At 36.7% G+C, this 57,671-nt stretch carries 55 protein-coding genes (1 of these 55 running past the window's edge); 32 read left to right on the top strand and 23 right to left on the bottom strand.

Annotated elements, in window-relative coordinates; genetic code table 11:
* The 9 genes from EYS08_RS21200 to EYS08_RS21160 all read left to right on the top strand — a co-directional run.
* A protein-coding gene (locus EYS08_RS21200) for a SusD/RagB family nutrient-binding outer membrane lipoprotein (protein WP_131031983.1) crosses the window boundary here: on the top strand, window positions 1–762 show its 3' end. The gene continues 795 nt to the left of window position 1, outside the view; only the last 762 of its 1,557 coding nucleotides appear in the window; its start codon lies off the left edge, out of view; its stop codon occupies window positions 760–762.
* Window positions 763–930: 168 nt separating this feature from the next.
* The gene (locus EYS08_RS21195) at window positions 931–1,998 is read left to right on the top strand and encodes an MBL fold metallo-hydrolase (RefSeq protein ID WP_244216011.1); all 1,068 of its coding nucleotides are present in this window, start codon (window positions 931–933) and stop codon (window positions 1,996–1,998) included.
* A 52-nt stretch (window positions 1,999–2,050) separates the two neighbouring features.
* The gene (locus EYS08_RS21190) at window positions 2,051–2,413 is read left to right on the top strand and encodes a hypothetical protein (RefSeq protein WP_131031981.1); all 363 of its coding nucleotides are present in this window, start codon (window positions 2,051–2,053) and stop codon (window positions 2,411–2,413) included.
* A 177-nt stretch (window positions 2,414–2,590) separates the two neighbouring features.
* Window positions 2,591–3,250, top strand: a complete 660-nt coding sequence (locus tag EYS08_RS21185) for a PDDEXK family nuclease (RefSeq protein ID WP_131031980.1) — start codon at window positions 2,591–2,593, stop codon at window positions 3,248–3,250.
* On the top strand, window positions 3,250–4,179 hold the full coding sequence (gene miaA / locus EYS08_RS21180) for a tRNA (adenosine(37)-N6)-dimethylallyltransferase MiaA (RefSeq protein WP_131031979.1): 930 nt from the start codon (window positions 3,250–3,252) through the stop codon (window positions 4,177–4,179). Before EYS08_RS21185 ends, miaA begins: the two co-directional genes overlap by 1 nt.
* Window positions 4,180–4,295: 116 nt before the next feature.
* A complete protein-coding gene (locus tag EYS08_RS21175; protein ID WP_131031978.1) occupies window positions 4,296–4,814 on the top strand; it encodes a hypothetical protein in 519 nt (172 codons plus the stop codon).
* 148 nt (window positions 4,815–4,962) lie between these two features.
* Complete coding sequence (locus tag EYS08_RS21170) at window positions 4,963–5,514, top strand: hypothetical protein (protein WP_131031977.1); 552 nt, start codon at window positions 4,963–4,965, stop codon at window positions 5,512–5,514.
* A gap of 95 nt (window positions 5,515–5,609) precedes the next feature.
* Window positions 5,610–6,140 (top strand): DUF3347 domain-containing protein, encoded by a 531-nt coding sequence (locus EYS08_RS21165; protein WP_131031976.1) that lies wholly within the window; start codon window positions 5,610–5,612, stop codon window positions 6,138–6,140.
* A gap of 133 nt (window positions 6,141–6,273) precedes the next feature.
* Window positions 6,274–7,563, top strand: a complete 1,290-nt coding sequence (locus EYS08_RS21160) for a citrate synthase (RefSeq protein ID WP_057934373.1) — start codon at window positions 6,274–6,276, stop codon at window positions 7,561–7,563.
* A gap of 146 nt (window positions 7,564–7,709) precedes the next feature.
* On the opposite strand, the gene EYS08_RS21155 is transcribed toward EYS08_RS21160, so the two are convergent.
* From EYS08_RS21155 to EYS08_RS21135, 5 genes are all read right to left on the bottom strand, one after another.
* Window positions 7,710–8,828 (bottom strand): DUF3667 domain-containing protein, encoded by a 1,119-nt coding sequence (locus tag EYS08_RS21155; protein WP_131031975.1) that lies wholly within the window; start codon window positions 8,826–8,828, stop codon window positions 7,710–7,712.
* 14 nt (window positions 8,829–8,842) lie between these two features.
* On the bottom strand, window positions 8,843–10,222 hold the full coding sequence (locus EYS08_RS21150) for a nucleoside permease (RefSeq protein WP_131031974.1): 1,380 nt from the start codon (window positions 10,220–10,222) through the stop codon (window positions 8,843–8,845).
* 187 nt (window positions 10,223–10,409) lie between these two features.
* Window positions 10,410–11,024 (bottom strand): bifunctional nuclease family protein, encoded by a 615-nt coding sequence (locus tag EYS08_RS21145; protein ID WP_131031973.1) that lies wholly within the window; start codon window positions 11,022–11,024, stop codon window positions 10,410–10,412.
* A gap of 52 nt (window positions 11,025–11,076) precedes the next feature.
* The gene (locus EYS08_RS21140) at window positions 11,077–12,045 is read right to left on the bottom strand and encodes an electron transfer flavoprotein subunit alpha/FixB family protein (RefSeq protein WP_131031972.1); all 969 of its coding nucleotides are present in this window, start codon (window positions 12,043–12,045) and stop codon (window positions 11,077–11,079) included.
* Between the two features lie 75 nt (window positions 12,046–12,120).
* Window positions 12,121–12,858, bottom strand: a complete 738-nt coding sequence (locus tag EYS08_RS21135; RefSeq protein ID WP_131031971.1) for an electron transfer flavoprotein subunit beta/FixA family protein — start codon at window positions 12,856–12,858, stop codon at window positions 12,121–12,123.
* A gap of 128 nt (window positions 12,859–12,986) precedes the next feature.
* Between EYS08_RS21135 and EYS08_RS21130 the strand changes: the two genes are divergently transcribed.
* The gene (locus EYS08_RS21130; RefSeq protein ID WP_131031970.1) at window positions 12,987–13,322 is read left to right on the top strand and encodes a tetratricopeptide repeat protein; all 336 of its coding nucleotides are present in this window, start codon (window positions 12,987–12,989) and stop codon (window positions 13,320–13,322) included.
* A gap of 36 nt (window positions 13,323–13,358) precedes the next feature.
* Complete coding sequence (gene chrA / locus EYS08_RS21125; RefSeq protein ID WP_131031969.1) at window positions 13,359–14,576, top strand: chromate efflux transporter; 1,218 nt, start codon at window positions 13,359–13,361, stop codon at window positions 14,574–14,576.
* Window positions 14,577–15,160: 584 nt separating this feature from the next.
* Here chrA and dnaB read toward each other — a convergent pair.
* Complete coding sequence (gene dnaB, locus EYS08_RS21120; protein ID WP_108198750.1) at window positions 15,161–16,723, bottom strand: replicative DNA helicase; 1,563 nt, start codon at window positions 16,721–16,723, stop codon at window positions 15,161–15,163.
* A 200-nt stretch (window positions 16,724–16,923) separates the two neighbouring features.
* Between dnaB and rlmB the strand changes: the two genes are divergently transcribed.
* Window positions 16,924–17,691 carry a 23S rRNA (guanosine(2251)-2'-O)-methyltransferase RlmB gene (gene rlmB / locus EYS08_RS21115; RefSeq protein WP_131031968.1) on the top strand — a complete coding sequence of 256 codons (768 nt, stop codon included), beginning with the start codon at window positions 16,924–16,926 and terminating at the stop codon, window positions 17,689–17,691.
* 162 nt (window positions 17,692–17,853) lie between these two features.
* Here rlmB and EYS08_RS21110 read toward each other — a convergent pair whose 3' ends face one another.
* Window positions 17,854–18,945, bottom strand: coding sequence for a mannose-1-phosphate guanylyltransferase (locus EYS08_RS21110; RefSeq protein ID WP_131031967.1), 1,092 nt, complete (start codon window positions 18,943–18,945; stop codon window positions 17,854–17,856).
* A 15-nt stretch (window positions 18,946–18,960) separates the two neighbouring features.
* Window positions 18,961–19,929: a KpsF/GutQ family sugar-phosphate isomerase gene (locus EYS08_RS21105; protein WP_131031966.1), complete on the bottom strand. Its 969-nt coding sequence runs from the start codon at window positions 19,927–19,929 to the stop codon at window positions 18,961–18,963.
* A 91-nt stretch (window positions 19,930–20,020) separates the two neighbouring features.
* On the opposite strand from EYS08_RS21105, the gene recQ reads away from it, so the two are divergent.
* From recQ to EYS08_RS21090, 3 genes are all read left to right on the top strand, one after another.
* Window positions 20,021–22,210 carry a DNA helicase RecQ gene (recQ, locus tag EYS08_RS21100; protein WP_131031993.1) on the top strand — a complete coding sequence of 730 codons (2,190 nt, stop codon included), beginning with the start codon at window positions 20,021–20,023 and terminating at the stop codon, window positions 22,208–22,210.
* A gap of 82 nt (window positions 22,211–22,292) precedes the next feature.
* Window positions 22,293–23,105, top strand: a complete 813-nt coding sequence (gene kdsA / locus EYS08_RS21095; protein WP_029275158.1) for a 3-deoxy-8-phosphooctulonate synthase — start codon at window positions 22,293–22,295, stop codon at window positions 23,103–23,105.
* A gap of 2 nt (window positions 23,106–23,107) precedes the next feature.
* Window positions 23,108–23,824, top strand: a complete 717-nt coding sequence (locus EYS08_RS21090) for a YqjF family protein (RefSeq protein ID WP_131031965.1) — start codon at window positions 23,108–23,110, stop codon at window positions 23,822–23,824.
* A gap of 115 nt (window positions 23,825–23,939) precedes the next feature.
* Here the strand turns inward: EYS08_RS21090 and EYS08_RS21085 are convergent, their stop codons facing one another.
* Genes EYS08_RS21085 through EYS08_RS21075 form a run of 3 tightly spaced genes read right to left on the bottom strand, consistent with a single transcriptional unit; the run spans window position 23,940 to window position 26,935 of the window.
* On the bottom strand, window positions 23,940–24,356 hold the full coding sequence (locus EYS08_RS21085) for a DUF6526 family protein (RefSeq protein WP_131031964.1): 417 nt from the start codon (window positions 24,354–24,356) through the stop codon (window positions 23,940–23,942).
* A gap of 31 nt (window positions 24,357–24,387) precedes the next feature.
* Window positions 24,388–26,274 carry an OmpA family protein gene (locus EYS08_RS21080; protein ID WP_131031963.1) on the bottom strand — a complete coding sequence of 629 codons (1,887 nt, stop codon included), beginning with the start codon at window positions 26,272–26,274 and terminating at the stop codon, window positions 24,388–24,390.
* Between the two features lie 37 nt (window positions 26,275–26,311).
* Window positions 26,312–26,935, bottom strand: a complete 624-nt coding sequence (locus EYS08_RS21075) for a 7-carboxy-7-deazaguanine synthase QueE (protein WP_131031962.1) — start codon at window positions 26,933–26,935, stop codon at window positions 26,312–26,314.
* A 107-nt stretch (window positions 26,936–27,042) separates the two neighbouring features.
* Between EYS08_RS21075 and EYS08_RS21070 the strand changes: the two genes are divergently transcribed.
* Window positions 27,043–27,378 (top strand): Rieske (2Fe-2S) protein, encoded by a 336-nt coding sequence (locus tag EYS08_RS21070; protein WP_131031961.1) that lies wholly within the window; start codon window positions 27,043–27,045, stop codon window positions 27,376–27,378.
* 167 nt (window positions 27,379–27,545) lie between these two features.
* Here EYS08_RS21070 and EYS08_RS21065 read toward each other — a convergent pair whose 3' ends face one another.
* From EYS08_RS21065 to EYS08_RS21050, 4 genes are all read right to left on the bottom strand, one after another.
* Window positions 27,546–28,466: a bifunctional 5,10-methylenetetrahydrofolate dehydrogenase/5,10-methenyltetrahydrofolate cyclohydrolase gene (locus EYS08_RS21065; RefSeq protein WP_131031960.1), complete on the bottom strand. Its 921-nt coding sequence runs from the start codon at window positions 28,464–28,466 to the stop codon at window positions 27,546–27,548.
* Between the two features lie 84 nt (window positions 28,467–28,550).
* Window positions 28,551–30,338, bottom strand: coding sequence for a translation elongation factor 4 (gene lepA / locus EYS08_RS21060; RefSeq protein ID WP_131031959.1), 1,788 nt, complete (start codon window positions 30,336–30,338; stop codon window positions 28,551–28,553).
* A gap of 293 nt (window positions 30,339–30,631) precedes the next feature.
* Entirely contained in the window at window positions 30,632–32,056 is a 1,425-nt protein-coding gene (locus tag EYS08_RS21055) for an MATE family efflux transporter (RefSeq protein ID WP_131031958.1), read from the bottom strand.
* 329 nt (window positions 32,057–32,385) lie between these two features.
* On the bottom strand, window positions 32,386–32,805 hold the full coding sequence (locus EYS08_RS21050) for an acyl-CoA thioesterase (RefSeq protein WP_131031957.1): 420 nt from the start codon (window positions 32,803–32,805) through the stop codon (window positions 32,386–32,388).
* Window positions 32,806–32,904: 99 nt separating this feature from the next.
* On the opposite strand from EYS08_RS21050, the gene EYS08_RS21045 reads away from it, so the two are divergent.
* Window positions 32,905–33,108 (top strand): hypothetical protein, encoded by a 204-nt coding sequence (locus EYS08_RS21045; protein WP_131031956.1) that lies wholly within the window; start codon window positions 32,905–32,907, stop codon window positions 33,106–33,108.
* Between the two features lie 7 nt (window positions 33,109–33,115).
* Window positions 33,116–33,592 carry a hypothetical protein gene (locus EYS08_RS21040; protein ID WP_131031955.1) on the top strand — a complete coding sequence of 159 codons (477 nt, stop codon included), beginning with the start codon at window positions 33,116–33,118 and terminating at the stop codon, window positions 33,590–33,592.
* Window positions 33,593–33,763: 171 nt separating this feature from the next.
* On the opposite strand, the gene EYS08_RS21035 is transcribed toward EYS08_RS21040, so the two are convergent.
* Entirely contained in the window at window positions 33,764–34,312 is a 549-nt protein-coding gene (locus EYS08_RS21035) for a hypothetical protein (protein WP_131031954.1), read from the bottom strand.
* A 187-nt stretch (window positions 34,313–34,499) separates the two neighbouring features.
* Here EYS08_RS21035 and rpsO point away from each other — a divergent pair, with 187 nt between their 5' ends.
* The 6 genes from rpsO to EYS08_RS21005 all read left to right on the top strand — a co-directional run bounded on the left by rpsO (window position 34,500) and on the right by EYS08_RS21005 (window position 42,849).
* Window positions 34,500–34,784: a 30S ribosomal protein S15 gene (gene rpsO / locus EYS08_RS21030; RefSeq protein WP_029275143.1), complete on the top strand. Its 285-nt coding sequence runs from the start codon at window positions 34,500–34,502 to the stop codon at window positions 34,782–34,784.
* A 177-nt stretch (window positions 34,785–34,961) separates the two neighbouring features.
* Complete coding sequence (gene pnp, locus EYS08_RS21025) at window positions 34,962–37,097, top strand: polyribonucleotide nucleotidyltransferase (protein ID WP_131031953.1); 2,136 nt, start codon at window positions 34,962–34,964, stop codon at window positions 37,095–37,097.
* Between the two features lie 249 nt (window positions 37,098–37,346).
* The gene (rpe, locus tag EYS08_RS21020; RefSeq protein WP_131031952.1) at window positions 37,347–38,018 is read left to right on the top strand and encodes a ribulose-phosphate 3-epimerase; all 672 of its coding nucleotides are present in this window, start codon (window positions 37,347–37,349) and stop codon (window positions 38,016–38,018) included.
* 85 nt (window positions 38,019–38,103) lie between these two features.
* Window positions 38,104–40,530, top strand: coding sequence for a TonB-dependent receptor (locus EYS08_RS21015; protein WP_131031951.1), 2,427 nt, complete (start codon window positions 38,104–38,106; stop codon window positions 40,528–40,530).
* Window positions 40,531–40,746: 216 nt separating this feature from the next.
* Window positions 40,747–41,820: a 3-phosphoserine/phosphohydroxythreonine transaminase gene (serC, locus tag EYS08_RS21010; protein WP_131031950.1), complete on the top strand. Its 1,074-nt coding sequence runs from the start codon at window positions 40,747–40,749 to the stop codon at window positions 41,818–41,820.
* Window positions 41,821–41,898: 78 nt separating this feature from the next.
* Window positions 41,899–42,849 (top strand): D-2-hydroxyacid dehydrogenase, encoded by a 951-nt coding sequence (locus EYS08_RS21005; protein ID WP_208745924.1) that lies wholly within the window; start codon window positions 41,899–41,901, stop codon window positions 42,847–42,849.
* 49 nt (window positions 42,850–42,898) lie between these two features.
* On the opposite strand, the gene EYS08_RS25875 is transcribed toward EYS08_RS21005, so the two are convergent.
* From EYS08_RS25875 to EYS08_RS20995, 3 genes are all read right to left on the bottom strand, one after another.
* A complete protein-coding gene (locus EYS08_RS25875; protein WP_165456535.1) occupies window positions 42,899–43,045 on the bottom strand; it encodes a hypothetical protein in 147 nt (48 codons plus the stop codon).
* 53 nt (window positions 43,046–43,098) lie between these two features.
* Window positions 43,099–43,623 (bottom strand): hypothetical protein, encoded by a 525-nt coding sequence (locus EYS08_RS21000; protein ID WP_131031949.1) that lies wholly within the window; start codon window positions 43,621–43,623, stop codon window positions 43,099–43,101.
* 181 nt (window positions 43,624–43,804) lie between these two features.
* Window positions 43,805–44,584, bottom strand: coding sequence for an SAM hydrolase/SAM-dependent halogenase family protein (locus tag EYS08_RS20995; RefSeq protein WP_131031948.1), 780 nt, complete (start codon window positions 44,582–44,584; stop codon window positions 43,805–43,807).
* A gap of 103 nt (window positions 44,585–44,687) precedes the next feature.
* Between EYS08_RS20995 and EYS08_RS20990 the strand changes: the two genes are divergently transcribed.
* The 4 genes from EYS08_RS20990 (at window position 44,688) to EYS08_RS20975 (ending at window position 48,124) form a co-directional block, all read left to right on the top strand.
* Window positions 44,688–45,647 carry a PhoH family protein gene (locus tag EYS08_RS20990; protein WP_057934214.1) on the top strand — a complete coding sequence of 320 codons (960 nt, stop codon included), beginning with the start codon at window positions 44,688–44,690 and terminating at the stop codon, window positions 45,645–45,647.
* Window positions 45,648–45,783: 136 nt separating this feature from the next.
* A complete protein-coding gene (locus EYS08_RS20985; protein ID WP_131031947.1) occupies window positions 45,784–46,728 on the top strand; it encodes a phosphoribosylaminoimidazolesuccinocarboxamide synthase in 945 nt (314 codons plus the stop codon).
* Between the two features lie 43 nt (window positions 46,729–46,771).
* Window positions 46,772–47,149, top strand: coding sequence for an STAS domain-containing protein (locus EYS08_RS20980; protein WP_131031946.1), 378 nt, complete (start codon window positions 46,772–46,774; stop codon window positions 47,147–47,149).
* 69 nt (window positions 47,150–47,218) lie between these two features.
* The gene (locus EYS08_RS20975; protein ID WP_131031991.1) at window positions 47,219–48,124 is read left to right on the top strand and encodes a ribonuclease Z; all 906 of its coding nucleotides are present in this window, start codon (window positions 47,219–47,221) and stop codon (window positions 48,122–48,124) included.
* Window positions 48,125–48,441: 317 nt separating this feature from the next.
* Here the strand turns inward: EYS08_RS20975 and EYS08_RS20970 are convergent, their stop codons facing one another.
* The 3 genes from EYS08_RS20970 to EYS08_RS20960 form a co-directional block, all read right to left on the bottom strand.
* Window positions 48,442–49,395: an MlaD family protein gene (locus EYS08_RS20970; protein ID WP_131031945.1), complete on the bottom strand. Its 954-nt coding sequence runs from the start codon at window positions 49,393–49,395 to the stop codon at window positions 48,442–48,444.
* A gap of 168 nt (window positions 49,396–49,563) precedes the next feature.
* On the bottom strand, window positions 49,564–50,340 hold the full coding sequence (locus EYS08_RS20965; protein ID WP_131031944.1) for an N-acetylmuramoyl-L-alanine amidase family protein: 777 nt from the start codon (window positions 50,338–50,340) through the stop codon (window positions 49,564–49,566).
* Between the two features lie 12 nt (window positions 50,341–50,352).
* On the bottom strand, window positions 50,353–51,216 hold the full coding sequence (locus tag EYS08_RS20960; protein WP_131031990.1) for an N-acetylmuramoyl-L-alanine amidase family protein: 864 nt from the start codon (window positions 51,214–51,216) through the stop codon (window positions 50,353–50,355).
* 164 nt (window positions 51,217–51,380) lie between these two features.
* On the opposite strand from EYS08_RS20960, the gene EYS08_RS20955 reads away from it, so the two are divergent.
* From EYS08_RS20955 to EYS08_RS20940, 4 genes are all read left to right on the top strand, one after another.
* Window positions 51,381–53,951, top strand: coding sequence for a putative LPS assembly protein LptD (locus EYS08_RS20955; RefSeq protein ID WP_244216009.1), 2,571 nt, complete (start codon window positions 51,381–51,383; stop codon window positions 53,949–53,951).
* 3 nt (window positions 53,952–53,954) lie between these two features.
* Window positions 53,955–55,199 (top strand): competence/damage-inducible protein A, encoded by a 1,245-nt coding sequence (locus EYS08_RS20950; RefSeq protein ID WP_131031942.1) that lies wholly within the window; start codon window positions 53,955–53,957, stop codon window positions 55,197–55,199.
* A gap of 56 nt (window positions 55,200–55,255) precedes the next feature.
* Window positions 55,256–56,605 (top strand): dihydrolipoamide acetyltransferase family protein, encoded by a 1,350-nt coding sequence (locus tag EYS08_RS20945; protein WP_131031941.1) that lies wholly within the window; start codon window positions 55,256–55,258, stop codon window positions 56,603–56,605.
* Between the two features lie 73 nt (window positions 56,606–56,678).
* On the top strand, window positions 56,679–57,293 hold the full coding sequence (locus EYS08_RS20940) for a hypothetical protein (protein ID WP_131031940.1): 615 nt from the start codon (window positions 56,679–56,681) through the stop codon (window positions 57,291–57,293).
* Window positions 57,294–57,383: 90 nt separating this feature from the next.
* On the opposite strand, the gene EYS08_RS25870 is transcribed toward EYS08_RS20940, so the two are convergent.
* The coding region (locus EYS08_RS25870) for a hypothetical protein (RefSeq protein ID WP_208745885.1) at window positions 57,384–57,671 on the bottom strand (288 nt) is incomplete at its 5' end.

Genomic DNA, 57,671 nt, shown 5'->3' with positions numbered 1-57,671 from the left:
AATTCTTTTGTGAAATCTAATTATACCATGTTGACCAATGTATTGTTAGAACCATTAAAGGCAACAAATGATAAGAGACTGTTTTATTATGCCAAACCATCACCTGTTAAAATTACTGCTGGTGTTTCACAGTCTGACATTTCCGCTTATCCAAGTATAGAGCCTTCAGATTCGTTTTCGAGCTTGCAGACCAGAAGGGTAAATAAAGATTATACCGATATCAATATCAGGTATGTAAATCTTGTAAATGCTGAACCTGTGGGTGTTTTTAATTATTGGGACCTGCAGTTTATTCTGGCAGAAGCAACTATACGTGGCTGGATAACAGGTACTACAGCACAAACTTATTATGCAAACGGGATTACTAATTCTATGAAGTTTATTGCACAGTACACGCCTGATCTTTCCGACTATCATCATAACATGAAAATGGATGCCGCGTATATTGATGCCTTCCCAGCCAGCGTTGTACTAACAGGTAGTAGTGAGCAGCAGATTGCACAAGTAATTACGCAAAAATATTTAGCTAGTTTTTTACAGGGAAATAAATACCAGGGATGGTTTGAGAACAGGAGGACAGGATATCCGGTATTTAAGCTTAATGCTTCAACAAACCTAAACTCACCCTCAACAAACTTTCCTTTAAGGTGGCTATACCCATCAAATGAACTGAGTTACAATTCGGCTAATCTATCTCTTGCAGTTGCAAGTCAGTATGGCGGTAGCGACGATGTAAATCAAACCATGTGGCTATTAAAATAACGCGCTACCACTCACAATTAAAAGTCCTTCAATTATAGAAGGACTTTTTTTCTTTCACTGAAGTAATCCATACGTCATATATAGCTGTGATCTGATTTTTTTAAAAGCATATTCCTACTTTGGTTTTTTATTTTAATTGAAATGATCACATTATATATCATATTAGTTATGGCGATTGCATTTTTTGTAATCATCAATCTTCCGGTTTTTGGCCGTTTACCAAAAAATCAAAGGTTAGCGAAAATCTACCAATTGCCCAATTATAAGGAAGGTGCATTGCAAAACCTATCCTTTACCCCAATGCAGCCTGAAGGTGTAAGCTTTTTTAAGGTTTTAAACGCATTCCTTTTCGAAAAACACCCTAATAAAGCTCCAGATAAAGCACTTCCTTATATTGCACCTAACCTAAACGGTAGTCCTAAAGGCGATGCTCCTGAAATTACCTGGTTTGGGCATTCATCTTACCTAATCAAAATAGACGGTTTAAGAATTCTGGTTGATCCAGTTTTTAGCAAAACCCCATCTCCATTTTCATTTATTGGGAGTAAGGCTTTTTTAGGTACAGACGTTGTAAAAGCAGAAGAATTTAAAAATATCGATATCCTGCTCATCACACACGATCATTACGATCACCTGGATTATAATAGCATTTTAAAAATTGCACCACAAGTTAAAACCATAGTTACTTCGCTGGGAGTAGGAGAACATTTAGAAAAATGGGGAATTAAAGCTGATAAGATCAATGAATTGTGCTGGAACGAATCGCTAACATTATTTAATAGCCTGAGGTTAACAGCAGTTCCGGCAAGGCATTTTACCGGAAGAAAATTTAAAAGAAATCAAACGCTTTGGTCGGCCTTTGTATTGAAAACTGAAAACTACCAACTATTTTTGGGAGGCGATTCTGGCTATGATACACACTTCGCCAAAATAGGCGAGGAGTTTGGCCCTTTCGATTTAGCTTTGCTCGAATGTGGACAATACAATGCCTATTGGCCGTACATCCATATGTTTCCTGAAGAAACTGTGCAGGCCACTATCGATTTAAAAGCAAAAGTTTTAATGCCGGTGCATTGGGGCAAATTTAGCTTAGCCATGCATCCCTGGAACGAGCCCATTAAAAGAGTGGTTTTAGCTGCATCAGCAAAGCAGCTTCCTTTGGTTACCCCAAGATTGGGAGAAACAATAATTTTAAATCAATATTTACCGACAGAAAACTGGTGGCTTGAGGAATAAAAACTAAACAATAATTGTACTATGGTGTTTAATTCTAAAATCAAATACAATTATGAAAACTGATCTTGTTGAAATTTTCCAGACCATTAGAGCCGGAATACAGCCCTATGCCACCCGCGGATATACGGTACACGAAAATTCGGAAAACGGGTATGACCTTTATAGTGAAAAAAACATTGAATTAAAAGGCGAAAAAGTGACTGAACGCTTTTTTACAGGTGTCTATATCAATGGAAATGCTGTAGAAGTTAAAATCAATACAGATGAATTTTCCACTACAAATCATAATTTAAGCGATTTTGGCAAAAGCAAAGCAGGATTGACAATTTCAGCACTCGATGATTCCAAATTAAAAGAAGTAGAAACTCTGGTAGAAATTATCCATACTAACTTTAAAGAAAAAGAATGGATTTAACAATCTGATGGTTAAATTTGCAGTAGATAATTTTTCTAAAAAACCTTCTACTGATTGAATAATTTAACTTTTGACGTTAACTGGCATCATCAATTAAGCTTAGCCCTTGCTAATAACAAAATTGGGTGCTTTTTTTTTATAGCGCATGACTTTCAATTATTACGGATTGATCCTCAATTGATTATTCATCTCGTAAGTTTAAACAATAAATTTACCTCACAACACCTCATTGGGCTACAGGAAAAATATCGTCAGGAAGGTATTAAACTCATTCATCTCTGGGAAGATCTGTGGCAATCAAAACCGGATCAGGTTTTAGCGAGAATTAAATCTTTGCTTGGAAAAAATATCCGTATCCACGGTAGAAAAACCAAAGTATTCAAAATTACTAAACCCGTTGCCGATTCATTTTTAATTGAAAATCACTTGCAGGGCTCAGTAAGCAGCCGATATAAAATTGGTTTATTTGAAAAAGAGGCGCTTGTAGCGGTTGCTACTTTTTCGGCACTACGCAAAATGAACCATACCGAAAATTATAGATCGGCAGAATTGATCAGGTTTGCCGTTAAAGCTGGCTATTCTATTACTGGAGGGCTTAGCAAGTTGATTGCTTTTTTCGTTGAAATACATAAACCTAATGACCTGATGACTTATGCAGATCGCGACTGGTCGGCAGGAGAGGCCTATATCAAATTAGGTTTTAAGCAAACCGCAATTTTGGAGCCGCAAACTTATATTCTGGATAAAAATCTAAATCGTCAGCTCAATAAAGATCATAAGTTTTTTGCACAGGAGGTATTTAATACAGGAAGTTTAAAGTTTATTCTTAAGTTTTAATGGATCAGCATAATCTCATCATCATTTTAGGGGCAACAGCTTCTGGCAAAACGAAACTTGCTGTAAGCGTTGCTGATGCGTTTAATGGCGAAATTATTAGTGCCGATAGTCGTCAGATTTTTAAACGGATGGATATTGGTACTGGGAAAGATTTGCAGGAATATCACATTAACGGTAAAACAATTCCTTATCATTTAATCGATATTTTAGCACCTGGCGAACGTTATCATGTAGATGCTTTTAAAAACGACTTCTACGAGGCTTTTGAAACCATAACAAAAAAAAACAAAATTCCTATTCTCTGTGGCGGAACAGGAATGTATATCCATAGCCTTTTGCAAAATCAAACTTTTACTGCCATTCCCGTAAATCAAAAATTAAGAGATCAACTAAATTTATTATCGAAAGAAGCGTTAATTTCAAAATTGCAAAGTGATAATAGCCAGAATATTGATCATGTTGATTTATCCTCAAAGAAGAGATTGATCCGTGCATTAGAAATAGCAGAATATTTGAAACATAACCAGCTGGAAACTGTAGAGCGGCCCGAAATTAAACCCATTATTTTTGGATTGAAGAATGAAGTAGAAGTAACCAGAGCTAAAATTTTGACGAGACTGAACGAAAGGTTTAAAGCAGGCTTAATTGAGGAAATAGCACAATTGCTTAAAGAAGGCATTAGTAAGGAAACATTGATTTTTTATGGCCTGGAATATAAATTTATCGTCAATTATCTAGATGGGTTATTTACATTCGATGAGCTGAAACTGAAACTTGGCATCGCCATTTGCCAATATGCTAAACGGCAAAATACCTTTTTCAGGAAAATGGAAAAGGACAATATTGAGATTATTTGGCTCGATGCATCAGCACCCACAAACCTCTTACAACAGTTGGCAATTGAAAAAGTTTTACTTCGCGAAAATTAACTTCTATTGGTCATCTTAATGTTGGTTTATGGCCTAAATGGTATTAGAAAAGCCCTTTTGGCACAACCTTTGTATTTGTTGCAGCATATTAGTTTAACTCAAAAACAATATCTTAAATGAAAACAATTACTAAAATCATTGCTACTTCAGCAGCTGTCGTGGCTTTATTCTTTACTACAAATGCTAACGCGCAATCTTCTCAAAAATTAGGAATCGGTATTTTTGGTGGTATACCAACAAGTGATGCATACAGTGTAGCGCTTGGTGCAGATTTACGTTATCAATTTGACATCGATAAACAATTATCGATTCCCGTTACTGCTGGTTATACCCGTTTCTTAGGTAAAGAAATTGGCAATTCAGGTATAGATGCTCCTGATTTCGGCTACATTCCTGTTAAAGCCGGCGTTAAATATTTCTTTAATGAATCAGGTTCTGGTATGTATGGTTTAGCAGAGCTTGGTGCTGGTTTCGGTACAAACGAAGGTAGCGGAACATCATTTGTGTATTCACCAGCTCTGGGTTATGCATGGAGTAACGGTTTAGATTTAGGCGTAAAATACGAAGGCTTAGCTAGAGATGGTAGCAGCACTGGTTATGTTGGCCTACGTTTAGCTTACGGATTTAGCCTATAAGCTTAATCACAAACACTATTAAAGCCTCCTTTTTTAGGGGGCTTTTTTATTTCATAACATTCTGAAAAAAATGAAAATTTAAAAATCCACCATAGATATTTTAACGTATATAAACTAAACCCTTAATTAATAACTTAAAATATCCAAAATGAAAACAGTTACTAAACTTTTTGCAACGACATTAACAGCCCTTGCAATTTTAACCACTTCAAATCTAAAGGCACAAACTATGGGGTCTACTGAACCAATGACATCGGGAAGCGGTATGGCTTTTAAAATCGGCGTAGGCGTAAACGGTGGATTATTTCCAGACAAGTCTGAAATGGATTATGGTTATGGTGCAGATGTAAGACTTCAATATGATTTAAGCCCTTACGTGGCCGTTACTGCCTCAGGTGGTTATACCAGATTAAAATGGAAAGGAAGTCCGCTTAAATTCGAATTTATCCCTTTATTAGGAGGTGTTAGAGTATTTCCGATCGAGAGAATGTATTTAAGTACTGAATTAGGTTCGGGTTTGGCTATAAAAGATGGTGCTAACATGAACTTTATTTATACAGGCGGTTTAGGCTATGAGTGGAAAAATGGTTTAGATCTTGGCATAAAATACGAAGGTTATGTAAACAATAGTGCTTCTGATCTCTATTTCATGAAAACCGGTCAATTTAACCTGAGATTAGGATATAATTTCAAATTATAATTAGAACATCATTTAATTTAAAGTCTCGATGAAAATCGGGACTTTTTTATTTATTTACCATTTTAATTGCTATTTTGAGCCGAAAACCAAATACAATGAAAAGAATATTCGGATTAGTAATACTTACCGCTTTAATGGCCTGTAACCAGGCTGAAAAAAAATCTACAGAAACTAAAGATTCAACAAAAACAGATTCGGCATCGGTTAAAAATGAGGTTTCTATAAAAGACAGGCAGAAATCTGAAATCTTTAATCAATATGTAGATTTAAAAAACGCACTGGTAAAATCAGATTCAGCAGATGCACAAAAATCTGCAGCACAGCTACAAACGAGTTTAGCTGCTTATAAAGGTTGTGAGCCAACTGCAGCTGTTGCAGGCAAAATCGCGGGAAGTAATAATCTCGTTTCGCAAAGAAAAGATTTCACGGTTTTAAGTGCTGATTTAATTGCATTATTAAAGAATGCGGAAATAGAAAAAGGCACAATTTATGTTCAGCATTGTCCAATGGCAAATAAAGGAGACGGAGGTGACTGGTTATCAATCGAAAAGGAAATTCGAAACCCTTATTACGGTAACGAAATGTTAGAATGCGGTAGAGTTGCTGAAGAGATTAAAGCAAAATAAGATGCGAAATCTGGTCTAATTAAGCATGATTGTTACGTCATTTTGACTAATTATTCATATTAATTTAACAGATTTGTTATGCATGTATATTAATTTTATATAATTTAGAAAGCTATAAACACAATACAATAATATGTCAGATATTGCAGAGATCAAAGTTGATGGTAAGACAGTAGAATTGCCAGTAATTACAGGAACAGAAGATGAAAAGGCCATTGATATTTCAAAATTAAGAGATCTAACAGGTTTTGTTACTTTGGATACTGGTTTTAAAAATACGGGTTCTACAAAGAGTAAAATCACTTTTTTAGATGGTGAAAAAGGCATTTTAAAATATAGAGGTTATTCGATCGAGGAGCTTGCCGCAAAATCGAGTTTTTTAGAGGTTATTTACCTGATCATTTATGGAGATCTGCCAACACAAAAACAACTTGAAGATCTACAGGCTGACATAAGCAAACATACTTTGATCCATGAAGACATGAAGAAATTTTTTGATGGCTACCCATCAAGATCTCATCCAATGGGTCAATTAGGTTCCCTGATCTTCTCATTGTCTACATTCTATCCTGAGTGTTTAAAACCAAATCAAACCGCAGAAGAACAAGATTTAACCATTATCAAACTTTTGGCTAAATTCCCAACCATTGTTTCTTTCGTTTATAAAAAATCATTAGGTCATCCACTTATTTATCCAAAAAATAAATACGATTATGTAACCAATTTCCTTTGGATGACATTTGGACAACGTACAGAAGATTATGATGTAAATCCGATTGTGGTTAATGCCATGAATAAATTACTTATTCTGCATGCAGATCACGAGCAAAACTGTTCAGCATCTACCGTTCGTATTGTGGGTTCGTCTGATTGTAATTTATATGCTTCAATTGCTGCTGGTATTGCAGCGCTTTGGGGTCCACTTCATGGTGGTGCTAACCAGGCTGTAATCGATATGCTGGAACTAATTAAAGCTGATGGTGGTGATACAGAGAAGTGGATTGCAAAAGCGAAAGACAAAAACGATCCATTCCGTATGATGGGCTTTGGGCACAGGGTTTATAAAAACTTCGATCCAAGGGCTAAAATCATTAAAAAAGCATGCGATGATATCTTGGAAAATTTAGGTATTGATGACCCGATTTTAGAAATTGCCAAAAAGTTAGAAGAAGCAGCTTTAACTGATCAATACTTCATAGACCGTAAGTTATATCCAAATGTTGATTTCTATTCAGGTATTATTTACCGTGCATTAGGTTTCCCTTCTGAAATGTTTACAGTTCTATTCGCTTTAGGCCGCTTACCAGGATGGATAGCTCAATGGAAAGAAATGCACGAAAACAAAGAACCGATCGGCCGTCCACGTCAGATTTATGTTGGTGAAACCGATAGAGAATTTGTTGAGTTGAAAGACAGAAAATAATTTCATTAAGCATAAAAAAACCACTCGATAATATCGGGTGGTTTTTTTATTCGGGGTATTCCCTTAACAGTCGTCACCCTGAATTCATTTCAGGGTCTATCTCTTGCAAGAAAGATGCTGAAACAAGTTCAGCATGACGTTGCGCTCTAAGTAGCTACATAATAAATTAAATTAACCATCACCACTTCAGATACATTAAATGCTATCCAATACATCACAAAAATCCAGAACATTTTAAAAACTATACTCCAGGGTTTCCTTTGATAAAATACTTTTAAAGCATTATACATATACCAACAGATCCAAACAACAACTCCTAGTTCAATAACAGTGCTAATAATGCTTCCCTTACCAAAAACATGCTTAATTAATGGGTTGGTAAAAATTTGCACTATAAAATAGGCAGTCATTCCGTGGATGGCAAAAATCAAATGATTTAAATAATAAATATGATTTTTCCTAAAATTCCACATAATAAAAAGCGCCAATAAAGGCATCAACAAAAAGTATTGTTTTGGTCGGTTATGCTCTAGCGTTTCTTGAATTACTTCAGAATTTTTACCAATATTGATCGCTCTTTTTTTAATCATCCGCTCATACCAATTATCCCGATCAATAAGTGGTAATTTCTTTTGTCTCAACAGGTAAGCAGCATAGGTACTATCGTTTCTTTCAGTATGGATTTCACTAAAATCTTCAATAAGATCATTAATTGAATCTGATTTAAGTGAGGCATTTTCTACCTCAAGCCTTTTTAGTTCTGCTTCTTGATCTGAAAAACTAAGTCTTTTAAAATCTTTTGTTTTTATTACTTTATTAAGCGATTTTGCAGTTCTACTTGCAATAGCTTTAGGTACTCCCGGAAGCTTCAGCGCCTTATTTACACTGTCGGTAATACTTTCATCTCTTCGTTTTTCGGTCTTAGTTGAGTCATGAGTATCTTTTTCAACATGTTTTGGTGAATACACAACCAAAAAATATACGATGGATACGAAGATGTACATACTCACCGGATTAATATACCTGGCTCTTTTGCCAGCTAAATAATCAAGCGTAACCTGACCGGGCCTTGTTAAAAGAGGAGAGAGGGTTTGGAAGAATTTATTGTCGAAATGAAAGTAATGCGCAATACTGTGACTGATAAAAGCCCAGAAACTTTCTTTTAACTCTAAATTTGGTTGACCGCAATCGCTACAGTAATGTTTTTCTACATGAGCGCCACAGTTTAGGCAATTGTGTTCTTTTCTATACTTACCAGCTGACATGGGACAAATCGAAATTATAAATGGTTAATGGCTTCTACTTCTGCTCGGGTATGTTTGTGTTTAAATATGACTACAAAAACTATCGCAATAACCAGTACATAAATGGTGAAAGATAACCAGATGTTGTGCCAGTCTTTCACATCTAATGCCCTGCTTAAATTTCCGTTCTCTAATACACTGATTCCTTTGTTTTTCAAAAATTGAAGCAGATGTTTATTGTCTGCTTCACTCTTTACATATTTAGATAAGGAATCAATACTGCTGTAATAGGTAGTAAAGTATTTATTGATCATCCAACCTGATACTAAACTTCCGAACACAGCTCCGAAACCGTTAGTCATCATCATAAATAAACCTTGAGCAGATGAACGTGTTTTTGGTGTAGTTGAAGTTTCAACGAACAGTGATCCCGAAATATTAAAGAAATCGAATGCCATACCGTATACAATACAAGAGGTGATGATCATCCATAAATTGGTAGAAGGATCGCCAAAGGCAAATAAGCCGAAACGTAATACCCAGGCAAACATGGCAATTGCAATTACCCATTTAATCCCAAATCTTTTCAAAAAGAATGGAATAGCAAGAATAAATAGTGTTTCTGATATTTGAGAGATGGATAAAATGATAGTAGAATATCTGATTACAAAAGATTCGGCAAATACAGGGAATAATTTAAATTCATCCAGAAAAACATCACCATAAGCATTGGTTAATTGCAATGCAGCCCCTAAAAACATAGAGAAGATGAAAAACAAGGCCATTTTATAATCAGCAAACAGCTTGAATGATTCTAACCCTAGTTTTTGTGCGAATGTTTTTTTCTCACTAATTAAATTTAAAGGTTTACAGGCAGGTAAAGTGAAAGAGTATATACCTAAAAATAAAGCGCTTATACCAGCAATGTAAAATTGATTTGCACTTGCTTTATTCCCGGTTAAATTGGTAAGCCACATGGCGGCAATAAAACCAACTGTTCCCCATACACGGATGGGTGGAAAGTTTTTTACCACATCGAAGTTGCCGTTTTTTAAAGTTGTGTAGCTAATTGAGTTACTTAATGCAATGGTTGGCATATAAAAACACATAGACACCAATATTACCCAAAAGAAAGTATGCGGATCTTCTACTTGAGGCAGATAGAACATGGTGGCTGCGTAAAGGATATGTAAAATAGCATATAACTTTTCTGCATTGATCCATTTATCAGCAAGAATACCGGTTATGGTTGGCATAAATAGCGATGCAATACCCATGGTAGAGAAAATTACCCCAAAATCTGCACCATCCCATTGTTTGGTTCCGAACCAATAATTTGCAATCGTAATTAACCAGGCAGCCCATACAAAGAATTGCATGAAACTCATTATAGTTAAGCGAAACTTAACATTCATAATAATAGTTTAGTTTGATTATTGAAAGTAAAAGCTGAATATAGAACTATTTTGAATGATAATCCAAAATGAACCTAAATTATTTTAAACAATCTGGTTCATTTTAGAATTTAGCTTTTTATAGAAAGGATTTGAGAAAAAATCTAGACAAATTTCGATTAGATAAACATTTTTATGTGTAGCAGCACTAAGATATTCCACGTTTATTCAATTCATCTCTTAACCTTGCAGCCTTTTCATAGGCTTCATCGGCAATAGCTTCCTGTAATTTTTGTTGAAGTTCTTCTAATGTTAAATCACCGAAACCTTGTTGTTGGGTTGAGGTAGGCAAACTATCCGCTTCAGGCTCTTTTGCAATAGAATCCATATTTTCGAGAAAAAGAAAATCATTCCCTTCTATTACGATTCCAGCAGAAGCCAAAATAAATTCGTAGGTATAAATCATGGCATTAAACCGAACCGCCAAAGCAATAGCATCAGATGTCCTGGCGTCAACTTCATGTGTGTTTTTACCATCGCTGCAAATTAACTTTGCATAAAAAACACCATCAACCAGGTTGTAGATGATAATTTCCTGGATATTGATATGAAAAGTATCAGCCATTGATTTGAATAAATCATGTGTTAATGGCCTACTAGGAGTCATTTTCTCAATTTCTATAGCAATGGCCTGTGCTTCAAATGCACCAATAATAATCGGTAAGCGGCGGCGTCCATTTACTTCTCCTAAAACAAGGGCATAAGCACCAGATTGAGTCTGGCTGTAAGATAAACCTACAATATCTAATTTAACTTTTTTCATATTTATGGTAAGACGTTATAGGTTTTGAAAACCTATAACGTCTGTAAAGATATTATCCTTTATGTGCTTTTAATGCGTCAATTAATTTTGGTACAACCTCAAAAGCATCGCCAACAATACCATAATCGGCCACTTTGAAGAAAGGAGCTTCTGGATCTTTGTTGATTACTACAATCACTTTTGATGAACTAACACCAGCCAAATGCTGGATAGCGCCAGAAATACCGATAGCAATATAAAGGTTAGGGCTAATGGCAATACCGGTTTGACCAACGTGTTCTGAATGTGGTCTCCAGTCTGCATCCGATACCGGTTTAGAGCATGCTGTAGCAGCACCCAACAAACCAGCCAATTCTTCAATCATTCCCCAGTTTTCTGGTCCTTTTAAACCTCTGCCAGCCGAAACCACCAATTCTGCATCAGGTAATGAAACTTTATCAGTTGCCCTAACAATCTCCTTAATAACAGTTCCTAAGTCTGATTGTTTAACATCAGCAGTAAAGGTCTCTATTGCCGCATCAGTAGCATTTTCTTTAACGCCAAAAGCATTTGGATTTAAAGCAATTACTTTATTGGTCGATGTTAATTCAGTAATCGCGAATGCTTTACCTGAGAAAGCCGTTTTCTTAACCGAAAATTTACCATCAGTACTCGGTAATTCTACTGCACCATCAGCTAAACCTGCTTTAAGTTTTACTGCAATACGTGGCGCTAAACCTTTACCAGAGAAAGAGTTAGATAAAACTACAATATCGGCACCTTCTTTTTCTGCAGCTGCAGCAATAACACTTGCATAGGCTTGATTTACAAAGGTTTTTAGTTGATCGACACTTACATTTAAAACTTTAGATGCACCGTATTTACCCAATTCCTTTAATTCGCTGTCGGCTACATCGCCAATAGAAATTGCGGTTAAATTAGTTGATTGTTGATCGGCAATCGCTTTGGCGTAAGATACTGCTTCGAAAACAGATTTCTTAAATTTGCCCTCAGCTTGTTCTACATATACTAATACTGACATATAATTTTATTCCTTAAAAGGATTTTAGTAAAATTTATTTTTATATTTAAAAGTCCCATTTAGGGGATTTAGGGGTTATATTACTTTAGCTTCACTATGAAGTAAACCAATTAACGATTCTGTTTGGTCGGCAGGAATTAACTTAACCGTTCCGCGAGGAGCAGGGGTTTCATATTTCGTAACCTTGGATACCTCTTCGATAGCAACTGCATCTACTACAGCCAATGGTTTTGTTCTGGCACTCATGATACCACGCATATTCGGAATTTTTGGCTCTGCTACGCCTTCAGCACAACTTGCAATAAACTTACCTGAAACGGTTAGCACTTCTTTACCGCCTTCAATTTCTCTTTCAATCGTTGCTGTATCACCATCAACATCTAATTTTTTGATAATCGATACAGATGGAATGTCTAAAAATTCGCCAACCATAGCAGCAACCTGATTACCATTATAATCGATAGACTCGCGACCGGTTAGGATAATATTGAAATCTTTATCTTTTGCATATTCCGCAATCTGTTTTGCCACGAAATAGGCATCTCTGGGTGCTGCATTAACCCTAACGGCATCATCTGCACCAATTGCAAGTGCTTTTCTAATGGTTGGATCGTTGCCCGCTTCGCCTACATTAATAACCGTTACCGTTCCTTTACCGCCTTCAGTTAGCTCAATTGCTCTTGATAAGGCGATTTCATCGTATGGATTAACAATATATTGCACTCCTGACGTATTGAATTCGGTATTATCATTAGTAAAAGTTATTTTTGTCGTTGTGTCTGGCACATTACTGATACAAACTAATATTTTCATATGTTAATAGTGGTTTTTATTGCTATGACATTATCGAGCCGAAATTTTTAGCTCATGATAATTCATATGTTATATGTTTATTATATAAGGTCTTTCTGCAAATTTAATTAAAAAAGCAAGGAAATAAAATGTCATCAACCCGTTTAAGTAAGTTATTGGAATTTTTAGAAAGCGATTCTAACGATCCATTTATACTATATGCCTTAGCCACAGAGTATAACGCACAAAATGATAAGGAAAAGGCTTATTCTTTTTACCTTCAGTTAACGGATAAACACCCCGATTATGTTGGCACTTATTACCATTTAGGCAAATTGCTAGAAAAAGATGATCAAAAAGAGAAAGCTATAGCTATTTATCAGAAGGGTATGGAGGTAGCGCGCAACAAAAGAGACATGCACGCTTTTTCTGAACTACAGGGCGCATACAATACAGCTGCAGGATTAGATTATGAAGATGATTAACCCCAAACCCCTTAAGGGACTTTTAGTTTTGAGCTAATGCAAACAAAACCTATAGCTGCAAAAAAACAGTGGTTATTCATTAGAAACGTAATCTTTTTTACATTTACTTCTTTTGGAGGTGCACAGGCACACCTGGCACTCTTGCTTAAATACTTTGTTCAGGGCACTAAATTTATCTCAGAGGAAGAACTTTTAGAGTTAAATGCACTGGCGCAGGTACTCCCAGGACCAGCATCCACTCAAACCCTGGTTGGGATAGCTTGGAAAGTTGGAAAACTTAAACTGGCCATTATTACTTTCCTGATCTGGATTTTACCCACAGCAACCATAATGACCTTTGCTGCGATAAGTTATGCCTTACTAGATCAAAAACAAAAATTTAACGATATTCTAGAATATATCCAACCAATTGCACTGGGTATTGTAGCATATGGCGCATGGAAACTTGGTAAAAAGGTTTTATCCTCTCAGGTTTCTATATTCCTGGCCATTGCATCGGTTATTGCCACATTAGTTTTAAGAAATGCTTATGTGTTCCCATTGTCGATATTGATAGGCGGAATGATCTCTTCGGCCATCGAAACACCAAAAGAGGAAGCAGAGTTAAGGGTTAAACTTTTTTCAAATATCAATCCTAAAAAACTGATCTACTTTCTAGGTGCTTTGTTTTTATTTGCCTTAGTAGGTGCAATTATAAATAGAACATCGCCCTTCAGTTTACCGATCCGTTTGCTCGAAAACTTTTACCGTAATGGAATATTGGTTTTTGGAGGCGGGCAAGTGCTTGTTCCTTTGATGTTTACTGAGTTCGTAGAAATGAAACATTATTTGCCTTCATCTGGATTTTTATCGGGTTTTGCATTACAGCAGGCCTTACCTGGTCCAACATTTTCTTTTACGAGTTACTTAGGCGCATTAAGCATGAAGAATTTTGGTTATGGATTATGGGGCCAAATTTTGGGAGGATTGATCGGGGTGATCGGCATCAACTTACCTGGACTAATCCTTGTTTTATTTATCGTACCTTTTTGGGACGACCTGAAAAAGATCTCACGTATCCGTCATAGCCTTTCAGGAATCAATGCTGTTAGCGTTGGATTTATTATTGCTGCTTTTGTGCTACTGTTAATACCAATGGGCTTTAACTGGATATTCTTAGGGATTATGCTTGCAACGTTTCTACTGCTTAATTTCACAAAAATAAGTCCTCCGGTTATTGTATTGGCAGGTATCCTTATCGGATATTTATTTTAGTATAAGATATGTACCAACATCGGGTTTATAGAAAAATTGTTAAAAGTTGGAAAGCAAAGACAGTAAACTTTGGGCTAATGCAGTCCCGCTATCACTGCTGCTCCGATGAAACCTGTGAAACAAGCAAGCACACAATAAAAAACAAAAAATACAGTGCTTAAATCGGGAGCATTCGTTCTATCGGGTTTAGATTGGTTGGTTCCCTGCTACTAGGTCGGTTTTCCGTGCCAGTGCCTATAGTTTTTACACTTTATTACAACTGAAATCCTTTTTTATTATGTTTAGGGATAATTTATTGCATAAATTATAAATGACAGCGTTTTTTTTGATAGGATGTGAGGAATCGTCATCGCGAGAAGGCATTTTCAGCCGACGAAGCAATCTTACAACTACCGCTTGTAGCGAACGCTTTAAGATCCCCGCCTGCGCGAAGACGACCACTCTAGGGATCTGTCAATAGTAGCCAAGTCGAACAGCAAAAAAGATCATAATATAAAAGCAGGAGCAAAATTCGAAAAAGCTAAACCTTTATGCTAAAAAATAAAAATGAGTTTTGTTCCGAATAATGGATAGATTACTAATTCCTAAAACGGTGGATCATCATCATTATAATCGTCCATTTTTGAAGGGCGGATAATCACGTTGCTTTGTTTTTCAAAATCCTGTGATGGATACATACCAGCTGAAGGATCAGCCGCAAATGAACTTGGTGGCGCATTAAAGTCTTCTTCCAAATCTGTAAACTTCACAAATTTACCTACGAATTTAAGTGGTACAATTCCGGTTTCACCATTACGGTGTTTTGCAATGATAACCTCACCAATACCCGCTTGCGATCTTCCTTGTTCATCCTCGGTAATACCATAATATTCAGGGCGGTACAAGAATAATACCATATCCGCATCCTGCTCAATCGAACCCGACTCACGTAAATCGGATAACATTGGCCGTTTTCCCTGTAAACCTGGTCTACTCTCTACCGCACGACTTAACTGCGATAGCGCCAGCACCGGAACATCAAGTTCCTTTGCAACTGATTTTAGCGCCCTCGAAATACTACCAATTTCCTGCTCACGGTTACCACCGCCTTTTCCTTCGCCTTTACCATGCATTAACTGCAAGTAATCGACAATTACCAATTGAATATCGTATTGTGATTTTAATCTTCTGCATTTTGCCCTGAACTCAAAAATATTTAGTGCAGGCGTATCATCAATTAATAGGGGAGCTTCGGTTAAACGGCCAATTTTACTGTGTAACTGCTGCCATTCCCATTCCTGTAAATTTCCTTTTCTGATTTTTTCCTGCTCTATTTCTGCTTCTCCAGAAATCAAACGATTAACCAGCTGAACTGACGACATCTCTAGCGAGAATACTACCGTTGGTTTTGCAAAATCGACGGTGGCGTTTCTTGCGCAGGTTAGTACGAAAGCCGTTTTTCCCATCGCCGGACGTGCAGCAATAATTACTAAATCCTGCTTTTGCCAACCACCGGTTATTCTATCCAGTCCTGTAAAACCAGTTGGCACACCAGTTAAACCATCGGTTTTGGTACGAAGCTCTTCAAGTGTAGCTAACGATTGTTTAATAATATCGTCCATTTTCTGTGTATCTCTACGCAGGTTATTCTGGGCAATTTCGAAAAGTCCTTTTTCTGCCTGATCTAAGAGATCAAAAATATCAGTCGTATCTTCGTAGGCATTTGTAATGATTTCGGTAGAGATTCTGATCAGTTCACGCTGAATATATTTCTGAGAAATAATACGTGCGTGAAACTCGATATTCGCTGCTGAAGCAACTCTATTGGTTAAGTTGGTAATGTAGTAGGCGCCACCAACCATTTCTAAAGAGCCTAATGTCCGCAGTTCTGCCGTTACTGTTAAAATATCAACCGGGCGCGATTTTTGAAATAGAATATGAATCGCTTCAAAAATTTTCTGGTGGGCAATGTTATAAAAAACCTCTGGTTTCAAAACATCAATTACAGCAGAAAGCGCATCTTTTTCGAGCATTAACGCTCCAAGAACTGCTTCCTCAAGATCTAATGCCTGAGGGGGAATTTTCCCCTGTGAACTTATAGTATTACTTAACCTGCTTTTTCTAGCAGTCATACTGTTCTTTCCGCCTTGTTCATTATCGATACTCATTCCACAAAAGTAATCAAATTTTGATGCGGTTGTTCGAATTAGTTACTAGCTGTTTGTTAACAAATTGAAGCATAATCAGATTAAATTTTATTGGATTTATGATGGCATATAAATTTTTAAACAATTAAATGTTAATAAGGAGAACATTGTTTAGGGCTAAAACATTTTATTTGAATACTTTTGCCTAACAATTTCAAAACATGGATAATTTTAGAAGACCGCAACGCGCAAAAGAGAATAATGAGTTTGTATTCGGCATCAGGGCCGTAATAGAAGCCGTTAAAGCAGGAAGAGACATTGAAACCATTTACCAGCAACGCGGTCTGGGCGGCGATCTTTTTTTAGAATTAAAAGCCCTTTTAAAAGATACTTTGATTCCTTTAAACTCGGTTCCGGTAGAAAAACTGAACCGCATGTCGCAGAAAAACCATCAAGGTGTAATTGCGGTTATTTCGCCGATTACCTACCAGAATATTGAAGACATTATTCCAACTGTTTTCGAAAAGGGCGAGGTTCCGTTAATTTTGGTTTTAGATAGTGTGACCGATGTGCGTAATATGGGTGCAATTGCACGTACGGCCGCTTGTGTAGGGGTGCACGCCATTGTAGTTCCTTTAAAAAATGCTGCACAGATCAATGCTGATGCGATTAAAACATCTGCAGGTGCCTTATTCAGCATTCCGATTTGTCGCCATGCTAACCTGCACAAAACCTGTTTATTTCTACAAGAAAGTGGCCTGCAGCTAGTAGCCTGCACCGAAAAAACCAGTGATTTTATTTATGCGCCAGATTATACTATGCCTACGGCAATTATAATGGGATCTGAAGATGAAGGAATTTCTAACGATCTTTTAAGGGTAGCCGATCACCTGGCTAAAATACCAATGGCCGGAAAAATCGAATCGTTAAATGTTTCTGTTGCTGCTGGAGTAATTTTATACGAAGCGGTTAGACAAAGAACAGTTTAGGTAAGCGGGTTGATGATATCAATATCTATTGTTACATCCCCTTCGAGGTTCGTTTTCCTGAACCCGAGCTATCGGGTTGTTTCAGGATCTTTCACAACAGAATAAGATAGGAATATGAGATGGATGATGAAAACTATGCTACATCATCCATCTTACATTTATTTAGATGAATTTATTGCCAAAACGCGATTTAACCTCCGCAACAAACTCTTTAACTTTTTGCTCTTCATTTCTTGGGCAGATCATCAGCATATTATTGTTTTCTACAACAATGTAATCGTGAAGGCCTTGCAGGATAACCAATTTATCTTTAGGAACATTCACCATACAGTTCGATGAATCGAACATCAGTACCTGCTCTGAAGGGATAACCGCATTACCCACATAATCTTTCTCAGCCATCTCATAAATAGACGCCCAGGTTCCTAAATCAGACCAGCCGAAATCAGATGGAAGCACATAAACATTTTCTGCTTTTTCCATAATTCCAAAATCTATTGAAATATTGGTGCATTGAAAATAAGCATTATTGATAAATTCTTTTTCGCCAGCTTTATTCAACTCAGATCTACCGATATTAAATATTTCGTACATATCTGGAAGGTGTTTCTCGAAAGCATTCAATATCGCCTTAGCCGACCAGATAAAGATCCCTGCATTCCACAAGAAATCGCCACTCTGCAAAAATGATTTTGCCAATTCTAAATTTGGTTTTTCGGTAAAGGTTTTAACTTTATGCAGATCAGTATCGGTGTTGAGCACGTAATCTGTATGCTGAATATAACCGTAACCCGTATCCGGGCGGTTTGGTTTAATACCCAAAGTGATTAAACAATCATTTTTCGAAGCAGCCTCTAAAGATTGCTCAATAGATGCTATAAAGCCGTCTATATCTGCGATGGTATGATCAGAAGGCGCAACAACAATCGTTGCATTAGGGTTTAACTCGGCTATTTTTAAACTTCCATAAGCAACACAAGGGGCTGTATTTCTCATTAAAGGCTCAGCCAAAATCTGGTTATCTGTTAATTGCGGTAATTGCTTTTTAATTAAATCTGAATAAATTTCGTTGGTAACGATAAATATATTTTCAGGAGGACAGATGTTTAGAAATCTTTCGTAAGTACTTTGAATCAGGGTTTTTCCAACACCGAAAAAATCAATAAACTGTTTTGGATATTCCGTTCTACTTACTGGCCAAAAGCGACTTCCGACGCCACCGGCCATAATTAATGCATAATAATCTTTATTCATTTCTTATTTTAAAAATTACACTATGCCCTCGTTAAGGAGATCGTGTAAATGGATAATGCCAAAGTAAGTATTTTGTTCTAGAACTAGCAACTGTGTAATGTTATTTTGCTTAATAATATCTAAAGCATGAACTGCTAAAGCATCAAATTGTATGCTCTTTGGCGTTCTGCCCATTATATCTTCGGCTTTTAAGTTTGCAATAGAATTGTTATTTTCTAACATCCTCCTTATATCACCATCGGTAATAATGCCAAGTACTTTATCATCGCTATCAACAACAACGACTGCCCCCAAACGGTTTTTACTAATTTCTATTAACACGTCTTTAACTGATGCGGATGGATGTATGGAAGGTTTCTCATTAGACAAAGCCAAATCCCGGGCTTTTAAATACAATTTTTTACCTAACGACCCGCCTGGGTGATATTTCGCAAAGTCGGATTCGTTAAAATCTCTGCACTCCAGCAAACAAATAGCTAAGGCATCGCCCAATGCCAATTGCGCCGTTGTACTGGTGGTGGGCGCCAAATTATGCGGACAGGCTTCTTTTTCGAAAGAAGTGTTCAAAATCAGATCGGCCTGTTCGGCTAAAAAAGAATTCAATTCACCAACCATCCCGATGAGTAGATTGCCAGACGTTTTTAACAAGGGGGTAAGCACTTTTATTTCCGGCGTATTTCCACTTTTGGAGAGGCAGATTACAATATCATCTACCTGGATCATACCCAGATCGCCATGAATAGCATCTGCGGCATGCATAAAAATAGCAGGGGTACCTGTTGAATTAAAAGTAGCTACCATTTTTTGTGCAATGATTGCACTCTTTCCTATGCCAGTAACAATTACCCGCCCTTTGCCATGTAAAATGCTTGATACGACTTTTTCGAAATCGCTGTTAATATTCGTCGCAACATTTAATATTGCTGCTGCCTCAAGCTCTAATGTGCTTACAGCCGATTGGATTATTGATTTTTTACTTTTCAAAGAGAAAATAATTGTCTGTTAATACTTGAAATTCTTGTAAAATTATGTTATTTTGGATACAAAAATAGCATCGCATATTTTATTACACAAAATGGACGTGAAAAAGTCGTTATTTGATAACCTACAAAATTTCTTCGGGTTTGACAATTTCAAAGGTGATCAGGAGTCGATCATTACAAATATTTTAGAGGGCAATAACACATTTGTTATTATGCCAACAGGCGGAGGGAAGTCTATTTGCTATCAATTACCCGCTTTAATGAGCGAAGGAACAGCAATTGTAATCTCTCCACTAATCGCTTTGATGAAAAACCAGGTTGACCAATTAAGGGCTTTTGGTGGAAATGACAGTATTGCTCACTTTCTTAATTCATCCCTAAATAAATCTGAAATTACTCAAGTTAAATCTGATCTTTTAAGCGGTCAGACTAAGTTATTGTATGTTGCGCCAGAGTCTCTGGCGAAGCAGGATAATATTGAATTTTTAAATCTGATTAAAATCTCTTTCGTTGCCGTTGATGAAGCGCATTGTATTTCTGAATGGGGGCACGATTTCAGGCCGGAATACCGTAAGATTAAACAGGTTATTGCAGGATTGGGGAATAACATTCCAATTATTGCATTAACTGCAACTGCTACGCCAAAAGTACAGCAGGATATTATGAAGAACCTTGGAATGACAGAAGCAACGTTGTTTAAATCGTCATTTAACAGGCCCAACTTATTTTACGAAATCCGCCCTAAAAGAGACATTACCAAAGAAATTATTAAGTATATCAAATCTAATCCGGGCAAATCCGGGATTATTTACTGCCTTAGCCGTAAAAAAGTTGAGGAAGTGGCAGAAGCATTAAATCTGAATGGAATTAGTGCCTTGCCTTATCATGCGGGGTTAGACCCCAAGGTTAGGGCCGAAACGCAGGATAAATTTTTGATGGAAGATGCTGAGGTTATTGTTGCAACCATTGCCTTTGGTATGGGGATTGATAAACCTGATGTTCGCTTTGTTATTCACCATGATGTGCCTAAAAGTATGGAGGGTTATTATCAGGAAACTGGTAGAGCCGGACGTGATGGTGGCGAAGGCGTGTGTATTGCTTTCTATGCTCAAAAAGACGTAGACAAGCTGGCTAAATTTATGAAAGATAAGCCGGTTTCGGAACGCGAAATTGGCACACAGATATTAAAAGAAGTGATCGATTATGCTGAATCTGGTGTATGCAGACGTAAGCAGATCCTTCATTATTTCGGTGAAAACTTTAATGAAACGGGCTGTAACTGCATGTGTGATAACTGTAAAAAGCCTAAAAAGCAGTTTGATGCAGAAAGTCAATTGTTAACCGTTTTGAAATTTATCGAAAAATCAGGCGAAAAGTTTGATGATGCACACTTGTTAAACGTATTTTTAGGTTTAGAAACTGCTCAGACCATTGCTTACGAACACAGTAAGATTCCTGAATTTGGAATTGGTAAAGAAGAAGGTGAGCTGATGTGGAAATCGATTATCCGCCAGGCTGTTTTAAATAATTACCTTTTTAAAGACATTGACAATTACGGTTTATTAAAGTTAACCAAACAGGGAAGAGATTTTATTATCAACCCTTATAGCCTTAAATTCATACTAAACGAACCAATAGAGAATGGTGCTGATGACGATGACGATGATGTAAAACAAGGTACAGGTGCTTTAGATACCCATCTTTTATCATTGCTTAAAGAGCTACGTAAAAAAATTGCCAAGCAGAAAAGTGTTCCACCATTCGTAGTTTTCCAGGATCCATCTCTAGAGGAAATGTGTACACATTACCCGATTACGATGGAAGAGCTTCGCCAGATTTCTGGTGTAGGTTCGGGTAAAGCGATGAAATTCGGAACACCTTTTATCGAACTAATCAAAAAATATGTCGAGGATAACGATATCGAACGTCCTATCGATTTGATTATTAAAACTCAGGCCAATAAATCGCAGATGAAGGTTTCGATCATTCAAAATATCGACAGACAGATTGGTTTGGAAGATATTGCTGATTCGAAAGGCATCACTTACGAAGAAATTCTGAAAGAAGTAGAATCGATTGTAAACTCTGGCACTAAACTTAACCTAAACTATTTCATTGATGAAGTAATTGATGATGATAGACAGGATGAAGTATTTGACTATTTCAGAGCAGCCGAAAGCGATTCTATCGACGAAGCACTTAACGAATTAGGTGAAACCGATTATACTCGCGAAGAAATTCAATTGATGCGGATTAAATTCATGTCAGAACTAGGAAATTAAAAATTAGATGTGAGATAGGGGAAACTAGATTTGAGACAAACTCAGATCTTAGATCTTATGTCTCACATCCCACATCTCAACTATGCTTAACTATTTAGATAAATTAAAAAATACAGATTCGGGAAATTTCTTTTTAATGGCTGGTCCATGCGCTATTGAAGGCGAGGATATTGCCATGAGAATTGCCGAAAAGATTATTACAATTACTGATAAGCTTCAGATCCCATATATTTTTAAAGGTTCGTACCGAAAAGCAAATAGAAGCAAAGGAAGTTCTTTTACAGGCATTGGCGATGAAAAAGCTTTACGCATTTTAGAACGTATTGGTAGAGAATTTGGTGTGCCAACAGTCACCGATATCCATGAAAGCGGTGAGGCTGCAATGGCAGCTGCTTATGTAGATGTATTGCAGATCCCTGCATTTTTATGTCGCCAAACTGATTTATTAATTGCTGCCGCCGAAACTGGAAAAGTAGTAAACGTTAAAAAAGGTCAGTTCCTTTCTGCAGGTTCTATGAAATTTGCAGTTGAAAAGGTAAAAGAAGCCGGAAATAACAAAGTGATTTTAACAGATCGAGGTAATACTTTCGGTTATCAGGATCTGATTGTTGATTACCGTGGTTTACCCGAAATGCAGGGTTTCGGCGTTCCGGTAGTGATGGATTGCACACATTCCTTACAACAGCCCAATCAAAGTAGTGGGGTTACCGGCGGTAAGCCAGAATTAATTTCGACTATCGCTAAAGCAGCAATTGCAGTAGGGGCAGATGGCTTATTTATTGAAACACACCCTGATCCTGCAAATGCAAAATCGGATGGTGCCAATATGCTACATTTAGACCTGTTGGAAGAAACATTAACCAAACTGATCCGAATCAGACAAGCTATATTATAATCTTGAAAAATCCGAAAGTATTTCTCAGTGCGGAATGGCGTAAACTGGCTTTGGCACAATATGCTGTAGATAAAGAAATACTTTCGAAATACCTTCCTCCACACACCGAATTAGATGATTGGCAAGGTAAATATTATGTAAGTTTAGTTGGCTTTATGTTTATTGATGTTAAACTCCGAGGCTTTAATATTCCATTTCATACTGATTTTGAAGAGATTAATTTAAGATTCTATGTGAAATTTAAAGATGGAGATACGTGGAAGAGAGGAGTCGTATTTATAAAAGAATTTGTACCCAAGCCTGCGATCACCTTTGTAGCCAACACCATTTATAAGGAGAAGTACCAAACATTTCCAATGAAACATATTTGGATTGAACAAGAACATCAAATCGAGGTAGATTACCTTTGGAAGAATAAAAATTGGCAGAATTTTTCAGTAAACGCTGTATCAAAAGCTGAAGAAATTTTAGTTGGTAGCGAAGAAGAATTTATTACAGAACATTACTGGGGCTACACCAAAATCGGAGCAGATAAAACATCTGAATACGGTGTCGAACATCCGCGTTGGCAAGTTTATCCTGTAAAAGATTATAAAATTAATGCCGATTTTGGAATTAACTACGGAAATGACTTTACTTTTTTAAACGATGCCAAGCCTGATTCTGTATTTTTGGCTGAAGGCTCTGAAATAAGGGTACTAAAAGGGAAGAAGTTTTAATACGGCAAATATTCTTGTCATCCTGAATGCAATGAAGAATCTTTATCAAATAAATTTCAGCTTGTGTTTCATAAGCGGAGTATTCTTCAATAAGTTCATAATGAAGAAGTCACCATTATATCCTATGATAGTCTCCGCGCCAGTTTTTAATGGTTTTCTTAATCTCATCTGGAGATAACTTATCAACCACAGTTTTATCAACTAAGGCTATAAATTCTTCATCACCAGCAAAACGCAAAGCCATAATTTGCCCCATTCTCAGCTCACTCGGAAGTGCTTTACCAGTAAGAATGTAATAACGCAACTTTTCTTCGGCTCTTGCAGCTCTATCCTGTGCCTTAAGTGCAAACATCCGTGCCATTACTGCTATAATTGCTATCAGGAAAAATGCAAGCACAAGCAAGCCTGTAATTATAGTGGGTATGGCTATGCAGGAATAAATGGCAAAACCTAATCCTAATATAGCTAAGGGTATTGTGAAAAAATGAAAAGGTGGATAAAATCTCTTATGGTTTCCGTAATGCTGAGACATCTTGATTTTTTTTAAGTAATACTTTATATGTTTATATTTTAGTAATTACAAACGATGTTCTACGATTGTTTTTCCTACCTGATTCAGTTTTATTATCAGCAATAGGTTTGCTTGCTCCAAATCCCTTAAAGGTAAGCCTTTTAGAATCAATACTATTTTTGATCAGATACTCGTAAACTGCATTGGCACGATTAAAAGACAACTTTTCATTTAATTTATCATCACCAACATTATCGGTATGGCCCTGAATCTCAATCTGTACGTTTTCATTTTGATGTAAAAATTCAATAAGTAGATCCAATTCGCGGATAGAGGCAGGCAAAAGATTAAACTTATTGGTATCGAAGAAAATGTTTCTTAGTGTAACATTTCCGCCTTGCTTTATTTTTTCGATGTAAACTTCAATCTGGTAAGGTTTATTAATATCCCCGGCCTTGAGCTCGAAGTTTTCAGAGTAAAACATGTAACCTTCGGCATTTACGTTAAACAAATAATTACTCCCAACAGGCATTACAGCTAAAAACTGGCCAGTCTCTGGATCAGTGTAGTCATCAAAAACAGTTTTATTAGTTTTCAAATCTACCACCTGAACATTACTTTCGATCGTTTTTTTAGTATCCCGGTCTCTTACAATTCCTTTAACATAAGAAACCTTCAGCGGTTTTGCTACTTCAGGAATTCCAAAACTGTAAACATCCTGTAAGCCAAAACCTCCTTTTAAATTCGAAGAAAACAAGCCGAAATTCCCATCGGCACTTACTACCAAACCACTTTCATCTTCGAAAGAATTGATGGGATAACCGATATTAATTGGCTTTTGCCACTTGCCATCATTATCCATTCTGCTATAATAAATATCTTTGTTCCCGAAGCCTGGCCAACCATCAGAAGAAAAGTACAAAGTTCTTCCATCAGCATGCAAAAATGGTGTATTTTCATCATAAACGGTGTTGATATCTGGTCCAAGGTTAACGGCAGGTCCCCATTTGGCTTCATCGGTAATGCTGCTTTTCCAGATATCATAACCTCCAGATCCGCCTGGTCTGTTGCTTATAAAATACAAAGTTCTTCCATCAGGACTGATTGCCGGTTGTGATTCCCAATATTCTGAATTAACGGGTTTCCCAACATTATAAGGTTCGCCCCAATCTTTACCCTCGCAGTGCGAAACATAAATATCACATCTACCTAGGCCATCGGGACGGTTGCATCCCGTAAAAAAAAGGTACTTCCCATCAGGTGAAATTGTTTGCGCCCCTTCATTATATCGGATAGTATTTATATTGCTGGATAAGGGAGTAGCGGCATCCCATTTATTATTTTTAAGCTGTGATGTCCAAAAATCTTCATTACCATTTATCTGACGGGTAAAAACCAGAGTTTCGCCATCAGCAGTTATCGCAGGAAAGTACTCAGCATCTGTTGTATTTACCCCTTCAGCTAAATTTGTGGGACTATATTTTACGGGTTTCTTAATTGCTATGGCAGCGAAATCACAATCTAAAAGATATTTCTTTGCTCTTCTTGCCCTATCAGATGAAGAATCTAATATCAAAAATTCACTAAAATGTTGTTTCGACTTTAAATAATCCTGAGTTGCGAATTCGGTTTCAGCCAATCCATAAATTACAGCCGGAGCTACAGTTTTGTTGATCAATATGGCTTTTTCGTAAGCAGCTTTGGCTTCAGCATACTTTTTTTGCGCCTTATAAACGCTAGCAAGCACAATGTAGGCATTCTGAAATAATGGATCAGCTTCAACCGCACTTTTTAATACCTGTTCGGCAGCAGCATAATCCATTTTATCAATAAATGGACCAGATTTTTCAAAAAAAACCTGTGCTTTTTTATTCAGGGAGCTTTGCCCAAAACAATAAATACTTAGTATGCTAAAGAAGAGGACTAAACAAAATTTCATTACATTAACATTTGCTTATAAAGCTAATGTATTGTTTTTAAGGAATATTTAAAAATTTGTGCGTTTGTAAAGAAATTTCCCATTTAGGATTAGCCATTACATAATCAATAATTAATGGTGTAATTTCTTTTGCTTTAGACCATTCTGGCTGTAGATATAATTTGCAGGTAGGAGACACCATAGCCGCGTACTCTTCAGCCCATTTAAAATCACTTTTATTAAAAACAATCACTTTTAATTCGTGCGCAAAAGGTGTAATATCAGGTCTTGGTGCTTTAAATTTCTTTGGTGATAAACAGATCCAGTCCCAATTTCCAGATAAGGGATAAGCACCAGAAGTTTCGATGAAAGTTAAGATACCACGTTCTTTTAATTTATTGGTCAGGTAATCCAGGTTATAAATCAAGGGTTCGCCCCCAGTTATAACAACAGCTTTCCCTGGAAATTTATCGGCATTTTCTACAATAACATCTGATGGGGTAAGTGGATGCATTTCTGCGTCCCAGCTTTCTTTAACGTCGCACCAATGGCAACCTACATCGCAGCCGCCTAAACGGATGAAATAAGCTGCTTTACCAGTATTAAATCCTTCGCCCTGTATAGTATAAAATTCTTCCATTAAAGGAAGTAATGTGCCGTCTTCTGGTATTTCTTGTTTCATTGTTGAGGATGCAAATATCCTAAAAAAATATGGTGATGCTGTTCCTCTTTTGAAATTTAATCGAAAGATGAAATAAGACTGATATTTATTTGCCGTATTTTAGCACAATGAAGTGGTTTAAGGCATTAAATAACAACCAGATTCCCCGTCCAGATACCATCAGGACCATTGAGGTTGCCGGAAAACAGATCTGCTTGATCAATAGTGATGATAAAATTATTGCAACCCAATCTCATTGTCCACATGCTGGTGGTCATTTTAGTGGCGGCTGGTGCAAAAACGGACATCTGGTTTGTCCGATCCATCGGTACGAATATAGTTTAACTACGGGAAGGGGAGCAGAGGGACAAGGTGATTATATCAACATCTATCCAACCGAATTGCGCGAAGATGGCCTTTATATCGGTTTTGAAGAAAGCTGGTGGAATAAACTTTGGGGTTGATTTTAACCACAGATTAAAAGGATGAACACAGCTATATTATAGGTTTACTGGTTCATTGTTAAAGCAAATTGCCTATCATAAGCTGGGCATATGCTAACCAAGCGCCTTTCCTTAAATAAAAAAAGCGATCCAAAAATGAACCGCTTTTCCTTCTTTAGTCTTTAGGCTTAAGAATATATTTCTTTTCTTGCTGATGCCAACGTATTTTTCAGTAAACCTACAATTGTCATTAAACCTACACCACCCGGAACAGGCGTAATATAAGAGGCCTTAGCTGCTACATTTTCGAAATCTACATCACCATATAACTTAAAGCCAGATTTGGTTTCGGCAGAAGTTTCGCGGTTAATGCCTACATCGATAATAATGGCACCAGGTTTAACCATGTCGGCAGTAACAAAATTCTTTTTACCAATGGCAGCAATCACAATATCTGCCTGAAGAACCTGTTCTTTTAAATCTTTAGTACGAGAGTGGGTAAGTGTTACGGTACAATTGCCAGGGTTTGCGTTACGGGCCATTAAAATGCTCATCGGGCTGCCTACAATATTACTGCGACCAACAACCACACAATGCATTCCGGTTGTATCGATATTGTACTCCTCCAGCATCAATAAAATACCATAAGGTGTGGCCGGGATAAAGCAAGGCAGGTTGCGCATCATTCTACCCAAATTTACAGGGTGGAAACCATCCACATCTTTACGGTGATCGATCTTTTCGGTAACTTTCTCCGGATCGATGTGTTTTGGCAAAGGCAATTGAACAATTAATCCGTCTACATCATCATCCTGGTTAATTTCTTCAATTTTCGCTAGTAATTCGGCTTCAGTTACTGAGTTATCATATCTATGTAACGATGATTTAAAACCAACTTTTTCGCAGTTTTTCATCTTACTGGCCACATAGGTTTCGCTTCCACCATCGTTACCCACTAAAATAGCAACTAGGTGTGGCTTGCGACCACTTTTATTTAAAAATTCGGCAGCTTCCTCTGCAATTTGAATTTTAATTTTTTCTGATACGTATTTACCGTCTAATAATACCCCTAAATCCCCTGAAGGGGACTTTGAATTTGCATCGCTCATATAACTTGCTCCGTTATAATTTTATAATTTAAGATTTAACTTAATAAAACTCGCCAATAATCCCCCCTTCAGGGGGCTAGGGGGTTAATCTAATTTCAAAACCGCCATAAATGCACTTTGTGGAATCTCTACGTTTCCAACCTGGCGCATACGTTTTTTACCTTTTTTCTGTTTCTCCAATAACTTACGTTTACGGGAAATATCACCACCATAACATTTAGCCGTTACATCTTTACGTAAAGCACTCAGTGTTTCTCGGGCAATAACTTTAGCACCAATTGATGCCTGTATTTTAATCTCGAACTGTTGACGTGGGATTAACTCTCTTAATTTCTCACAGATTTTCTTTCCAAAATCGTAAGCATTGCTACGGTGAATCAGAGATGATAATGCATCAACAGGCTCATCGTTCAACAATAAATCTAATCGTACTAAATCAGATTTACGATAACCAATTTGGTGATAATCAAACGAAGCGTATCCTTTAGAAAGTGTTTTTAACCTGTCATAAAAGTCGAATACAATTTCGGCCATTGGCATTTCGAAAACCAACTCAACCCTGTCCGATGTTAGATATGATTGATTAATAATCGCACCCCGTTTTTGGATACAAAGCGACATTATTGGACCAACAAAGTCAGCCTTGGTAATAATATTTGCTTTAATATAAGGTTCTTCAACCGAATCCAATTTACTTGGATCAGGCAAATCAGATGGATTATTTACAATAAATTCATCACCTTTTGTAGTATGTGCAATGTACGATACGTTTGGAACCGTTGTAATTACAGTCATATCGAACTCGCGTTCTAAACGCTCCTGGATAATCTCCATATGCAACATTCCTAAGAAACCACAACGGAAACCAAAGCCTAATGCCGCAGAACTCTCAGGTTCGAAAACGATAGAAGCATCATTTAATTGCAACTTGTGCATCGCTTCACGAAGTTCTTCAAACTCGTCTGTATCAACTGGGTAAATCCCAGCAAAAACCATTGGTTTAACCTCTTCAAAACCTTGAATGGCATCTAACGAAGGTCTGGCAACAGTTGTAATCGTATCACCAACTTTTACCTCTCTGGCTTCTTTAATCCCAGAAATAATGTAGCCCACATCTCCGGTTTTTACCACATTACGTGGCGACATATCCAGTTTTAGAATACCAACCTCATCAGCCAGATATTCTTTGCCAGTATTAATGAATTTTACTTTGTCGCCTTTTTTAATTTCGCCGTTTACTACTTTATAATAAGCAATAATTCCCCTGAATGAGTTAAAAACAGAGTCGAAAATTAAAGCTTGCAAAGGTGCTTCCGGATCACCAACCGGAGCCGGAACACGGTCTACAATTGCCTGGATAATATCAGGGATACCCATGCCGGTTTTACCCGATGCAGGAATAATATCTTCTCGTTTACATCCAATTAAATCAATAATCTGGTCTTTTACTTCCTCGGGCATTGCCCCAGGTAAATCCATTTTATTTAAAATCGGAATAATTTCAAGGTCGTGTTCAAGTGCTAAATATAAGTTCGAAATGGTCTGTGCCTGAATACCTTGCGAAGCATCAACGATAAGTAATGCACCCTCGCAGGCAGCGATAGAACGCGAAACTTCGTACGAAAAATCTACGTGTCCAGGTGTATCAATAAGGTTGAAATTATACTCAATATCACCAACTTTATAGTTCATTTGTATGGCATGACTTTTAATTGTTATGCCTCTCTCACGCTCTAAATCCATGTTATCGAGCAATTGCGCCTGCGCCTCACGCTTTGAAATTGTCTCGGTGTATTCTAATAACCTATCAGCCAAAGTACTTTTACCATGGTCGATATGTGCAATAATGCAAAAATTACGTATATGCTTCATCTTTGCGCAAAGATATGCTTTTTAATGGAAAATATAAGAGGGAAAATGGAATGCTGCAATGGTTGAATCTTTATCTTTTTGGCAAGTAAAAATAGGGGTGTTCGCTTGCAATGATCCTGTTTTTATACTTTATCCCGACTTTAGGTTTGGATGTTCGTTTCCATCAGATTTATTGATCATTTGTGGTAATTCTTTTGAAGGGATTTATACCTGGTGCTTAAAATTAACCACAGATAAGCACAGATCATGCTATTCAATTAAGCAATTCATCTGTACCTATCTGTGGTAAAAACTTAAACCATAGTTTTTTTCCATTTACCCTTTTTAAACAAGATATAGGCAGCTATCGCAATACCTGCTTCAGCTGTTGGGATGGCAATAAAAACACCTGTTGGACCCATTTCTAAAAATTTGGCCAAAAAGTAAGCCAAAGGAATCTGGAACAACCAAAAGGCAAAAACATTAATTTTGGTAGGTGTCCAGGTATCTCCAGCACCATTAAATGCACTACTGAATACCATAGCAGCTCCATAAATCACAAAACCGAGGCTCATAATCTTAAGGGCCTTACTCGCAATAGCTATTACCTCTTCATCTGATGTGAAAAATGCTGCGAACAAATGTCCACAGGTTAAAAACAGCACACTTACAACCGCCATGAAAATGATGATGTATTTCAAGGTCTGGAATACCGACTTTTCAGCGCGATCTATATGACCCGCGCCTAAATTCTGGCCAACCAAAGTGGCAGCTGCATTGCTTAAGCCCCAAGCGGGTAACATAAAAAACATCATCAGTCGCAGTGCAGTTTGGTAACCTGCCGACCCCGTGTCACCACCAGTAGTGGCAACAAGCTCTGCCAAAAACACCCAACTACAACTCGCAATTACAAACTGAAAAATGGCTGGAGCGGCAATCTTAACAATGGCTTTAATCTGGGTAAAATCAGGCAAGAAGTGACTAATGCGTATTTTTAAGATGTTTTTACCACTAAACAGATTGTAAACCTGATAAGTAACACCTAAACCACGACCAATTGTGGTGGCAATTGCAGCACCTGTTAAACCGAATGCTGGTACTGGCCCAAAACCATTAATAAAAATAGGGCAGAGGATGATGTTCGCAATATTGGCGATCCATAAACTCCGCATTGCGATCGCCGCATTACCTGCACCACGAAAAATCCCGTTGATTAAGAATAAGAGTACAATAATAATACTTCCACCCATCATAATCCGAACAAATGGAATACCTTGATCAGCTGTTTCAGTTGAGGCACCCATGAGCAATAGAATATCTCTTGCATAAATTAAGCCTAGAATACTGATTATAATGTTAACGAAAACCGCAATTACAATCGTCTGCATACCAGCTTTTGATGCCGCTTCTGGATTCTTCTCGCCAATTCTCCTGGCAACCACCGCTGTTGCAGCCATACTCAACCCGATGGCTAATGAATAAATAATGGTTAACACAGATTCCGTTAAACCAACCGTTTGTATAGCATAACTACTATTTTCTAAATGACCTACAAAATATAGATCGACTAGGGCAAAAACCGACTCCATAGCCATTTCTAGCATCATCGGAATGGCCAATAAAATAATTGCGCGTTTAATACTAATTGAAGTTAAATCAACCTCATGACCTTTTAATGATTGGACGAGGATATCGAAAAAAGACGAAAGTTTGCCCTGCGCCTTTGTTGACTGTGACATATAATAATAAAGTAAAGTGTAATGTATAAACCAATGATACGCCATTAAGCGTACATATCTAAAAATTGTATTGGAGGGAATCCTCGGTTATTTAGAACCTCAAACGGATTGCAGATACTATCATGGCTCTGGTCTTTTTGATGCAACAAATATAGATAAAATTTCGAATTGTCAAATTTAGATGACCAATTTTTATTGAAGTGATTAATTTTTATTGTCGATTACCAGCCTGTGTCTCACAGACCATTCAAATTGAATTTACGAGTATTTTTTTATCACAGAGACATGGAACTCAGGGATCTATAATTCCTTAATCGGTGTAATCATCTCTATATACTGTAGGCTTTGATCATTTCTTCTGAAACCTTTGTTCCACGGCCAGTAGTCAAATCAATCAATACATAATCAAAAATGCCATCTGAAACCACCTTGCTAGTCTTTTGATTAATGATTTCAAACTGAACCGAACAGCCTTTATCATTCATGGTTAAAATTCCTGTTCTAATCAGCATTAAGTCATTCATTAACAATGGGCGTTTAAAACTAATGTCAACATGGCTTACAACCCATCCCAGGCCCTGTTTAGTAAAATGTTCCCAAGGCATACCGTAGAATTTTTCCATTTGCTCGTAACGTGCTGCCAATACATAATCAAGGTATTTACTATTATGTACATGGTTAAACATATCAATATCATCCGGGCGGACACGTAATTCACTTTCAAAAATGCAGTACTGGTTCTTTTCCAAGGGTAAATGTTTTTTTGCAAAAGTAAGCTTTTGATGTCTTTATATAAAGATGTATTGATGTAAAGATATATCATCTATTTTTCGTATTTTTGATATGAAATGGGAAAGCTCACTTTATATGATATTACAGTTGCGCGCGAAACAATAGCCGAAGAGCGTGAAAATGTTTATTTAAAGCGTACCCCCGAGCAGCGCTTCTTTGGTGTTTTGCAGCTTAACCACATTTCAGTTATCATGAATGGGGGGCAACCCCTTAAATCGCCACAAGGGAAGGGTATTATTATCCGTAAGGCAAACATATAATTCAAATATGTCTTTTGATAAGGAAAACCAAGAAATGCTCTTGTTATTGGAAACATTTGAGCAATTTGACGTACATTATCTAATTGTGGGCGGTTTTGCAGTTAACCGTTATGGCTATAATCGTACCACTGGTGATTTAGATATTTATTTAAAAGACAGTAAAGATAATAGGCAAAATCTTATTTATGCTTTAGATAAGATGGGTTATGGTAAATACGATATGTTGTTGGATGTTCCAATTATAGCAGGTTATTGTGAAGTTTTAATGGATGATGGCATGTATGCTGATTTAATGACTGATATCCCTGGATTGGATAAACACAAATTTAATGAGTATTTTGAAATGGCCACAGTAGATGAGATTAATGGTATTAAGGCTAGGTTTCTTCATTACAACCATCTTTTGGATAATAAACGGGCAACTAATAGGCCTAAAGACCAATTGGATGTTTTAGAATTAGAGCGCATTAATAAGAAAAACTAAGTTTCGTGCACCTCCTCAGGTTTTCTAAACCCGTCTTAACGAAATACCTTTTGTGAAGGGGTCTTCGACACGCCGAGACTAACAATCACAAAAGACTGTAACGCGGACGGAAGGTCAGCAAGCGATGAAAACTAAATTTGCTTTTCTAAAAATGATAATTAAAAATTAAATTTAATCAATTTCCTTTGGTTCAGCTTTATCATTACTGATGAAACGCCATTCCTGCCCGTAAAGCGATTTATATTGGACCATAATTTTAATATTGGCTTTTTCTATAAGTGGCCCAAGGCGTTCATCGTTTATATTTATCAGACTTAACTTTTCGCCGACAGGCAAAATTTCGTTTTTCCAAAGATTAGCCAGGACTACTGATTTAGTAGCCTCTAAAGCGTTATCTTTTTTTATTTGTTTAAGAATTTCGGCTATATTTTTATAACGTTTTGATTTATAATAAAAATCATAATCAGCTACAATAGCTGGACCAAGGCCTTGGTTTACAATCAGAAACTCATAATGATAATTATCTTCCCCAGTTTTTTTTATGTCCGAAAAACTGTTTGAATAACTCATAAGCAGTGGTTTCACAGACGCATATTGCTGAACTTTTTGCAACCTGGTTTGATATAAGGTTATAATAATAGCGCAAATACTGGTTACAATTGCACATAAACCAACCACAGTATTTAATGATAACTTAAACTTATTTTGCGCTTTCTGCATATTTCATTAGTTTGTAAATTTAATCTAAAATAGAAAATATCAGTTGTTGAACCTATAAGATGTAAATATTTCTAAAAAGGCAAATACACAAGAAAGATAATAACAACAAGCGCTTGTTAATAAATAAAAATAACCTTATCTTTGCGCCACAATTAATTAATTTTTATTGCTTTAATATTATTCAAGAATGTATTTAAGTCCAGAGAAAAAAGCTGTAATCTTTAAAGAACACGGCAAAGTAGAAACCAATACGGGTTCTGCAGAAGGTCAAGTAGCGTTATTTACATACCGTATTGCGCACTTAACAGAACACTTAAAGAAAAATCGTAAAGATTTCTCTACTCAGTTGTCACTTCAAAAATTGGTAGGTAAACGCCGCGGTATTTTGGCTTACCTATACAAAAAAGATATTGAGCGCTATCGTGCTATCATCAAAGCTTTATCGCTTCGTGATATCATCAAACAAAAATAAGCGCAAGTTTATCAATAAAAGCCATTCTTTAGGGAATGGCTTTTTAATTCCCTGTTAATTTTTTAACGGGTTTTATTATAGATAGGCTTTTTTTAATCCTATCTTCGTTTGCAAAAACAAATACATATATAAACAACGGTGTGTAGAAAGAGGAAAACACACCATAATTCTATTTAAATGAATGTAATAAAAAAATCGTTCGATTTGGGCGATGGCAGAATTGTAGAAATTGAAACTGGTAAATTGGCTAAACAGGCTGATGGTTCGGTTGTAGTAAAAATGGGCGATACGATGTTGTTAGCAACAGTAGTATCAACTGTTGGTGCTAAACCAGGTACTGATTTTTTACCTTTATCGGTTGATTATCAGGAAAAATATGCGGCTACAGGTCGTATTCCAGGAGGCTTTTTACGTCGTGAAGCAAGATTATCCGATTACGAGGTATTAATCTCTCGTTTGGTAGATAGAGCTTTGCGCCCAATGTTCCCAAGTGATTATCACTCTGATACCCAGGTGATGATTTCTTTAATCTCTGCTGATAAAGATATAATGCCGGATTGTTTGGCAGGTTTAGCAGCATCTGCTGCACTATCAGTTTCTGATATTCCTTTCAACGGTCCGATTTCTGAAGTACGTGTGGCGAAAATCGATGGTAAATTAATTATCAATCCGAAAGCTAGCGAATTAGAGCGTGCAACTTTAGAGTTTATGGTTGCTGGTTCGGCTAATGATATAGGCATGGTTGAAGGTGAGTGTGATGAAATTCAGGAAGACGAAATGGTTGAGGCTTTAAAATTTGCACATGATGCGATTAAAGTTCAATGCGCCATTCAGGTTGAATTAACCGAAGCTACTGGCAAAACGGTTAAACGTGAATATAACCACGAAGACCATGATGCTGATTTAAAAGCTAAAGTTTATGCTGATACTTACGATAAAGTTTATGCTGTAGCAAAAGCTGGCGGCAATAAAGATGTTCGTAAAGAAGGTTTTACTGCAATCATTAACGAATTCTTCGAGGCAATGCCGGAAGATACTGCAGATTTAACTAAAGCAATGGCTAAACATTATTATCATGATGTTCAGTACGATGCCATCAGAAACCTATTATTAGATGAAGGTATCCGTTTAGATGGCCGTAAGACTACAGAAATACGCCCTATCTGGAGTGAAGTTGGTTATTTACCTGCTGCCCATGGTTCGGCTGTATTTACACGTGGCGAAACACAATCATTAACTTCAGTTACTTTAGGTAGTAAAGATGATGAGCAAATGATTGATGGTGCTTTCTTTAATGGTTACAACAAATTCTTATTGCACTATAATTTCCCTGGTTTCTCAACTGGTGAGGTTAGACCAAACAGAGGCGCTGGCCGTCGCGAAATTGGTCACGGCGCTTTAGCACAACGTTCATTGAAAAAAGTATTGCCTCAAGGTGAAGCAAATCCTTATACCATCCGTATTGTTTCTGATATCTTAGAATCTAATGGTTCATCATCAATGGCAACTGTTTGTGCTGGTACATTAGCATTAATGGATGCAGGTATTAAAATCAAATCTCCAGTTTCAGGTATCGCAATGGGTTTAATTACCGATGAAAAAACTGGTAAATATGCAATCCTTTCTGATATTTTAGGTGATGAAGATCACTTAGGTGATATGGACTTTAAAGTAACTGGTACTGAACATGGTATTGTTGCTTGTCAAATGGACTTAAAAATCAATGGTTTATCTTACGAAGTTTTAACAAAAGCTTTGTTACAGGCTAAAGAAGGTCGTTTACACATCTTAAATGAGATGAAGAAAACCATCAGCTCACCTAACGAAGATTACAAACCACATGCACCACGTATTGTTTCTTTAACTATTGATAAAGAATTTATCGGTGCAATTATCGGCCCTGGTGGTAAAATTATCCAAGAAATGCAACGCGAAACCGGTGCTTCAATCTCTATCGAAGAAGTTGATGGTAAAGGCATTGTGGAAGTATTTGCAGATAACAAAGCAGCTATTGATGCAGCGGTTACCCGTATCCGTAATATCGTAGCTAAACCAGAAATCGGCGAAGTTTACCAAGGTAAAGTAAAATCAATTATGCCATTTGGTGCATTTGTTGAGGTGATGCCAGGTAAAGATGGTTTATTACACATCTCTGAAATTTCATGGGAACGTTTAGAAACCATGGACGGTGTATTAAAAGAAGGTGATAAAATCGAGGTTAAATTATTAGACATCGATAAGCAAGGTAAAATGAAACTTTCTCGCAAAGTTTTATTGCCAAGACCAGAAAAACCAGCTGCGCCACAAGCGTAAAAAAGTCCGAAGACGGGAGACCAAGAGTCGGAAGATATAGCAAACCCTTTCAGTTTTACTGGAAGGGTTTTTATTTTATGCAAAAATTTAACTTCGGTCTTTCTGACTAAAAACTTTCGGACTTCTTTCGTAACTTGCATTATTAGTAAATCGTATAAACAAATCGTCATTGCGAGGCACTAAGCAATCTTTAAGTAGACTATTTTAAAAGATTGCTTCGTGCCTCGCAATGATGGAATTATAAAAGAAATGAAATACATCATTGCCCCATCCATACTTTCTGCCGATTTCGGCAATTTACAACGAGATATTGAAATGATCAACCACAGCGAAGCCGATTGGTTCCACGTTGATGTGATGGACGGCGTTTTCGTTTCAAATATTTCTTTTGGTTTCCCCATCATGGCTGCTGTAAAAAAACATGCTACCAAACCTTTAGATGTACACTTAATGATTGTTGAGCCGGATAAATATGTTCAGGATTTTGCCAAAGCGGGAGCGGATAGAATCACGGTACATTACGAAGCCTGCACGCACCTGCATAGAACCATTCAATTAATTAAAGCATCTGGTTGCAAAGCTGGTGTAGCACTAAATCCTCATACACCAGTAACCTTGTTACAAGATTTAATTGAAGATCTTGATCTGGTACTCATTATGTCGGTTAATCCCGGTTTCGGCGGACAGGCTTTCATCCATAATACCTACAAGAAAATAAAGGATTTAAAGGCCTTGATTCAAGGGGTAAATGAAGACCTAATAATTGAAATCGATGGTGGTGTTGGTTTGCAAAATATTGCTACATTAGTATCTGCAGGTGCCAATGCTTTTGTGGCCGGAAATGCAATTTTCGCAACAGATAATCCAACAGAAACCATTTCTAAAATGAAAAGCTTGACAACTAGCGCGATAAATATTTAATTTGTTAAATGTTTTATTGCTAAATTGTTTTTAGGATGAGGCACATACAGTCTTAATACCTGATACTTTGTCCTTGATACTAAAAATGCTCAAATTTCGGCTAATCCTTCTCTTTTTAATTGCTGGTTGCGGTTTTGCCGTGGCACAGCCTTTAGTTAGGGTTTCAGGAATAGTTTATAGCGATGAAAAGTTACCCTTAGCACAGGTTACGGTAATCGTTTTAGGGCAGGCACAATCAACAGTTACTGATGAATTTGGTGTATATACCATTTATTCAAAATCGAAAACCTTTAGCATTAAATATTCGCTTTTGGGTTATCAGCCACAAACAATAGAATTTAGCGAACGCTCGGGAGCTAGGATTATAAAACAGGTAAATTTAATTGCTAATATAAATGAATTAGAGCAGGTTAATATCACCAATAAACAGAACCAGTTAAGTAACACCACTACTATTAATATTGCCGATGTTTCTTCAATGCCATTGGTTTCTGGCAATTTTGAAACTATGCTCAAAACCCTGCCAGGTGTATCTACAAACAACGAATTAAGTGCCCAGTATAGCGTTAGGGGAGGTAACTTCGATGAAAATCTGATTTACATCAACGATGTAGAAATTAACCGACCAGTATTGATCCGCAATGGACAACAGGAGGGACTAAGTTTTATCAATTCAGACCTGGTGAGTAAAGCAAAATTCTCTGCAGGTGGCTTTGAAGCTAAATATGGCGATAAACTATCTTCAATCTTAGATATTAGGTATGATAAACCAGATAGTAATCAAACCATCTTTAGTACGAGTCTTTTAAATACTTCGTTAACAACCAAAAAAATATTCAAAAACAGCTTCCTTTTGGCTGGTTTACGCTACAAAAACAATTCAAGTGTACTGATTAAACAAGATGAAAAGGGAAGTTATAGTCCGAATTTTGCCGATGCACAACTCCTGTATCAATATGATTTTTCATCAAAATTCAATATCAGTTTTTTGGGGAGCTTTAACCTCGGTCAGTTTAAACTGGTACCCACTAATAGAGAAACCCAGTTCGGAACGTTGAGTACTACATTAAGACTAAATGTGGATTATACAGGACAAGAAATAGACGATTACCAAACTTTGGGAAGCGCTGTTACTACTACTTATTCACCCAAACCAAACCTGGTGATCAAGTTTATAAACAGTTATTTTAGTACGGTTGAGAGAGAGCGCTTCGATATTAATGGCAGCTATATTTTCGATGAGGTGGATAATAATTTTTCAGGTGAAAATTTTGGGGTGATCAATAAAAACAGGGGCATTGGCAGTTATTATAATTATGGAAGAAATAGTTTAAACACCCAGATCTTCGCTTCTGAAATAAAAGTAGATCAGAATTTTAATAATCATGTTTTTTCCTGGGGAATAAAATTCGACAATTCTAAATATAACGACCAGTTGAACGAATATAATTATACTGATTCTGCTGGCTTCATCTTGCCCAACAATTCGAAAAATATCACGTTGCAAAATGTAATCAACATACAGAACAATATCGATATTAAAAATTACAGTACCTACATTCAGGATAGTTATTCACTTTCAAATTCGGCAGAACTGCAATTGGGCGCACGCGCAACATATAGTTCGTTAAGCAAACAGTTGTTAATCAGTCCAAGGATGTTAATTGCTTACAGACCCAATTCAAACAACAAAATTTTAAGGTTTTCTGCTGGTGTTTATAAGCAGCCACCCTCATACCGAACCATCCGCGATTTTTCCGGAGTATTAAATATCGATCAAAAGGCACAGAGTTCTTATAACACTTCTCTAGGTTATGAATACGCTTTCGATGCTTTTGGAACGCGCTTGAAGTTTACTTCTGAGGCGTATTTTAAATATTCTGATCGATTGATACCGTATAAAATAGATAACCTGAGAATTAAATATCTGGCGAATGAAGTCTCACGTGGTTATGCTTATGGGGCCGATTTTAGCATAGGTGGTGAGTTTGTTAAAGACATGGTTTCGTATTTCAGAATGTCGGTAATGCACGCCAATGAAGATATTATTGGAGATAGTTATGTCCAGAATGGAACTACAATTTATCCTGGCTACTTAAAAAGACCAACTGATCAGCGTTTAAATTTCTCTATATTTTTCCAGGATAAATTATTAAATAGTCCAACTTATAAAGTACACTTAAATGCACTATATGGTTCAAGGCTACCGATTGGTCCATCGCAAACCCCACGGTATTTAGATCAATTTTTTATCCCATCATACAAGCGGGTAGATATCGGTTTCTCTAAAGATTTCCTTGATGACGCCGCTTTGCACAAACCCAAATTTTTGGACAAAAATTTCAGTTCGGTTATTTTGTTCTTTGAGGTTTTTAATATGCTGAATATCGACAACACAGTTTCCTACTTGTGGCTTAAGGATGTAGATAATATGCAATATGCCATTCCAAATTATTTAACAGGCAGGCAGTTTAACCTGAAGTTGATTGTAAAGTTGAAGAATAAGCCATAAACTACTAACCTATCAGGTTTTAAAAACCTGATAGGTTTGATAAGACATTCTTCATCTTTTTGTATTTCTGATTAATGAATTCTTTTGCAAAAACTGCAACAAAAGGCTCAATTTCGTTGAGATTTTTAACAAAATTTAATTTTTTATGATACGATTTTATGGGCATAACTGCTATAAAAATTTTACATTTACGCCCATAAAACATTATATAATAAGATGAAGCATAATTTTGGCGCAGGCCCTTGTATTTTACCTCAAGAAGTGTTTAAACAAGCAGCTCAGGCTGTTTTAGATTTTAACGATGGATTATCAATTTTAGAAATTTCGCACAGAACAACCGAATTTGAGGCAGTTGTTGCTGAAGCTGATAAGTTGGTAAAGGAATTATTAAATGTGCCGTCGGGTTATTCCGTTTTATTTTTACAAGGTGGTGCAAGTTTACAGTTTGCAATGGTTCCAATGAATTTATTGGGCGATGGACAAACAGCAAGTTATTTAGACACTGGTGTTTGGGCAACCAAAGCACTAAAAGAAGCTAAATTTATCGGTAATGTGAATGTAGTTGCTTCGTCTAAAGATGCGAACTATACATTCATTCCAAAGGATTTTGAAATTCCTGCTGATAGTGCTTATTTCCACTATACTTCAAACAATACCATTTACGGAACTGAGCTTTTCGAAGTACCTAAAACTAACATTCCTGTTGTTTGCGATATGTCTTCTGATATTATGAGCCGTGTAATCGATGTTTCTAAATTCGATTTAATTTATGCCGGTGCTCAAAAAAATGTAGGTCCTGCTGGTTTAACCATTGCTATTGTTAAGAATGAAATTTTAGGAAAAATCGACCGTAAAATTCCATCTATGTTGAACTATCAATCGCATATCGATAACGATTCGATGTACAATACACCTCCGGTTTTCTCAATCTATGTAGCTTTATTAAATCTACGTTGGTTAAAATCGAAAGGTGGTGTTGCTGAGATTGAAAAGGAAAACAAACAAAAAGCTGAAGCACTTTACAGAGAGATCGACCGTAATCCATTATTTAAAGGAACTTGTGCAGTTGAAGATCGCTCTAGAATGAACATCTGTTTCGTAATGGAAAATCCAGAATTGGAAAAACCATTCTTGAAATATGCAGAAGAGCAAGGTATTGTGGGTATTAAAGGGCACAGAAGCGTTGGTGGTTTCCGTGCATCTATGTATAATGCGTTGCCAATTACAAGTGTACATGCTTTGGTAGATGCCATGCAGGTATTTGAAGAACAACAAGCAAAAGCAAATTAATTTAAATTTTAACCACAGATGATTACTGCAATTATTTAATCGGTGTAATCAATCAAATCTGTGTAATCATAAATAACAATGATTAAAATATTAGCAAACGATGGGATTGATCCGATCGGAAAAGAATTATTAGAAAAAGCAGGTTTCCAGGTTGATACTGAAACTGTTCCTCAGGATAAATTAGCTGAAGCATTAAAAAACTATGATGCCATTACTGTACGTAGTGCTACAAAAGTTAGAAAAGAATTAATTGATGCTGTACCCAATATCAAATTAATTGGTAGAGGTGGAGTAGGCATGGATAATATCGATGTAGAATATGCACGCAGTCAAGGCATTAATGTAGTAAATACACCAGCTGCATCTTCATTATCAGTTGCTGAATTGGTATTTTCTCACTTATTTACGGGTATCAGGTTTTTACAGGATGCTAACCGTAAAATGCCTGTAGAAGGTTCAACTCAATTCAATAACTTAAAAAAAGCTTATGCTAAAGGAACCGAATTAAGCGGTAAAACCATCGGTATTATCGGTTTTGGGCGTATCGGTCGTGCTACTGCAAAAGTGGCTTTAGGATTAGGCATGAATGTTTTGGCTTACGATTTATATCCTTCAGAATCTGAAATCACTTTAGAATTCCAAGGTGGGAAATCAGTAAGTATTCCAATTAAAACGGTTTCATTGGACGAAGTAATTACAGGAAGTGATTTCTTTAGTTTACATACTCCATTTGCCGATAAACCGATTTTAGGTGCAGAAGAATTTGCTAAAATGAAAAACGGAGTAGGTATTGTAAACTGTTCGCGCGGTGGAACAATTGATGAGCCAGCTTTAATTGAAGCATTAAATTCTGGTAAAGTTTCTTTCGCTGGTTTAGATGTTTTCGATAACGAGCCTACGCCATTGGCAGAAATTTTAACTCACCCAAAAATCTCTTTAACACCACATATTGGTGCATCAACCAACGAAGCACAAGAACGTATTGGTACGGAATTGGCAACGTTGATTATTGAGCATTTTAAGAAATAATAAATAAATCCAGACCTTATAGGTTTTAAAACCTATAAGGTCTCTATATTTAATCTAACGCATTCGTTAGTACCCAATAGCGGAAACCCAAAATCGCCTTCTGAAAAGTAGTAAGCTTATTCGGATCCTTTTTATACAAACTTGGTAAAAGCGTTTTATTTATCTTCACCAAGATTTTAAACAGTCCTTTTTTCATAATTTATCTATTGCTTTTAGTGATTACGAAGCTGCTAATACCTAATTGTAATTTTAAGAGGTGATCTTAGCTGCTCTATACTCCTGAAGTTTTTTACTAAAGAAATAAAATCCACCTGCCATCACTAAAATCAAAAAGACGATGATATAGGTTGATAAACCTCCTTTATTCTTTTTCTCTAAATCTTCTTTGAGTTGAGCATTCTGATCCTGTAGTTTTTTAATGGTTTGCATATAACGTTCCATTCGCTCCTGAGAATTATCCGCCACAGCTACTTTCTGCTGGTTCTGCAAATCTTTATAATCCATTAATACTTTCAGCTCTTTGAAGATGTTGTTATCGGTTAAAACTACCTGACGAAGAATTTCATTGGAATTTTTAATATCACGTTTGGTTTGCCAGCCGAATATTCCAGTTCGTTGATTTAAACTTTCATCATACTGACCAAACTTGGCACTTCTTTCTACAAGTAATGAATTTACTTTAGCACGCTGTGCAGCATAGGCAGCGGTATCTTGCTGTGCAAAGGCTTGCAGATTCAGCAATAGAATAATAAGCAGATAAAAATATTTCTTCATGCGGTATAAACGTGAAAAGGGTGGAAGTTGTTTGGACCAGTTTATTGGTTCATTAGCCATAAGTTCATTGGTTTGCAAAGTGACTATTCTGCTTTTGCTATTGAGAACAAACGAAGATAGCTTTAGTTTGTTTAATCATCGAGACAAATAAACCATTGAGCCAATGAACTACTGAACTTTCCTAAGGATGAAACTCCACCCTTACAATATCACCTAAATGCAAACCTAATAAACCACTTGCTTTACCTTTATTAATCGCAATTTCCAAGTGGTTACTAATCCCGAACAGGCAAAGTTTTTCACCTTCCTGCACTTCATTGTAATGCCAGCTTAATTGCGTAATGGTTTCGCTTTTTCTAAAGTATAAAGTAAAGTCCCTGTTCTTCTGTATTTTGGTAAAAAGATCTTTAGTAATGTTGGTGATTACATTGCAAAAAGTATCGATATACACCACACTACCACGGATCACATCTCGTTCAATCACAGGATGCAAAAGCATCTTCTGTTCAATCTCTGCTACAGGTAAACCGATGTCTTTCAGTTTGCCACCTTTGGCCAAATGCGTGGCTGCCTTAACAAAAATATCAACCAAAGGGAAGTGTAGATATTTCAAATCCTGCATAATGTTCAGCTCTACTACATCTTCCGGAACATCGTCAAAAAGAAGAGAGAAAATACCATTATCCGCCCCTACAAAAAAGTGATCACGGTGCTTTACAGCAATATATTTGGTGTTTTCGCTGTATACAGAATCGATACCGATTAAGTGCACCGTATTCTTCGGAAAGTAAGGATAAGCGTTTTTTAGCACGAAGGCTGCGTACGAAATATTGAATGATGGAACCTCATGGGTAATATCAACTAAATTAACATTAGGCATAAGACTCAACAGACTACCTTTAAGGGCACTCTGGTAAAAATCTTTTGAACCTAAATCTGTTGTTAAAGTAATTATCCCCATTAAAAATTCATTATTATTGCTTATTCTTGTGTACGGGCCTAAGCGTCTGCAAATATTCAAATTTTAATTAATATACCCCGATAACTTTTTAAAATACTACAGTTTGAACGAATTAAAATTAACTCTGGATACCGTAAATCCTGCTCACTTTTGGGGGCCGAATAACGAGAATTACGAAATGATTAAAGGTGCTTTCGCGAAGTTGAAACTGGTAGCGAGAGGTAGTGATGTTAAGGTTCTCGGTGATGAACAGGAACTTAAGACTTTCGAGGATAAGTTTAACCAGCTTATTGCACACCTCGAAAAATATAGCTCACTTACCAATAACGACGTAGAATCTATACTGGGTGCAAAAGCAGCCGGTGTAGTAAAAAAAGATGTAGAACAACCTACCGGAGGCGGTGGAGAGGTAATTGTTTTTGGTACAAACGGCCTTTTGGTTAAGGCAAGAACTGCAAATCAGCGCAAAATGGTAAGCAGTATTGCTAAAAATGACATCCTATTTGCCATTGGCCCCGCTGGAACAGGAAAAACATATACTGCCGTAGCTTTGGCTGTAAGGGCATTAAAGAATAAAGAAATTAAAAGGATTATTTTAACCCGCCCGGCAGTCGAAGCAGGGGAGAACCTTGGTTTCTTACCTGGCGATTTAAAAGAAAAAATCGATCCATATTTACGCCCACTTTACGATGCCTTGGATGATATGATCCCTGCGGAGAAATTGAAATTCTACATCGAAAACCGTACGATAGAAATTGCGCCACTGGCATTTATGCGCGGACGTACTTTAGATAACTGTTTCGTAATTTTAGATGAGGCACAAAACGCCACCGATATGCAGTTAAAAATGTTTTTAACCCGTATGGGGCCAACGGCTAAATTTATTGTTACTGGCGATGTTACACAGATCGATTTACCTAAAAAACAGATGTCGGGTTTATTTAACGGCTTAAGAATTTTAGAAGATATTAAAGGCATCGATATTATTTACTTAAGCGGTGAAGATGTGGTAAGACATAAACTAGTGAAAGATATCCTGAAAGCTTACGGCGATATTCAGTAAGTCAGAAGTTAGAAAAGTCCGAGGTCCGAAGTTTAAGTCTTACAAGAGAACAACTTCGGGCTTTTGCTTTTTACGACTTTTACCATCCGACTCCGGTCTTCGGACTTTCGGACTTTTTTCCTATTTTTATCCCCTCATGAAAGCACTAAAAGAAACTCATTTCAATTTCCCAAATCAAAGTAATTTTTACAAAGGTAAAGTTCGCGATGTATACACTATAGCTGACAAATTTATGGTTATGGTGGTATCAGACCGTATTTCTGCTTTTGATGTAGTATTACCTGAAGCTATTCCATTTAAAGGACAGGTATTAAATCAAATTGCAGCTAAATTTTTAGCAGCTACCCAGGATATCGTTCCTAACTGGGTTTTAGATGTGCCAGATCCAATGGTTACGATTGGCCGCATCTGTGAGCCTTTTAAAGTAGAAATGGTGATCAGAGGTTACTTAGCCGGTCATGCGTGGCGCGAATATAGCGCAGGAAAACGCTCGGTGTGTGGTGTTTCTTTACCTGATGGATTAAAAGAAAACGATAAACTACCTCAACCCATTATTACCCCAACCACAAAAGCTTCGGTAGGGCATGATGAAGACATTTCAAAAGAAGATATTTTAGCAAAAGGCATTGTTTCTATAACCGACTATGAAAAATTAGAAGAATATACTTACGCACTATATCAACGTGGAACTGAGATTGCTGCTAAAAGCGGATTAATTTTAGTAGATACGAAATACGAGTTCGGCACTGCTGATGGCGTAATTTATTTGATCGACGAAATACACACACCAGATTCTTCACGCTATTTTTATGCAGAAGGATATCAGGACCGCCAAAATGCAGATGAGCCACAGAAACAACTTTCAAAAGAGTTTGTGAGAAAATGGTTAATCGACAATGGTTTTCAGGGAAAAGATGGTCAGGTTGTGCCAGAAATGACACCTGAAATTGTAAATTCAATTTCAGAACGTTACATCGAACTTTACGAACAGATTGTAGGAGAGACCTTTATAAAAGCTGATGCTGATGCCATTTCTAGCCGCATTGAAACCAATGTTTTAAAGGCTTTAGAAACACTTTAAATTCGAAAGAAATTTATACATTAGTAAAATAAAGATTAGAGAAATGAAATTTTCAGTAGATAAACACGATAAATATGTAACCTTAAAGTTAGAAGAGCCTAAGTTTACAAACGATAATGCTCCAGGTTTGAAATCAGAGTTCTATTTGCTTAACGCTGAGGGATTCCAAAATATAATTGTTGATTTAAGTCATGTTACAGAGTGTAGCGACGCGCAGGATTTAAGCTGCTTGTTGGTTGGCGACAGGCTTTGCAAATCGGCAGGCGGGTTATTTATTGTAACCGGAATTAATGATGAACTGGCATCGATTATCGAATTATCAAACATATTTCAATCCGTAACGTTTGTTAATACAATAGAGGAAGCAACTGATTTTATCTTTATGGATGAGTTGGAAAAAGAGTTTAGAGGCGCTAAATAACAAATATTTAAATAACATTTCGGCCTCGTAGTTTCTAAAAATCTACGAGGCTTTTTATATCTTATCATGATGAAATTTGAAGTTACAATTTTAGGAAGCAGTTCTGCAACTCCTGTATTTAACAGGAACCCATCGGCACAGCTTTTAAATTGTAACGAAAAATATTATTTAATCGATTGTGGTGAAGGCACACAACAACAATTGACCAAGTACAGCCTTAAAGCTGCCCGCATCGATTATATCTTTATCAGCCATTTACATGGCGATCATTATTTCGGTTTAATAGGCTTGCTATCCAGTTTGCATTTAAACGGCAGGGTAAAACCCATGCAGATATTTGGTCCCAAACCTTTATTAGAAATTTTAGAGATTCAATTCAAATATTCTGATACCGTATTAAGGTATCCAATTGAGTTTTTCCCGATTGAAGCCGACGAGTCCAGACAGATATTCGAGAATAGTGATTTAACCGTTAAAACTATTGTTTTAAATCACCGTATCCCGACAACGGGCTTTATTTTTCAGCAGAAGAAACGACAACGGAAACTGATTAAGGATAAGACTGATGAAGTGCCTATGGCGTACTATACGGCCTTAAAAAAGGGAATTGATGTAGAACTACCAAATGGCGATATTTTACGCAGTGAAGATTATACCACAGAAGCAGATGCACCAAGATGTTACGCCTATTGTTCTGATACCTTATTTGATGAAAGTTACTTTGCTGCCATAAAAGATTGTGACACCTTATATCACGAAGCTACCTTTATGCATGATTTATTGGATAGGGCTAAAGAAACACATCATACAACCGCTTTACAGGCAGGAGAGGTAGCGAAAATTAATGGCGTAAAGAAATTACTTATCGGCCATTTTTCTTCACGTTACAAAACCTTACAAATGCTTTTAGAAGAAGCACAATCTGTTTTTGAAAATACGGAGCTGGCTGTAGAGGGGAGAACTTTTCATCTTTAGAGACTTTTATCTTTTACCGCAGAGCACACAGAGAGAGATACGCAAAGATACGCAGAGTTTGGCAAAGCAAAAATTAACTACAATCTGCGTCTATCTTCTTAAATCCACGGGAACCCCTAGCTGAAAATTTTTCCCGCTGATAACGCAGATTACCGCAGAATTAATTCTATCCATTTTACATTTTCCATCATTTAAAGACCATTCAATTTTCCGTGCCATCGGTGCTTCCTTTGCAAAAAATAGGCATATTAGTACTATGACCATAAAAAAAGCCTTACAATTTAAAACTGTAAGGCTTTCGATTTTATAAAAATTAACTATTTGTCTTTTTTATTGCCGCCTCCAAATACCGAGAAGTGCACATAACGTTTAGGATTTGCTTTTAAATCGATCATTAATTCATCAAGATTTTTTGAAGCATTATTTAAATTCTGATACATTTTATCGTCGTTTAACAACAATCCTAAACTACCTTTTCCATCTTTAATTCCTGAAATTACACTTTGTAAATCAGCAATAGCATTGTTTGCATTATCCAAGGTTTGTTTAAAGTTAGCAGCAGCAAACTTATCGGTAACAGTATTAATGTTGGTTAAGATATCGCTGATTTTTTGGTTATTGTTATTTAAGTTAGCCGTTATACCTTCAACATTTTTAAAAATCGCTTCAATACGTGCGCTTTCTGAACCCACTAAACCATCAACTTTTTTCGATGTGGTTTCTAACGAAGCCAATGTACCAGCTATACTATTAAAGCTTTTATCAACGTTTTTCTGGAAGCTAGGGTTCAGAATAGAGTTCACACTACTCAAAATAGAATCCATTTTACCAATAATTAATTCCGCTTTCTTTTGAACAGGCTGTACCTGTTCCATTAAGCCTTTTTCTACATTTGCGTTTAAGGTATAACCATCTTCGGCCATCTTTTTTGAATTACCTAACGACATTACAATGGCCTTACTGCCTAAAAGATCTGTACCTTCTAATCGGGCAATACTATTTTCGGGAATTTCATATTTGCTATTTATACTTAGGGTCGCAATAATACTACCGTCTGGCTGTAAATCCAATTTGGCCACCCGGCCAATCTGATAACCATTAATTAGGATAGGTTTTGATACACTTAAACCGTCAACCCTCGTATATTTTGCATATAATGTAGTTTCACTTGAGAAAATTGAATTTCCTTTTAAAAAATTATATCCAATTATTAATAAAGCAATGGCAAATGCAGCTAAAATACCTACTTTGGTTTCGTTCTTAATCTTCATGAGTGTTTTATTTAATGGCTACAAGTGCTAAAGGCATCTTTTCTTCACTTGTTAGAGCGTAATTAATTCTTGTGCTAAACCCTATAAATACACAAAGGCTGCACCATTTGTTTGGTATCTGTTTTATATTTTTTCCAAAGTTAAAATAACTATCATTTATAATGCCACTTATTTAACCTCAATATTTTTTTTGTATGTTTTTATTGCTTCCAAAATAGAATTGGCGATTTCGTTTTGTCCATTTTGGGAATTAATATATTTTTCTTCCTCTTTATTAGAGATAAAACCTACTTCTGTTAATACGGCCGGCATACCACAACGCTGCAGTACCAAAACGCCCTGTTCTTTAACACCACGGCTTAATCGCTCATCCCGCTTGATATAACTGTTCTGTATTAATTTGGCAAATTTAATGCTTTTGTCTCGAAAGGCATTTTTTAAAAGCGATAAAAGAATAAAACTGCTCGGGTTACTTGGATCATACCCTTCGTACTTGCTTTTGTAGTTCTTTTCCAATTTAATATCTGCGTTTTCACGTATGGCAGCGTCTTGTTCTTTTAACCGGTGCGAGCCCGCGACCAACGTTTCTGTTCCTTTAATATGCTTGTTGCCTGGGGGCATTGAATTACAGTGTACCGATATAAAAAGATCTGCATTAGCTTCGTTAGCTATTTCAGCCCGCCTGTATAAATCAACATCTATATCTGTTTTGCGTGTGAAAATTATTTTAATATCTGGCATCTGCCCCTTTAATAATGCGCCTAATTTTAATGCAATCTTTAACGAAACATCTTTTTCTTTTGAAAAACTACCAGAGGCTCCGGGTTTCCTGCCACCATGACCTGGATCTATAACAATTGTTTTGATCTTATAACCCTGAGCAGATGCTTTCTCAGCAATTAATAACGAAAAGAAAAATATTGTAATCAGAAGTTTAATCTTCATGCAGGAGGGATATTAAAATGATGTTTCAGCTATGCGTTTATAATTTTTAATTGCTTTAATAATTCCATTTACAATTTCATTTTGTCCCTCAGGAGAATTCATATAATCTTCTTCATCTGGATTACTTACAAAACCTATCTCTGTTAACACAGCTGGCATAGCTGCACGGGCCAATACCGCAAGGCTTTTCTCTTGAACACCCCTGTTGACGCGGCCAGCATTAACATATTCTTGTTGAAGCATCGAAGCAAACTTTAAACTCCTATCTCTATTGGTTTGTTTCATCAACGATAACATAATGTCACTTTCGGGGGTATTCGCAATAAATCCTTCATAGTTCTTCTGATAATTCTCTTCCAGAAAAATCGATGCATTTTCTCGTTTAATCACCTCATCCTGCTCACCTAAACGACCAGTTCCAGAAACGAAGGTCTCTGTTCCCCTGGTTGAAGTGCTTTTGGAAGTAACGGTTCTATAAACAGGTACTTTTCTGCCTCTAACTTTTTTATAATAATCTACCACTCTCGATACCCTAACAGGCATATCGTTTAAGTGGATAGAAATAAATAAATCGGCCTTTGCATTATTTGCAATATTGATACGTTCGTATAAAGGAATAAATACATCCGACTCTCGGGTATAAATAACTTTGATATCTTTCAAACTATCTTGGAGCGCGCGGCCAAGGTTCAATGCCGTTTTAAGCGCCACATCTTTTTCCTTCGAATACACACCGTGGGTTGCACCATCCTTACCACCGTGACCAGCATCGATCACGATTGTTTTAATTTTATATTCTTGCGCAAACACCTGATTATCAATTGAATTTGATAACACTAAATAAATAATAATTGTTAAAATGGATTTAAGATACATCAATGGTATATTTTTCACTAATTTTGAACGTTTTTGATTAAACATTTGTGCAAAAATAACATTCAAATACGAATTTGAAACTTCTTAAGAGCTCTATTTTACTAATATCTGTCATTTTATTAACACTTGTTGTTGGTAAAGCTAACGCATTTTCTCATTTTTCATTGCAACAAATCATCCAACAAGACACAACCAAAAAGGATACGACTAAAAAGACAGGTAAAAATAATAGTAGTATCGACCAGAAAGTAGAATACAAAGCGGAGGATTCGGTAAAAATGAGTGCTGATAAAAGCATTGTATATTTATACGGAAACGCAAGGGTGGTATACGGTGATTTTGAGCTAGATGCGGCTTATATCAAATACGATAAAAAGCAAAATTCCATATTTGCACGTGGCACTAAAGATCCGAAAACAGGTAGATATACCGGAAAACCAATCTTTAAATCGGGCACTGATGGAACAGCAATAGCAGATTCTATTTTTTACAATTCAGAAACAACCCGGGCCAAAGTATATGGTGTTTTTTCTGAACAAGAAGGAGGTTTCTTTTCTGGTGGACAGAGCAAAAAGCAAATAGATGATGAGCTGCACATTAAAAATGTAATGTACAGTACCTGTAATCTTCCACACCCACATTTTGGATTAATGATTTCTAAGGGGGTGGTAACTGAGAAACAGATCATTACCGGGCCGGTTTACATGATTATCGAAGATATCCCCACGTTTTTGGGGCTGCCATTTGCTTTTTTTCCAAAACCCAATAAACGAACATCAGGTGTAATCCTTCCCACACCAGGCGAAGATGCAACTAGGGGTTTTTTCTTGCAAAACGGTGGTTATTACCTAGGATTGAACGATTACTGGGATGCTAAACTTTTAGGTTCCATATATACCAATGGTTCTTATGAAACAAGCTTGTTAAGTAATTACACTAAAAGATATAAATACAACGGTAACATTAACTTAGCTTACTCTAGTTTTAAAGATGGTTTAGAAGGCACTGAAGCTTTTAAAAATCCGACCAAAAACTTTAGTATCAATTGGAGCCATAGTCAAAACGCCAATGCCAATCCAGGTACTACATTTAGTGCCAGTGTAAGATTGGTATCGACAGGCAGATCTGGTTATTACAAAAATACAGCTGCAGGTACTACTTACGATATTAATACCATCGCAACCAACTCAACAAGTAGTAGTATCAGTTATGCGAAGGCCTATTCGAACGGGATGAACTTCTCTTTGGCCGCATCAAGTGATCAGACTTTAAGTACCAGAGCGATATCGTTAAGGTTGCCCGAAATGACATTCAACGTACCTACATTTAACCCATTTCGCCCTAAGGATGCTGTTGGCGAACAAAAATGGTATGAAAAAATAACGGTTGGCTATAGCTTACAGGGAACCAACAGAATTGACACTTTTGATAGTTTGTTGTTCCAAAATGATGGTTTAAAGCGATTAAGAAGTGGATTTTCGCATAGTATTCCGATAAACATGTCTTTTACTGCCTTAAAATATTTAAACTTTAGTTTGGGTGGCACCTATAATGAGGTTTGGAATTTTCAGAGTGTAAATAGAAGATATACACAATTTGCCGATAATACCTATACTTTTAGAGAAGATACGCTCAGTGGGTTTAAAAGAGCTGGCAGCTACAGCCTATCAACTAGTATGTCGACTAAAATTTATGGAAGAAGAGATTTTAATCCAGCAGGCAAAATCCAGGCATTGAGGCATGTAATGACCCCGAATGTTTCCTTCTCTTATTCTCCGGATTTCACAAAAGCAGGAGCAGGGCCTTATAGGCCTGCAATAGATCAAAATGGTAATCAAATTTATACTAGTGGCCAACCTTTAAAATACTCCATTTTTGATGGTATGGCACAGCCAGGCTCTTTTGGCGGCCCCAATGCATCCATCGGTTTTGGGTTGGATAATACCGTAGAACTGAAGGTGAGGAATAAAAACGATACGACCGGAACAGGCTCAAAAAAGATCCCGATTATTCAAGGTTTGAGTTTTAGCGGTTCATATAATTTCCTGGCCCCTTCTTATAAATTATCAACCATTGGTTTTAGTGGCCGGTCGCAGTTTACCGATAAATTGGGGATAAATTATAATGGAACATTAGATCCATATTCACTTAAAGATACCCTGGTTAATGGTCTGTCTTCAAAAATCAGAGAAGATCGTTTATTTTTTCAAAAAGGTAAATTTTTACCCCGTTTAACTAACTTTGGTTTCTCATTCGATTATAGTTTAAATCCAGAGGCATTAAAACGTAAAAACGAGGCTAATGATAAATTAGGTGAAGCAGCGAATAAAAAAGGATTGACCGATATACAATCGGAGCAATTAGCGGCTATAAGTCGTGATCCAAATGCTTTCGTTGATTTTAACATTCCCTGGAATTTCTCTTTCTCTTATAGTTTTCAATATTCAAACGACGGAAACAACAATACAATTTCGAATACACTAAACTTTAATGGCGATGTTAACTTAACACCAAAATGGAAAGTTACTTTTAACTCAGGTTACGATTTTAAGAACAATGGCTTAACTCCAATGAATTTAGCTATTTATCGCGATCTACATTGCTGGGATATGAGTGTAAACTGGGTTCCATACGGTGCTTACAAAAGTTATTCTGTTACCATAAAAGTTAAGGCATCCATATTACAGGATCTGAAATTGAGCAAAAGACAAGGTTTTTACAGCACATACCAATAAATTATGCTAGCCGAAATTATTACCATTGGTGATGAGATTCTCATTGGCCAAATCGTTGATACCAATTCTGCCTGGATGGCTAAACAGTTAAATTTAATTGGTGTCTCCGTGAAGCAAATTACTTCAGTTTCTGATGATGAGCAACATATTTTAGAAGCGCTCGAACTTGCCGAAAAACGTGCAGATATTGTTTTAATTACTGGCGGACTAGGCCCGACGAAAGATGATATTACCAAGAAAACCTTGGCAAAGTATTTCAATATGGGCTTTCGAAATGATCCTGGAGCACTGGAAATGGTTCGTCAGATTTTCGAAAAATACAAGCGCCCTTTATTGGATATCAATATTCAGCAAGCTGATGTACCTGATGGTTGTGAGGTTATTGTAAATAAAAATGGTACCGCGCCATGCATGTGGTTTGAACAAAACGATACCATTTTTGTATCGATGCCAGGTGTGCCTTACGAAATGATGTACCTGATGGATGACGAAATTCTACCCAGAATTACGAGCAGATTTAAGCTGCCATTTATTGTACATAAAACCATTCTTACTGCAAATATAGGCGAATCATTTTTGGCCAAAGAGATCGAGGAAATTGAAGATAGCTTGCCAGCACACATCAAATTGGCTTATCTGCCAAAATTAGGACAAGTACGTTTGCGCTTATCGGCCAAAGGCGATAACGAAACAGCGTTACTTAAAGAAGTTGAGCTTTACGCCAAAGAGATTATTTCAAAAGTAAACAAGTTTGTAGTAACAGATGAAGATATTCCCTTGGAAAAAGCGATCCTGAACCTCATGAAAAGTAAGGGTTTGACTTTATCTACAGCAGAAAGCTGTACCGGTGGATACATAGCACACCTGATTACGCAGCACCCAGGTTCTTCTTCGGTTTATTGGGGCGGGGCAGTAGCGTATGCCTACGAACTTAAAGAATCTATTCTTGGTGTCAAAGAAAATACTTTAAACACCTTTGGGGCCGTGAGCGAACAAACCGTAACAGAAATGGCCGAAGGTGCAATTAAACATTTCAAAACAGATTATGCTATTGCGGTTAGTGGCATTGCCGGTCCAGATGGCGGAACAGAAGACAAACCAGTTGGCACGGTATGGATTGCAATTTCTTCAAAACACAAAACTGTAGCTAAGTTGTTTAATTTCAGCAACAAACGCATTCAAAACATCGAACGTTCTGCAGCATCGGCACTAGCCATGTTATTAAATCTCCTTAAAGAAACAGTTTAGAAAGAATAAAAACTGTATTTTTGTGGCATTACCAATATAAAATACTGTAATTTAATATGGCTCAATACGAACTATTGTTACCAAAAATGGGTGAAAGTGTTGCGGAAGCAACGGTGATTAAATGGGTAAAACAACCAGGTGATTCTATTGATTTAGATGATACCATTCTGGAAATCGCTACTGATAAGGTAGACTCTGAAGTTCCTTCTCCGGTTGCCGGTAAATTGGTAAAACAGTTATTTGCTGCAGATGAAGTTGCCCAAGTGGGTGATGTAATTGCCATTATTGAAACCGAAGACGGAGAAACCGCTACAACAGAAGCTCCGGTTGTAGAAAAGCCAATAACTGAAGAAAAAATTGAAACTATTCCTGGAATTGCACAACTACCATCAGAAAACACAACTGTAGCAACTGATTTCAGCTCGTCTGATCGCTTTTATTCACCTCTGGTTAAAAGTATTGCTGCACAAGAAAATATTTCGTTAGCTGAACTTGATGCAATTAAAGGCTCTGGTACTGATGGACGGTTAAATAAAGACGATCTGTTAGATTATATTGCCAATAAAACTGGAACATCGCCAATTTCAACTAAAACAGTTATCATAACAGCGCCTACTCCATCTACAAACCAAACGGCTGAAAATAAAGCAAGTTCAGCAACAGTTGTAAATAAAACATCAACAACCAGTGTTAGTGGTGGCGATGAAATTATCGAAATGGACAGGATGCGTAAACTGATTGCCGATCATATGGTAATGAGTAAAACAACTTCACCGCATGTAACTTCGTTTGTTGAAGCCGACGTAACCAATATGGTTTTATGGCGCAATAAAGTAAAAAATAGCTTCGAAAAGCGTGAAAATGAAAAAATAACCTTTACGCCGATATTTGTAGAGGCAGTTGCCAAAGCGATAAAAGATTTTCCGATGATCAATGTTTCGGTTAACGGTACGCAGATTATCAAAAAACGTGATATCAATATTGGTATGGCTGCCGCTTTACCAAGTGGAAACCTAATCGTTCCTGTAATTAGAAATGCCGATCAGTTAAATTTGGTTGGCTTAACAAAAGCAGTTAATGATTTGGCTGCAAGAGCGAGAAACTCTAAACTAAAGCCTGATGAAACGCAAGGTGGCACTTTTACATTAACCAATGTAGGTAGTTTCGGAAATGTAATGGGCACACCAATTATTAACCAGCCTCAAGTGGCTATTTTAGCTGTTGGCGCCATTAAAAAGAAACCAGCTGTTTTAGAAACCGAACATGGTGATGTGATTGCAATTAGACATATGATGTTCTTGTCTTTATCTTACGACCACAGGGTTGTGGACGGTTCTTTAGGGGGAATGTTTGTGCGTAGAGTAGCAGATTATTTAGAAAGTTGGGACCTGAACAGAGAAATTTAGTCAGTTTACAATTAACAGTTTTCAGTTTGTATAATATTAACCACTAAACAATTTACCAGTTTAACAATCAAGAATGTTAGCTTCAAATTTAAAATCGATAGTTTCAGATAACGTATTGCATGCCAAATGGTTAAATACGTTATCTTATATGGAAAATGCAGGTGCAAAGAAGATTTCAGCTTCAGAGCATAAAGAGAATGTAAACCTGATTATTCTTAAACACGCTGCAGAAGAGCACCGCCATGCTTATTATTTAAAGAAGCAGATTTCGAAGATTAATGAGACACTTTGTAAAACTTACACCAATGCCGAATTGTTATCCCCAAATCATACAAAATACTATTTGCATGCTTTAGATATTGCGGTTTGCCGTTATTTAAAAGCTGTATTTAACCTTTCTGGTTACGATTTAAAATTCGCTGCCTATTTATTTGTTACATATGCGATTGAAGTGCGTGCCGATGAATTGTATCCAATTTATCAAGCGGTTTTAGATGAAGCAAAAAGCAAGGTAAACGTAAAATCGATTATTTTAGAAGAGGAAGGCCACTTAGAAGAAATGATGAACCAACTGGTTAGTTTTTCTGATGATTGGGAAAATCATGCAGCTGAAGTAATCAAAATTGAAAAAGCTTTATTTGAAAGTTGGGTTGCTGCCTTAGCTGCAGAACTACCGATAAGTGCTTAAATAATCGCAGATCGTCATTGCGAAAATATATTAAGAAGTCAAGTTTAAAAAACTTGACTTCTTTGGTTAAAACCAAAGTCTTGAGTTTGGCTAATTTCTCATGTAAAAAAGTGAAGACAGGATAGGATTGGCTAATTTTTCCAACTTTGCTATTTTTTTCTCTATGTTCACGAAGTCGGAAAAATTGATTCTGATACTTTCCAGCCATTTTTCTGCTCTGAATCTGTTTAGTATATCGCCTGTTGTTGTTCTTGTCCTCAACGCATTCTTATACCATTTTGTTCCAGGCAGAGAAACCTTTTCGGCCAGGTTGGTTTCGTGCGCTGCCAATAGCATCATCCCATAGCAGGCTGAAATAAACGCGGGTACTTTTTCCAC

Source organism: Pedobacter kyonggii (genome assembly GCF_004310665.1).
Taxonomy (GTDB): Bacteria; Bacteroidota; Bacteroidia; order Sphingobacteriales; family Sphingobacteriaceae; genus Pedobacter; species Pedobacter kyonggii.
The sequence above is the reverse complement of the archived record's forward strand: the minus strand, read 5'-3'. Positions and strand labels throughout refer to the sequence as shown.

Excerpts from the sequence above, each read along its gene's own strand:
- EYS08_RS21195 (WP_244216011.1), top strand. The coding sequence starts at position 931 with ATGGCGATTGCATTTTTTGTAATCATCAATCTTCCGGTTTTTGGCCGT.
- EYS08_RS21190 (WP_131031981.1), top strand. The coding sequence starts at position 2,051 with ATGAAAACTGATCTTGTTGAAATTTTCCAGACCATTAGAGCCGGAATA.
- miaA (WP_131031979.1), top strand. The coding sequence starts at position 3,250 with ATGGATCAGCATAATCTCATCATCATTTTAGGGGCAACAGCTTCTGGC.
- EYS08_RS21175 (WP_131031978.1), top strand. The coding sequence starts at position 4,296 with ATGAAAACAATTACTAAAATCATTGCTACTTCAGCAGCTGTCGTGGCT.
- EYS08_RS21170 (WP_131031977.1), top strand. The coding sequence starts at position 4,963 with ATGAAAACAGTTACTAAACTTTTTGCAACGACATTAACAGCCCTTGCA.
- EYS08_RS21165 (WP_131031976.1), top strand. The coding sequence starts at position 5,610 with ATGAAAAGAATATTCGGATTAGTAATACTTACCGCTTTAATGGCCTGT.
- EYS08_RS21160 (WP_057934373.1), top strand. The coding sequence starts at position 6,274 with ATGTCAGATATTGCAGAGATCAAAGTTGATGGTAAGACAGTAGAATTG.
- EYS08_RS21155 (WP_131031975.1), bottom strand. The coding sequence starts at position 8,828 with ATGTCAGCTGGTAAGTATAGAAAAGAACACAATTGCCTAAACTGTGGC.
- EYS08_RS21150 (WP_131031974.1), bottom strand. The coding sequence starts at position 10,222 with ATGAATGTTAAGTTTCGCTTAACTATAATGAGTTTCATGCAATTCTTT.
- EYS08_RS21145 (WP_131031973.1), bottom strand. The coding sequence starts at position 11,024 with ATGAAAAAAGTTAAATTAGATATTGTAGGTTTATCTTACAGCCAGACT.
- EYS08_RS21140 (WP_131031972.1), bottom strand. The coding sequence starts at position 12,045 with ATGTCAGTATTAGTATATGTAGAACAAGCTGAGGGCAAATTTAAGAAA.
- EYS08_RS21135 (WP_131031971.1), bottom strand. The coding sequence starts at position 12,858 with ATGAAAATATTAGTTTGTATCAGTAATGTGCCAGACACAACGACAAAA.
- EYS08_RS21130 (WP_131031970.1), top strand. The coding sequence starts at position 12,987 with ATGTCATCAACCCGTTTAAGTAAGTTATTGGAATTTTTAGAAAGCGAT.
- chrA (WP_131031969.1), top strand. The coding sequence starts at position 13,359 with ATGCAAACAAAACCTATAGCTGCAAAAAAACAGTGGTTATTCATTAGA.
- dnaB (WP_108198750.1), bottom strand. The coding sequence starts at position 16,723 with ATGAGTATCGATAATGAACAAGGCGGAAAGAACAGTATGACTGCTAGA.
- rlmB (WP_131031968.1), top strand. The coding sequence starts at position 16,924 with ATGGATAATTTTAGAAGACCGCAACGCGCAAAAGAGAATAATGAGTTT.
- EYS08_RS21110 (WP_131031967.1), bottom strand. The coding sequence starts at position 18,945 with ATGAATAAAGATTATTATGCATTAATTATGGCCGGTGGCGTCGGAAGT.
- recQ (WP_131031993.1), top strand. The coding sequence starts at position 20,021 with ATGGACGTGAAAAAGTCGTTATTTGATAACCTACAAAATTTCTTCGGG.
- kdsA (WP_029275158.1), top strand. The coding sequence starts at position 22,293 with ATGCTTAACTATTTAGATAAATTAAAAAATACAGATTCGGGAAATTTC.
- EYS08_RS21085 (WP_131031964.1), bottom strand. The coding sequence starts at position 24,356 with ATGTCTCAGCATTACGGAAACCATAAGAGATTTTATCCACCTTTTCAT.
- EYS08_RS21080 (WP_131031963.1), bottom strand. The coding sequence starts at position 26,274 with ATGAAATTTTGTTTAGTCCTCTTCTTTAGCATACTAAGTATTTATTGT.
- EYS08_RS21075 (WP_131031962.1), bottom strand. The coding sequence starts at position 26,935 with ATGAAACAAGAAATACCAGAAGACGGCACATTACTTCCTTTAATGGAA.
- EYS08_RS21070 (WP_131031961.1), top strand. The coding sequence starts at position 27,043 with ATGAAGTGGTTTAAGGCATTAAATAACAACCAGATTCCCCGTCCAGAT.
- EYS08_RS21065 (WP_131031960.1), bottom strand. The coding sequence starts at position 28,466 with ATGAGCGATGCAAATTCAAAGTCCCCTTCAGGGGATTTAGGGGTATTA.
- lepA (WP_131031959.1), bottom strand. The coding sequence starts at position 30,338 with ATGAAGCATATACGTAATTTTTGCATTATTGCACATATCGACCATGGT.
- EYS08_RS21055 (WP_131031958.1), bottom strand. The coding sequence starts at position 32,056 with ATGTCACAGTCAACAAAGGCGCAGGGCAAACTTTCGTCTTTTTTCGAT.
- EYS08_RS21045 (WP_131031956.1), top strand. The coding sequence starts at position 32,905 with ATGGGAAAGCTCACTTTATATGATATTACAGTTGCGCGCGAAACAATA.
- EYS08_RS21040 (WP_131031955.1), top strand. The coding sequence starts at position 33,116 with ATGTCTTTTGATAAGGAAAACCAAGAAATGCTCTTGTTATTGGAAACA.
- EYS08_RS21035 (WP_131031954.1), bottom strand. The coding sequence starts at position 34,312 with ATGCAGAAAGCGCAAAATAAGTTTAAGTTATCATTAAATACTGTGGTT.
- rpsO (WP_029275143.1), top strand. The coding sequence starts at position 34,500 with ATGTATTTAAGTCCAGAGAAAAAAGCTGTAATCTTTAAAGAACACGGC.
- pnp (WP_131031953.1), top strand. The coding sequence starts at position 34,962 with ATGAATGTAATAAAAAAATCGTTCGATTTGGGCGATGGCAGAATTGTA.
- rpe (WP_131031952.1), top strand. The coding sequence starts at position 37,347 with ATGAAATACATCATTGCCCCATCCATACTTTCTGCCGATTTCGGCAAT.
- EYS08_RS21015 (WP_131031951.1), top strand. The coding sequence starts at position 38,104 with ATGCTCAAATTTCGGCTAATCCTTCTCTTTTTAATTGCTGGTTGCGGT.
- serC (WP_131031950.1), top strand. The coding sequence starts at position 40,747 with ATGAAGCATAATTTTGGCGCAGGCCCTTGTATTTTACCTCAAGAAGTG.
- EYS08_RS21005 (WP_208745924.1), top strand. The coding sequence starts at position 41,899 with ATGATTAAAATATTAGCAAACGATGGGATTGATCCGATCGGAAAAGAA.
- EYS08_RS25875 (WP_165456535.1), bottom strand. The coding sequence starts at position 43,045 with ATGAAAAAAGGACTGTTTAAAATCTTGGTGAAGATAAATAAAACGCTT.
- EYS08_RS21000 (WP_131031949.1), bottom strand. The coding sequence starts at position 43,623 with ATGAAGAAATATTTTTATCTGCTTATTATTCTATTGCTGAATCTGCAA.
- EYS08_RS20995 (WP_131031948.1), bottom strand. The coding sequence starts at position 44,584 with ATGGGGATAATTACTTTAACAACAGATTTAGGTTCAAAAGATTTTTAC.
- EYS08_RS20985 (WP_131031947.1), top strand. The coding sequence starts at position 45,784 with ATGAAAGCACTAAAAGAAACTCATTTCAATTTCCCAAATCAAAGTAAT.
- EYS08_RS20980 (WP_131031946.1), top strand. The coding sequence starts at position 46,772 with ATGAAATTTTCAGTAGATAAACACGATAAATATGTAACCTTAAAGTTA.
- EYS08_RS20975 (WP_131031991.1), top strand. The coding sequence starts at position 47,219 with ATGAAATTTGAAGTTACAATTTTAGGAAGCAGTTCTGCAACTCCTGTA.
- EYS08_RS20970 (WP_131031945.1), bottom strand. The coding sequence starts at position 49,395 with ATGAAGATTAAGAACGAAACCAAAGTAGGTATTTTAGCTGCATTTGCC.
- EYS08_RS20965 (WP_131031944.1), bottom strand. The coding sequence starts at position 50,340 with ATGAAGATTAAACTTCTGATTACAATATTTTTCTTTTCGTTATTAATT.
- EYS08_RS20960 (WP_131031990.1), bottom strand. The coding sequence starts at position 51,216 with ATGTATCTTAAATCCATTTTAACAATTATTATTTATTTAGTGTTATCA.
- EYS08_RS20950 (WP_131031942.1), top strand. The coding sequence starts at position 53,955 with ATGCTAGCCGAAATTATTACCATTGGTGATGAGATTCTCATTGGCCAA.
- EYS08_RS20945 (WP_131031941.1), top strand. The coding sequence starts at position 55,256 with ATGGCTCAATACGAACTATTGTTACCAAAAATGGGTGAAAGTGTTGCG.
- EYS08_RS20940 (WP_131031940.1), top strand. The coding sequence starts at position 56,679 with ATGTTAGCTTCAAATTTAAAATCGATAGTTTCAGATAACGTATTGCAT.